At 74.5% G+C, this 57317-nt stretch carries 50 protein-coding genes (2 of these 50 cut by a window edge); 16 read left to right on the top strand and 34 right to left on the bottom strand.

The annotated features are described in order from the left end of the window. From RVR_RS32215 to RVR_RS32230, 4 genes are all read right to left on the bottom strand, one after another. A protein-coding gene (locus RVR_RS32215) for an acyltransferase family protein (RefSeq protein WP_202237443.1) crosses the window boundary here: on the bottom strand, positions 1-117 show its 5' end (the start). 2175 nt of this gene lie to the left of the window's left edge; the window shows 117 of its 2292 coding nt (coding positions 1-117); its start codon is at positions 115-117; the stop codon falls past the left edge of the window. A 295-nt stretch (positions 118-412) separates the two neighbouring features. Further along, positions 413-1198 (bottom strand): SDR family NAD(P)-dependent oxidoreductase, encoded by a 786-nt coding sequence (locus RVR_RS32220; protein WP_202237445.1) that lies wholly within the window; start codon positions 1196-1198, stop codon positions 413-415. Positions 1199-1405: 207 nt separating this feature from the next. Then, positions 1406-2665, bottom strand: a complete 1260-nt coding sequence (locus tag RVR_RS32225) for a DUF4032 domain-containing protein (protein ID WP_202237447.1) — start codon at positions 2663-2665, stop codon at positions 1406-1408. Positions 2666-2696: 31 nt separating this feature from the next. Continuing rightward, positions 2697-3575 carry a haloalkane dehalogenase gene (locus RVR_RS32230; RefSeq protein ID WP_202237449.1) on the bottom strand — a complete coding sequence of 293 codons (879 nt, stop codon included), beginning with the start codon at positions 3573-3575 and terminating at the stop codon, positions 2697-2699. Positions 3576-3665: 90 nt separating this feature from the next. Between RVR_RS32230 and RVR_RS32235 the strand changes: the two genes are divergently transcribed. Continuing rightward, positions 3666-4172, top strand: coding sequence for a MarR family winged helix-turn-helix transcriptional regulator (locus RVR_RS32235; RefSeq protein WP_202237451.1), 507 nt, complete (start codon positions 3666-3668; stop codon positions 4170-4172). 205 nt (positions 4173-4377) lie between these two features. Continuing rightward, the gene (locus RVR_RS32240; RefSeq protein WP_202237453.1) at positions 4378-5163 is read left to right on the top strand and encodes a DeoR/GlpR family DNA-binding transcription regulator; all 786 of its coding nucleotides are present in this window, start codon (positions 4378-4380) and stop codon (positions 5161-5163) included. Positions 5164-5230: 67 nt separating this feature from the next. Here RVR_RS32240 and RVR_RS32245 read toward each other — a convergent pair whose 3' ends face one another. The 4 genes from RVR_RS32245 to dhaM form a co-directional block, all read right to left on the bottom strand. Beyond that, positions 5231-5806, bottom strand: coding sequence for a TetR/AcrR family transcriptional regulator (locus RVR_RS32245; protein ID WP_202237454.1), 576 nt, complete (start codon positions 5804-5806; stop codon positions 5231-5233). Positions 5807-6029: 223 nt separating this feature from the next. Next, positions 6030-7022 (bottom strand): aldo/keto reductase, encoded by a 993-nt coding sequence (locus RVR_RS32250; RefSeq protein ID WP_430393198.1) that lies wholly within the window; start codon positions 7020-7022, stop codon positions 6030-6032. Positions 7023-7105: 83 nt separating this feature from the next. Next, complete coding sequence (locus RVR_RS32255) at positions 7106-7447, bottom strand: HPr family phosphocarrier protein (RefSeq protein ID WP_202237455.1); 342 nt, start codon at positions 7445-7447, stop codon at positions 7106-7108. After that, positions 7431-7823 carry a dihydroxyacetone kinase phosphoryl donor subunit DhaM gene (gene dhaM, locus RVR_RS32260; RefSeq protein ID WP_202237456.1) on the bottom strand — a complete coding sequence of 131 codons (393 nt, stop codon included), beginning with the start codon at positions 7821-7823 and terminating at the stop codon, positions 7431-7433. The genes RVR_RS32255 and dhaM overlap by 17 nt, the downstream gene beginning before the upstream one ends. Before the next feature lie 58 nt (positions 7824-7881). Between dhaM and RVR_RS32265 the strand changes: the two genes are divergently transcribed. From RVR_RS32265 to RVR_RS32285, 5 genes are all read left to right on the top strand, one after another. After that, positions 7882-8658, top strand: a complete 777-nt coding sequence (locus RVR_RS32265) for an IclR family transcriptional regulator (RefSeq protein ID WP_202237457.1) — start codon at positions 7882-7884, stop codon at positions 8656-8658. A 243-nt stretch (positions 8659-8901) separates the two neighbouring features. Next, positions 8902-9702 carry an MIP/aquaporin family protein gene (locus RVR_RS32270; protein ID WP_202237458.1) on the top strand — a complete coding sequence of 267 codons (801 nt, stop codon included), beginning with the start codon at positions 8902-8904 and terminating at the stop codon, positions 9700-9702. Next, the gene (dhaK, locus tag RVR_RS32275; RefSeq protein ID WP_202237459.1) at positions 9699-10700 is read left to right on the top strand and encodes a dihydroxyacetone kinase subunit DhaK; all 1002 of its coding nucleotides are present in this window, start codon (positions 9699-9701) and stop codon (positions 10698-10700) included. Before RVR_RS32270 ends, dhaK begins: the two co-directional genes overlap by 4 nt. 270 nt (positions 10701-10970) lie before the next feature. Beyond that, positions 10971-11645, top strand: a complete 675-nt coding sequence (gene dhaL, locus RVR_RS32280; protein WP_272933122.1) for a dihydroxyacetone kinase subunit DhaL — start codon at positions 10971-10973, stop codon at positions 11643-11645. Continuing rightward, positions 11642-13528 (top strand): putative PEP-binding protein, encoded by a 1887-nt coding sequence (locus RVR_RS32285; RefSeq protein WP_202237460.1) that lies wholly within the window; start codon positions 11642-11644, stop codon positions 13526-13528. The genes dhaL and RVR_RS32285 overlap by 4 nt, the downstream gene beginning before the upstream one ends. A 78-nt stretch (positions 13529-13606) precedes the next feature. Here RVR_RS32285 and RVR_RS32290 read toward each other — a convergent pair whose 3' ends face one another. The 3 genes from RVR_RS32290 to RVR_RS32300 all read right to left on the bottom strand — a co-directional run bounded on the left by RVR_RS32290 (position 13607) and on the right by RVR_RS32300 (position 18114). After that, the gene (locus tag RVR_RS32290; protein WP_202237462.1) at positions 13607-14602 is read right to left on the bottom strand and encodes a L,D-transpeptidase; all 996 of its coding nucleotides are present in this window, start codon (positions 14600-14602) and stop codon (positions 13607-13609) included. Between the two features lie 535 nt (positions 14603-15137). Next, positions 15138-16544: a Re/Si-specific NAD(P)(+) transhydrogenase subunit beta gene (gene pntB / locus RVR_RS32295; RefSeq protein WP_202237467.1), complete on the bottom strand. Its 1407-nt coding sequence runs from the start codon at positions 16542-16544 to the stop codon at positions 15138-15140. Between the two features lie 7 nt (positions 16545-16551). Then, positions 16552-18114 carry a Re/Si-specific NAD(P)(+) transhydrogenase subunit alpha gene (locus RVR_RS32300; protein ID WP_202237468.1) on the bottom strand — a complete coding sequence of 521 codons (1563 nt, stop codon included), beginning with the start codon at positions 18112-18114 and terminating at the stop codon, positions 16552-16554. Between the two features lie 343 nt (positions 18115-18457). Between RVR_RS32300 and RVR_RS32305 the strand changes: the two genes are divergently transcribed. Beyond that, positions 18458-18904: a cold-shock protein gene (locus tag RVR_RS32305; protein ID WP_202237469.1), complete on the top strand. Its 447-nt coding sequence runs from the start codon at positions 18458-18460 to the stop codon at positions 18902-18904. 81 nt (positions 18905-18985) lie between these two features. On the opposite strand, the gene RVR_RS32310 is transcribed toward RVR_RS32305, so the two are convergent. The 4 genes from RVR_RS32310 to RVR_RS32325 all read right to left on the bottom strand — a co-directional run bounded on the left by RVR_RS32310 (position 18986) and on the right by RVR_RS32325 (position 23546). Next, a complete protein-coding gene (locus RVR_RS32310; protein ID WP_202237470.1) occupies positions 18986-20734 on the bottom strand; it encodes a hypothetical protein in 1749 nt (582 codons plus the stop codon). A 255-nt stretch (positions 20735-20989) separates the two neighbouring features. Next, positions 20990-21532 carry a pyridoxamine 5'-phosphate oxidase family protein gene (locus tag RVR_RS32315; protein ID WP_202237471.1) on the bottom strand — a complete coding sequence of 181 codons (543 nt, stop codon included), beginning with the start codon at positions 21530-21532 and terminating at the stop codon, positions 20990-20992. A gap of 120 nt (positions 21533-21652) precedes the next feature. After that, a complete protein-coding gene (locus tag RVR_RS32320; RefSeq protein WP_202237472.1) occupies positions 21653-22483 on the bottom strand; it encodes a M55 family metallopeptidase in 831 nt (276 codons plus the stop codon). Positions 22484-22598: 115 nt separating this feature from the next. After that, positions 22599-23546 carry a glycosylasparaginase gene (locus tag RVR_RS32325; protein ID WP_202237473.1) on the bottom strand — a complete coding sequence of 316 codons (948 nt, stop codon included), beginning with the start codon at positions 23544-23546 and terminating at the stop codon, positions 22599-22601. Between the two features lie 307 nt (positions 23547-23853). On the opposite strand from RVR_RS32325, the gene RVR_RS32330 reads away from it, so the two are divergent. After that, a complete protein-coding gene (locus RVR_RS32330) occupies positions 23854-25548 on the top strand; it encodes a glycoside hydrolase family 99 protein (protein WP_202237474.1) in 1695 nt (564 codons plus the stop codon). A gap of 3 nt (positions 25549-25551) precedes the next feature. Here RVR_RS32330 and RVR_RS32335 read toward each other — a convergent pair whose 3' ends face one another. From RVR_RS32335 to RVR_RS32360, 6 genes are all read right to left on the bottom strand, one after another. After that, a complete protein-coding gene (locus tag RVR_RS32335) occupies positions 25552-25896 on the bottom strand; it encodes a DUF6126 family protein (RefSeq protein WP_202237475.1) in 345 nt (114 codons plus the stop codon). Next, complete coding sequence (locus RVR_RS32340; protein WP_202237476.1) at positions 25893-26537, bottom strand: helix-turn-helix domain-containing protein; 645 nt, start codon at positions 26535-26537, stop codon at positions 25893-25895. Before RVR_RS32340 ends, RVR_RS32335 begins: the two co-directional genes overlap by 4 nt. A 90-nt stretch (positions 26538-26627) precedes the next feature. Beyond that, positions 26628-27944, bottom strand: a complete 1317-nt coding sequence (locus RVR_RS32345) for a cation:proton antiporter (protein ID WP_202237477.1) — start codon at positions 27942-27944, stop codon at positions 26628-26630. An 82-nt stretch (positions 27945-28026) separates the two neighbouring features. Continuing rightward, entirely contained in the window at positions 28027-29556 is a 1530-nt protein-coding gene (locus RVR_RS32350; protein WP_202237478.1) for a cytochrome P450, read from the bottom strand. After that, positions 29553-30656, bottom strand: coding sequence for an alpha-hydroxy acid oxidase (locus RVR_RS32355; protein ID WP_237405093.1), 1104 nt, complete (start codon positions 30654-30656; stop codon positions 29553-29555). The genes RVR_RS32350 and RVR_RS32355 overlap by 4 nt, the downstream gene beginning before the upstream one ends. Then, positions 30653-32320, bottom strand: coding sequence for an NAD(P)-binding domain-containing protein (locus RVR_RS32360; protein ID WP_202237479.1), 1668 nt, complete (start codon positions 32318-32320; stop codon positions 30653-30655). Before RVR_RS32360 ends, RVR_RS32355 begins: the two co-directional genes overlap by 4 nt. A gap of 245 nt (positions 32321-32565) precedes the next feature. Between RVR_RS32360 and RVR_RS32365 the strand changes: the two genes are divergently transcribed. After that, positions 32566-34308, top strand: coding sequence for a class I adenylate-forming enzyme family protein (locus RVR_RS32365; RefSeq protein ID WP_202237480.1), 1743 nt, complete (start codon positions 32566-32568; stop codon positions 34306-34308). Positions 34309-34364: 56 nt separating this feature from the next. Here RVR_RS32365 and RVR_RS32370 read toward each other — a convergent pair whose 3' ends face one another. After that, on the bottom strand, positions 34365-34562 hold the full coding sequence (locus RVR_RS32370) for a ferredoxin (protein ID WP_202237481.1): 198 nt from the start codon (positions 34560-34562) through the stop codon (positions 34365-34367). A 53-nt stretch (positions 34563-34615) separates the two neighbouring features. Then, positions 34616-35941: a cytochrome P450 gene (locus RVR_RS32375; RefSeq protein WP_202237482.1), complete on the bottom strand. Its 1326-nt coding sequence runs from the start codon at positions 35939-35941 to the stop codon at positions 34616-34618. A gap of 511 nt (positions 35942-36452) precedes the next feature. Here RVR_RS32375 and RVR_RS32380 point away from each other — a divergent pair. Then, on the top strand, positions 36453-37253 hold the full coding sequence (locus tag RVR_RS32380; RefSeq protein WP_202237483.1) for a class I SAM-dependent methyltransferase: 801 nt from the start codon (positions 36453-36455) through the stop codon (positions 37251-37253). Between the two features lie 94 nt (positions 37254-37347). On the opposite strand, the gene RVR_RS32385 is transcribed toward RVR_RS32380, so the two are convergent. Continuing rightward, the gene (locus tag RVR_RS32385; RefSeq protein ID WP_202237484.1) at positions 37348-37743 is read right to left on the bottom strand and encodes a TOBE domain-containing protein; all 396 of its coding nucleotides are present in this window, start codon (positions 37741-37743) and stop codon (positions 37348-37350) included. A 209-nt stretch (positions 37744-37952) separates the two neighbouring features. Between RVR_RS32385 and RVR_RS32390 the strand changes: the two genes are divergently transcribed. Genes RVR_RS32390 through RVR_RS32400 form a run of 3 tightly spaced genes read left to right on the top strand, consistent with a single transcriptional unit; the run spans position 37953 to position 41511 of the window. After that, positions 37953-39635 carry an NAD(P)/FAD-dependent oxidoreductase gene (locus tag RVR_RS32390; protein WP_202237485.1) on the top strand — a complete coding sequence of 561 codons (1683 nt, stop codon included), beginning with the start codon at positions 37953-37955 and terminating at the stop codon, positions 39633-39635. Positions 39636-39694: 59 nt separating this feature from the next. Further along, a complete protein-coding gene (locus tag RVR_RS32395; protein WP_202239500.1) occupies positions 39695-41137 on the top strand; it encodes an ATP-binding protein in 1443 nt (480 codons plus the stop codon). Continuing rightward, positions 41134-41511, top strand: a complete 378-nt coding sequence (locus RVR_RS32400) for a UBP-type zinc finger domain-containing protein (RefSeq protein ID WP_202237486.1) — start codon at positions 41134-41136, stop codon at positions 41509-41511. Before RVR_RS32395 ends, RVR_RS32400 begins: the two co-directional genes overlap by 4 nt. 86 nt (positions 41512-41597) lie before the next feature. Here RVR_RS32400 and RVR_RS32405 read toward each other — a convergent pair whose 3' ends face one another. The 7 genes from RVR_RS32405 to RVR_RS32435 all read right to left on the bottom strand — a co-directional run bounded on the left by RVR_RS32405 (position 41598) and on the right by RVR_RS32435 (position 49838). Continuing rightward, positions 41598-44210, bottom strand: coding sequence for a bifunctional FO biosynthesis protein CofGH (locus RVR_RS32405; protein WP_202237487.1), 2613 nt, complete (start codon positions 44208-44210; stop codon positions 41598-41600). A gap of 140 nt (positions 44211-44350) precedes the next feature. Then, positions 44351-45523 (bottom strand): serine hydrolase domain-containing protein, encoded by a 1173-nt coding sequence (locus RVR_RS32410; protein ID WP_346731488.1) that lies wholly within the window; start codon positions 45521-45523, stop codon positions 44351-44353. Further along, positions 45520-46443, bottom strand: a complete 924-nt coding sequence (locus tag RVR_RS32415; RefSeq protein ID WP_202237488.1) for a DUF6895 family protein — start codon at positions 46441-46443, stop codon at positions 45520-45522. The genes RVR_RS32410 and RVR_RS32415 overlap by 4 nt, the downstream gene beginning before the upstream one ends. Beyond that, on the bottom strand, positions 46440-47648 hold the full coding sequence (locus tag RVR_RS32420; protein WP_202237489.1) for a DUF6895 family protein: 1209 nt from the start codon (positions 47646-47648) through the stop codon (positions 46440-46442). The genes RVR_RS32415 and RVR_RS32420 overlap by 4 nt, the downstream gene beginning before the upstream one ends. Positions 47649-47839: 191 nt before the next feature. Next, positions 47840-48619: a hypothetical protein gene (locus tag RVR_RS32425; protein ID WP_202239504.1), complete on the bottom strand. Its 780-nt coding sequence runs from the start codon at positions 48617-48619 to the stop codon at positions 47840-47842. Between the two features lie 55 nt (positions 48620-48674). Further along, positions 48675-48860 (bottom strand): hypothetical protein, encoded by a 186-nt coding sequence (locus RVR_RS32430; RefSeq protein WP_202237490.1) that lies wholly within the window; start codon positions 48858-48860, stop codon positions 48675-48677. A gap of 129 nt (positions 48861-48989) precedes the next feature. Continuing rightward, entirely contained in the window at positions 48990-49838 is an 849-nt protein-coding gene (locus RVR_RS32435) for an aldo/keto reductase (protein ID WP_202237491.1), read from the bottom strand. A gap of 262 nt (positions 49839-50100) precedes the next feature. On the opposite strand from RVR_RS32435, the gene RVR_RS32440 reads away from it, so the two are divergent. Next, complete coding sequence (locus RVR_RS32440; RefSeq protein WP_202237492.1) at positions 50101-52530, top strand: ATP-binding cassette domain-containing protein; 2430 nt, start codon at positions 50101-50103, stop codon at positions 52528-52530. A gap of 81 nt (positions 52531-52611) precedes the next feature. Here RVR_RS32440 and RVR_RS32445 read toward each other — a convergent pair whose 3' ends face one another. From RVR_RS32445 to RVR_RS32455, 3 genes are all read right to left on the bottom strand, one after another. Further along, positions 52612-53901 carry an amidase gene (locus tag RVR_RS32445; RefSeq protein WP_237405095.1) on the bottom strand — a complete coding sequence of 430 codons (1290 nt, stop codon included), beginning with the start codon at positions 53899-53901 and terminating at the stop codon, positions 52612-52614. A gap of 68 nt (positions 53902-53969) precedes the next feature. After that, positions 53970-54383: an ATP-binding protein gene (locus RVR_RS32450; protein ID WP_202237494.1), complete on the bottom strand. Its 414-nt coding sequence runs from the start codon at positions 54381-54383 to the stop codon at positions 53970-53972. 475 nt (positions 54384-54858) lie between these two features. Next, positions 54859-56082, bottom strand: a complete 1224-nt coding sequence (locus RVR_RS32455; protein ID WP_202237495.1) for a lipase family protein — start codon at positions 56080-56082, stop codon at positions 54859-54861. 427 nt (positions 56083-56509) lie between these two features. Between RVR_RS32455 and RVR_RS38140 the strand changes: the two genes are divergently transcribed. Then, positions 56510-57317: the 5' portion of a PucR family transcriptional regulator gene (locus RVR_RS38140; RefSeq protein WP_237405096.1), read on the top strand. It continues 746 nt past the right edge of the window; the window shows 808 of its 1554 coding nt (coding positions 1-808); it begins with the start codon at positions 56510-56512; its stop codon lies beyond the right edge, outside the window.

Consider the following 57317-nt stretch of genomic DNA (forward strand, 5'->3'; position numbering starts at 1 on the left):
GCCGGGGAGGACGGGCCCCGGGCCGGGGTCCTTGCGGGCGGCGGGCCGGTCCGCGGGGTGCGGCACGGAGGAGGCGGCGGAGGGACGGGGCTCGGGCTGCGGGGCAGACGAAGGCACGTGTCACCGTAGGAACGGCTCCGTCCGCCCTGCTCGCCCTGATCGTCCATCAGAACTAACAGCTCATCAGATCATCACCCGAACGTGCGACGCGTTGATACGGCCCGGCCCTGCGGGGTAGGGCGCGACCCGGCGCGACCCCGGCCGGACGCGGACGGCCTGCTCGGCACGGCCCGCCCGGCACGGTCCGGTCCGGTCCGGTCCGGCCCGGACCGCCCGCCCGGGTCCGCCGGGGTGGGCGGTGCGCCGGGCCGGCGCCCCGCGAGCGGCGGCGCGCCCGCCCGGTGGCGGCGCGTCAGTAGAAGATCGGGCCGGGCACCCCGCCGCCTGCCAGCACCGGGTCGCCGTTGAGCGCGACGCTCCTCGGGCTCGCCAGGAACGCGATGACGTCGGCGACCTCCTCCGCGGTCACGATCCTGCCGATCGAGACGCCGGCCGCGGCCGCACGCTCCACCTCCTCGACGCTCACGCCGCGGTGGGCCGCCATGGCCGCCAGGGTCTGCGGGGTCTTCTCGGTGCGGGTCAGTCCCGGGTGCACCACGACCACGTTCACGCCCTGCGGGCCGAGCTCGTCGGCGAGGTTCTTGCTCAGCGCGGCCACCGCCACGTTGCGCACCGAACCGACCACGGAGCCGGTCTGACGTGCCGCCAGCCCGCTGACGTTGATGATCCGGCCCCAGCCGCGCTCGGCCATCGCGGGGGCGAACGCCCGCGCGGTGCGCAGGTAGCCGCGCACCTTCACGTTGAACTCCGCCTCCAACGCCTCCTCGGGGAAGCTCCCCGGGTTGGGCGTGGCGGCGGAGTTGACGAGGATGTCCACCCCGCCGAGCGCGCGGACCGCCTCCTCGGCGAGGGACGCCACCGACGCGTCGTCACCGGTGTCGGCGCGCAGCCCGACCACGGTGCGGCCCGGCCGCGCGTGCGCGGTGACCGACTCCACCGCGGCGGCGAGGGCGTCCGCGCCGCGTGCGACCAGCGCCACGTCGGCGCCCTCCGCGGCGAGTGCCTTCGCGGCGGCCAGCCCGATGCCCTGGCTCCCACCGGTGACGACGGCCCGCCGGCCGCCGAGTTCGAGATCCACGGATGCGTCCCCTTCGGTGTTCTTCAGTGCTCGCGGCTTCCCCGCCCCACCGTCAAGTCCGGCCGCCCGCCGCTTGTTCCCCGGCCCGCCCCTTGGTTCCGTGCCGCCGGTCCGGCCGCCCGCCGTTCCCGCGCCCGACCCGGGCGGGTACTCCGGCCCGTGGCGGGCGTGGCAGTCTTGGCGGGCGCAGCGGGCGGAGCAGCCGCGTCAGTCCGTCGCGGGCGCGGTCTCCGCCGTGGGGATGTGGGGGAGGACGTCCGCGAGGTAGCTGGCCACGGTGGCGTCGAGGCCGACGTCGCCCTCGGCCCGTTCGGAGAGGTACCAGCGGTGTTCGAGGAGTTCGTGGTAGATCTGCGCGGGGTCCATGCTGCCGCGCCGGTCGGGCGGGACCAGGCGGACGGTGGGGCGGAAGACCTCGCGGACCCAGCGGTGGGCGAGCACCTCGGGGCGGGCGCCGGGGATCCCGCCGCCGAGGGCGGAGGAAGCGTCGCCCGGGGCGTAGTCGTCCTGCGTGGTCATCCACTGTTCGAGGTCGTTGAGCAGGCTGCGGGCCTGGTTCTCCTCGGTGTCGAGCCCGGTCAGCCGCAGCAACTGGCGCTGGTGGTGGCCGGCGTCCACCACCTTGGGCAGGAAGGTGACGGTGTCGCCTCCCGGCGACCGCTGGATCTGCATCTCGGCCACGTCGAAGCCGAGGTCGTTGAGCCGGCGGATGCGGCGGTCGATGTAGTGCCGCTTGCCCGCCGGGTAGACCGACTCGCGGGTCAGTTCGTGCCACAGGTCGCCGTAGCGCGAGCAGATCGCCTCGGCGAAGGTGACGGGATCGACGGACGGGTGCAGCGAGCCGCCCGCCTCCAGGTCCATCAGCTCGCCGGCGATGTTCACCCGGGCCAGCTCGATGTCGTAGTCGCGCTGGCCTGCGCTGAGCTGCGGCTGGAGCTGGCCGGTCTCGGCGTCGACCAGGTACGCGGCGTACGCCCCGGCGTCGCGCCGGAAGAGGGTGTTGGACAGCGAGCAGTCGCCCCACGCGAAGCCGATCAGGTGCAGCCGTACCAGCAGCACCGCCAGCGCGTCGAGCAGACGGCTGACGGTTCCGGGGCGCATCGTGGTCTCGAACATCGACCGGTACGGCAGCGAGCCGCCTAGGTGCCGGGTGATCAGGGCGGGTTCCAGCGCGCTGCCGTCGGCCGCCGCCCGGCCGGTGACCACCGCGATCGGGTCGACCGCGGGGACCGCCAACCGGTCCAGGTCCCGCAGGAGTTCGTACTCGCGGGCGGCCGCCCACTCGCTGACCTCCTTGATCGCGACGACCTCGTCGCCGGCGCGGGCGAACCGCACCACGTGCCGCGAGATGCCGCGCGGCAGCGCGACCAGTGTCTCGTCGGGCCACTGCTCCAGCGGCAGGCCCCACGGCAGGTCGAGCAGGTCGGCGGGGTGCCCGGCGTCGGTGGCCCTGATCTGCAACGGCATGGTGCGTACGGTCCTCTCGTCGGGTCGCAGGCTACAGGCCGTGCCGCGCGGCCCACGAGGTGACCGCGGCGGCGATCGCGTCCGGCTGGTCCTCGGGGGCGAGGTGGGCGGCGGGTCCGCAGTGCTCGGTCTCCAGCGCGGAGACGTGGGCGGCGCACCACGCGGCCGTCGCCGCGTCGATGATCAGGGTGGGCGAGGAGTCGAAGGTCAGCAGCAGCTTCGGGGTACCGGGACTGTCCGCGAGCCAGGAACCGTAGGCGGTGACGCGGGCGACCACGTCGGCGGGCTCGCCGTCCAGCGGCATCGAGCGGGCCCAGCGCAGCAGCGGACGGCGCGAGGCGCGGGTGGGGTACGGCGCCCGGTACACGTCGTGGTCGGCGGCGGGCAGGTCCCCGAGCACCGTCTGCCCGAAGCTGTCCTCGATGAAGACGTTGCGGTCCAGGACCAGGTCCTCGCCGGTGCCGGGGCTGCGGAACGCCTCGAACCGGGCGCGGGCGGCGGCCGGGTACTGCGCCCAAGTCATCGGCCGCACGATCGTCTCCATGAAGGCCACTCCGGCGGCGGAGCCGGGCAGTCGCGCGGCGCGGTCGAAGGCGAGTGCGCCACCCCAGTCCTGCCCGACCAGGACCGCCCGCTCCAGCCCGAGCGCGTCGAACCAGGCGTCCAGGTAGCGGGCGTGGTCGTCGAAGGAGTAGCCGATGTCGGGCTTCCCGGAGCGGCCCATGCCGATCAGGTCGGGGGCGAGGCAACGCCGTCCGGCCGCGGCGGCCTTCGGCAGGACGTGCCGCCACAGGTGGGAGGAGGTGGGGTTGCCGTGCAGGAAGACCAGCGGCGCGCCGACGGCCTCCGTCCGGTCGGGTCCGGCCTCTTCGTGGTGCAGGAAGGAGTCGAGTACGGGGTGGGTGGGCATGCCCCGGCCTTTCGTTGACGCGACGAACGTTCATGACGCTAACGAACATACATCGTTAGTCTGACAAACACAACGGGGTACGATGCGGCCATGGACACCGCGCACGACATGCCGCTCCCGGACGACCGGACCGCCACCCCGCGGCGGCTCGCGGCCCTGCCCAGCCGCCTGCTGAACCTCACCGCGGCGCAGGGCGAGCGCATGATCAGCGGCAGGCTGGCCGAGGCCGACGCCCGCAAGTGGCACTACGCCGTCCTCGCCGCGCTGGAGGAGTACGGCCCGGCCAGCCAGGCCACCTTGAGCCGGCGCACCGGCATCTACCGCAGCGACCTGGTCGCCGTCATCAACGAGTTGGAGGCCCGCGGCACCGTCCGGCGCGCGCCCGACCCCGACGACCGGCGGCGGAACGTGGTCACGCTCACCCCGGCCGGCCGCACCCAGCTCGACCGCCTCGACGCCGTCCTCGGCGCGGTCCAGGACGACCTGCTCGCCCCGCTCAGCGGCCCGGAGCGCGCCGAGCTGACCTCGCTGCTCGCCCGGCTGGTCGCCCACCACGCCGCGCTCCGCGAGGGCGAGGGCGCCGGGACCGGTCGCTGAACCGTCGCGGCCGCCGGCTCCAGGTGTCCGGTCCCCGGTGTCCGGGCCCGTCCGGTGTCGCCGGCGGACCCGGCGCGCGGCCTGCCGCGCGCCCGCGCGCGCCGCACGGAAGGGAGCGGTCCGCGGACGAGGCGCCCCCGCCGCGCAGGGTGCGTTCCGGCCGAACGCGACGCGATACGCTCGGCCGGAACGGAGGGCGGAGTCGATGGGGACGCACGAGCGCTGGACGCGGCTGCTGGAGGTCCTGGGCGACCGGGGCCGGATCAGCGTGGCCGAGGCGGCCGACCTGCTGGACGTCTCCGCCGCCACGGTGCGCCGGGACATGGAGGAGCTGGGCCGCCAGCAACTGCTGACCCGGACCAGGGGCGGCGCGGTGCTCAGCGGCGTGGCCTACGACCTGCCGCTGCGCTACAAGGCCGGGCGCCAGGCCGACGAGAAGCAGCGCATCGCCAGGGCGGCGGCCGCGCTCATCCCGCCGGGCGCGGTGGTCGGCGTCAACGGCGGCACCACCACCTCCGACGTGGCCAGGGAACTGGCGATGCGCGCCGACCTCGCCGAGCGTGGCAGCGCCACCGCGCTGACCATCGTGACGAACGCCATCAACATCGCCAACGAGCTGGCGGTGCGCCCCTACGTCAAGACCGTCGTCACCGGCGGGGTGGCGCGGCCCAGTTCGTACGAACTGACCGGGCCGCTGGCCACGATGGTGCTCCAGGCGATCTCGCTGGACTACGCGATCCTCGGGGTGAACACGGTCGACCCGCGGTTCGGCGCCGCCACCCACGACGAGGGCGAGGCCAGCGCGAACCGCGCGATGGCCGAGCGGGCGCAGCACGTGGTCGTGGTCGCCGACTCCACCAAGCTCGGCAAGCGGGCGTTCGCGCAGGTCTGCGAGGTGTCGGCGATCTCCGTGCTGATCACGGACAAGGGCGCCCCGGAGGAACTCGTGGAGGAGTTCGTCGCCCAGGGCGTCGAGGTGTCCTGCGTCTGACGCAGCCCACTGACGCCGCCCACGGCCCGCCGGCCCGGCGTGTCCCCGGCGGGGGCGGACCCGCCCGTCACGGCGCGGGCCGGTAGCGGAGCCCGTCGATGAGCAGGGTGACCATCCGCTCGTCGCCGGTGCGGTCCGCACCGCCGGTGCACAGGCGGGAGACCGCGTACAGCAGCTCCAGTGGTTCGACGTCGTCGCGGATCTCGCCGGCCGCGGTGGCCGCTTCGAGCAGGTCCCGCAGGGCGGGCGTGAAGCGCAGCCGGAAGTAGGCGGGCAGCGGCTCGAAGGCGGGGTTGCCGGAGTGCAGGGCGGCGGACAGCCCGTGCTTGGTCCCGACGAAGCCGGTGAACCGCCGCAGCCACCGGACGAGCGCCTCGAACGGTGCGTACCGGGCCGCCAGCACGGCCGCTTCGTCGGCGCAGGCGTCCACCTCGTGCCGGAAGACGGCCGACACGAGGTCGGAGCGCTCGGGGAAGTGCCGGTAGAAGGTGGCCAATCCGACCCCGGCCCGCCCGGCGATCTCCCGGACGGGGGCGTCCACGCCGGACGCGAGGAAGATCTCGCGGGCCGCTTCCACCAGCGCGTCCCTGCTGCGCTGCGCGTCCGCGCGGACCCGGCGCGGCTGGGACGGGGGCGCGCTCATGGTCTCTCCGTCCGCTCACCGGGACTGCTCGCTGAGCAAGCGTTCCGTACCGTGTAAGTGATAACGCGTTCCGCTTTGCCGATGGTAGCGCAGCACGGCACGGAGGACGGCGCGGGGAGCCCGAGGAGATCGTCGCCAAGGCCCTCAGGGGCCACCTTGTCGACGACCACCCCGCCTCCTGAAGCGTCGGGGCGCCGCACGCGGGAGCACCCCGCGACGGGCGTCAGCTCCAAGGGAGCCCGGCCCGGTGGCGCCAGTAGGCGGCCGGGGGTTCGGCCAGCTCGGCCAGGGCGCCGAGCTGGTCGGCGGTCAACACCACCTCGCGGGCGCGGAGGTTGGAGGCGAGCTGCGCCGCGGTCGCCGCGCCGGACAGGACCACGTCCGCCCACGGCTGGTGGAGGGCGGCGGCGAGCGCGACCGCGTCGGGCGTCGTGCCGAGCGACGCGGCGAGCGGGCCGAGCACCGGCTCGACCCGCGCGTCGGGCGCCGCGAGCCGGCCGTTGGCCATGCCCTCCTTCACCATCACCCGGCAGCCGGCGGCGTGCGCCTCGGCGAGCGCGGGCCCCGCGGAGGGTTCGAGCGGGTTCCAGGTGGACTGGACGCTGCGGAACAGGGGCCGGCCGTCGACGGTGACCGCGAGCGCCGCGCGGATCGCGTCGGCCTGGGCCGGCCCACTGGTGCTCAGGCCCACCACCACGCCCCGCGCGGCCAGTCCGGCCAGCGCGCGGTGCAGCTCCGGGTCGGTGAGCGCGGGGCTGTCCGGGGTGATCGAGTGCACCTGGTACACGTCGAGCCGGTCGCCGAGCAGCGCATGGGTCTCGGCGACCTGCCGCTCGTAGGTGGCCAGTCCGTGGTCCTTGACCTCGTGTGCCTCGGCGTCCACCCGCCAGTCCGCGGTGTAGGTGTAGCCCCACTTGCTGGAGACCACCACCCCGGGCGGCTCGCGCGAGTCCAGCCACTGCGCCAGGAACTCCTCGGAGCGGCCGTAGGAACGGGCCGCGTCGAAGTCGCGCACCCCGCCGGCGTAGGCGAGGTCGAGCAGGTCCAGGGTGCGCCGGCGCATCGCGTCCACGGTGCGCCCGGGCGGCAGGTCCCGGTCCCGGCCGAGGTTGATGTAGCCGGGGCGGCCGACCGCGGCCAACCCGAACCCGATCCGGGCGACGGGCACGGGAGGGGGCGCGGGCGGGCCGGCGGGGGAGAGGGGCGGTGTGGCCACGGGGGCGGCTCCTGCGGTGGTGCGGGGGCGTTCGGTCGGCGGGCGCGTCGGCCGCGGAGCCCCCCACCGCGGCCGACGCACGCCTACGTCGCCGCCGCCAGGACCTCCGCGAGCGCGGCGGCCGCCTCCTGCGCGTCCGGCCCCTGCGCCCGTACCGTCACCGTACGCCCGCGGGTGGCGCCCAGTCCCATCACGGCGAGCACGCTGGCCGCGTTGGCGGCGCGTTCGCCGTACTGGAGCAGCGCGGTGGCGGTGAACCGCGCCGCGGTCTGCGCGATCCGCCCGGCCGGGCGGGCGTGCAGGTCGGCGGGGAGCAGGACGGGGATCTCGACGGACGGACCGCCGGCGGGTGCCGGCGCGGATGACGGCAGGGGCTGCGGGGCGGTGGGTGCGGTGGGTGCCGAGGGGTCAGAGCTTGGTGACATGGCGGGCCTCCGTGGCGGCGGTGAGTACGGCGGCGAGGTCCGCGCCGGCCGCGGCGGTGACCGCGGCGGCCACGGCGCCCTCGACGAAGGGGGCGTCGGCGATGAGCACGCCGTCGCGCGGCAGGTCCTCCAGGACGGCCCGCGCGGTGAGCACCGAACTGCCCAGGTCCGGCAGGATGAGGACGCCGGCTCCGCGGTCGGCCTCCATGACCGCGGCGGTGATCCGCGCGTAGCTGGTGCCGATCCGGCCGTCGTCGGTGCCGCCGGCGGCGGCCACCGGGACGGCGTCGGAGCCGATCTGGCCGAGCAGCCGGCGCAGCCCTGCCGCCATTTCGGGACTGTGGGACACGAGTACGATGCCGACAAGTTCCGTCATGAACAGCGATGCTAGATGTCGGAACGGCATTCAGCAATACCGAACGAAGAGGTTTCCCATGGTGCAAGCGGTGCAGCGTGCCGTCCAGATCCTCCGGGAGCTGGCCGTCACCGGCCCCCGGCTGGGGGTCACCGAGCTGGCCGAACGGCTCGGAGTGGCCAAGCCGACGGTGCACGCGCTGCTGCGCACCCTGGAGGCCGAGGGCATGGTGGTCCAGGACCGGGACAGCTCGAAGTACCAGCTCGGGCCCTACCTGGTGCACCTGGGCAACTCCTACCTCGACACACAGGAGTTGAGGTCTCGCGCGCTCACCTGGGCGGACCTGCTGGCGCGCCGGGCCGGCGAGGCGGTGTGGGTCGCGGTGCCCACCGGCGACCACATGCTGGTGGTGCACCACGCCTTCCGTCCCGAGGGCACCGTGCAGATCCTGGAGGTCGGCGCGTCCATCCCGTGGAACACCTGCGCGCTCGGCAAGGCGGTCGCGGCGTTCGCGCCCGACGAGGAGCGCGAGCGGCTGCTGTCGGGCGAGCTGACCGTGCTCACCGGGGCGAGCATCACCGGACGCGAGCCGCTGGCCGCGCAGTTGGCGCAGGTCCGGGCGCAGGGCTACGCGCTGGAGGACCAGGAGTCGGCGATCGGGGACGCCGGGGTCGCCGCCCCCGTCTTCGACCGCTCCGGCGCCGTGGTGGGCGCGATCGGCGTGGTCGGGCCGGTGGAGCGGCTGCTCGCCGAGCCGGCCCGGCAGGAACTCGCCGTCGCGGTGCGCGAGACCGCCCGCAACCTCTCCCGCGACCTCGGAGCGCCGCGCGGCGCGGCGCGGGGCACGGCCGGCTGAGTCCTCGCACCGCCCGGGCGGGCCCGGTCCGCGCCGACCGCGCGCCGGGGCGTGCCCCCACCCGCCCGTGTGCGCCCGGCGGTGCTCCCGTCCGCCCCACGGGCTCCGCCACCGCACGCTGGGCCGACGGATGTCGGACCCGAGCGTGCCGCCGGGACCCTTGACACCGCGGAAACGCCCCCTTAACTTCCGACTACGTTCATCATTAATGAACGTCATTCGGTAATAGGGGGATCTGATCCGATGGTAGACAACCCACCCCCGGGACAGCCGCAGAAACTGCTCGCCGAGACGCTGGGCACCGCCATGCTGGTGTTCGTCGGCGTCGGCTCGGTGCCCGCCACCACCCTCCTCGGCGGCGACGCACCCTTCACGATGGCCCAACTCGGAGTCATAGCCTTCGCGTTCGCCATGGTCGTGGTCGCGATGGTGTACGCCATAGGCCACATATCCGGCTGCCACATCAACCCCGCCGTCACCCTCGTGCTGGCCGCCACCCGCCGGACGCCCTGGCGCGAGGTCCCCGGCTACCTCGCCGCCCAGGCGGCGGGCGCGATACTCGGCGCGCTCGCCATCGTCGCCGTGCTCGGCCGCAGAGCCGTCGGCGTCGGCCTCGGCGTCGCCTCCTACACCCCGGTCACCGGCGCCGGGCACGCCTTCGCCGCCGAGGCGATCGGCACGTTCATCCTGGCCTTCGTGGTCCTCGGCGCGATCGACCGGCGCGCCCCGGCCGGTTTCGCCGGACTGGCCGTGGGGCTGGCGGTGTTCGCCGTGATCATCCCGATCGGACCGGCCACGGGCGCGGCCGTCAACCCCGCCCGCGCATTCGGCCCGATGGCCGTCGCCGCGCTCTTCGGCGGCAGCGTGCCCTGGGGCCAACTGCCCCTCTACGCAGGGGCCGAGGTGGCCGGGGCGCTGCTCGCCGGCCTCGTGCACGCCGCCTTCGCCACCCGCCGAACTCCCGCCGCCCGCACCGCGGACACCGCCGGCAGGCAGGCACCGGCCACCGCCACGGCCACCGCGACCGAAGGAGCCCTGTCGTGAAGAAGCTGATCAACGAGCCCGGCACGGTCCTCGACGACGCCCTCGCCGGTATCGCGGCCGCCCACCCCGACCTGCTCGCCGTGGACACCGTCCACCGCGTCATCACCCGCGCCGCGGCGCCCGGACCCGGGAAGGTCACGCTGGTCTCGGGCGGCGGGTCCGGCCACGAGCCGCTGCACGGCGGGTTCGTGGGCACCGGGATGCTCGACGCGGCCTGCCCCGGCGAGGTGTTCACCTCCCCGGTGCCCGGCCAGATGCTCGCCGCCGCGAAGGCCGTCGACACCGGGGCGGGCACGCTGTTCGTGGTCAAGAACTACACCGGCGACGTGCTGAACTTCGAGATGGCGGCGGAACTCGCCGCGGAGGACGGCCTGCTGGTCGCGTCGGTCCTGGTGGACGACGACGTCGCGGTGCGGGACTCCACCTGGACCGCGGGCCGCCGCGGCACCGGCGGCACCGTCTTCGTGGAGAAGATCGCCGGCGCGCTCGCCGAGCGCGGCGCCCCGCTCGCCGAGGTCGCCGACGTCGCGGGCCGGGTCAACGCGGCGACCCGCTCCTTCGCCGTCGCCCTCACCGCCTGCACCGCCCCGGCCGCCGGCAAGCCGGGGTTCGCCCTGCCCGAGGACGAGATCGAGGTCGGCGTCGGCATCCACGGCGAGCCGGGGCGCCGCCGCGAGAAACTGCGCCCGGCACGGGAGATCGTCGCCGACATGATGGCCGCCGTCCTCGCCGACCGGCCGCTCACCGCCGGCGACGACGTGCTCGTGATGGTGAACGGTCTCGGCGGCACACCGCTGTTGGAGCTGTACGTCGTCTACCGCGAGGTCGCCGCGCTGCTCGCGGGGCGCGGGGTGCGGATCGCCGGGAACCTGGTCGGCAACTACGTCACCAGCCTCGACATGGCCGGCGCGTCGATCAGCGTCTGCAAGGTCACGGACGACCTGCTCGCCCTGTGGCGTGCTCCGGTGCACACCGCCGCGCTGCGCTGGGGCGTCTGAGTCCCACATCCGGGTGCGGGGCCGTCGCCGTCCCCGGGTGCGGGGCCGTCGCCGGCCGGCCGGCGCCGCGCCCGGAGCGTGGCCCCACTACCCGAAAGCGCGGCGGCCCGTGGCCGTACCGCGCGCGTCGCCGTCCGTCCGGCCGGCCGGTGACCGTACCGCGCGGCGCGCCGCGGCGCCCGCGCCTCCGCACGCACCACCCCGTACCTCCGCACCTCGCACCCCCCCACCACCACCCGGTATCCCACCGCACCGACGAACGGAGAACCCGTGGACACCGCCCTCGCCCGCGCCTGGGTGCAGGCCATCGCCGCGGCCATGGACACCCACCAGGACCGTCTCACCCAACTGGATTCCGCCATCGGCGACGCCGACCACGGCGCCAACATGCACCGCGGGTTCGCGGCGGTGGCCGCCGCGCTGCCCCAGGACGACGCGGCGACACCGGGAGCGGTGCTCGCCAGGACCGGATCGCTGCTGATCTCCGTGGTCGGCGGCGCGTCCGGGCCGCTGTACGGCAGCGCCTTCCGCTCCCTCGGCACCGCGCTCGACGCCGCCGAGGTGCCCGGCGCCGCCGGTCCGACCGGCGGGACCGCCGCCGGCCCCGAGCAGGTGGCCGGCGCCCTGGCGGCGGGCCTCGCCGGAGTGCGGCGGCTCGGCGCCGCCGCCGAGGGCGACAAGACGATGATCGACGCCTTCGCACCCGCCCTCATGGCCTTCCGCACGTCCGCCGAGGCCGGCGCGGACCTCGCCCAGGCGGCCGCCGCCGCGGCCGACGCGGCCGAGCAGGGCATGCGCGCGACCACGCCCATGCAGGCCAGGAAGGGCCGGGCGTCCTACCTGGGGGCCCGCAGCGTCGGCCACCAGGACCCCGGGGCGACCTCCACCGCGCTCATCTTCCGCGCCCTCGCCGACACCGCCGCCGCGGCCAAGGAGGCACCGTGAGTGCCCGTCACCGCTACCCGGGCCGCCCCGCGTCCCCCGGTACCGCCCTGGGCCACCTCCACCGCACCGACCGCCCCTTCCCGGTCGGCGCCCCCGACGACCCGGCCGGCGACGGGCGTACGGACGCCGCGCCCAGACCGCCGGGGCCGTGCCTCGCCGCGGCCTTCGACCAGGTCGCCGACCGGATGGACGCCGTGGCGGGCGGCCTGCGGACGCGGGGGGAGAACGAGCAGGCGGACATCATCGAGGTCGGGGCGCTCATCGCGCGCGACCCCGAACTGCGGCAGCACGCGGTGCGGTTGGCCGCCGCGGGATCGGACGCGGCGGCCGCGGTCCGCGACGCGGTCGACACGCAGGCGCGGGCCATCGCCGCGCTCGGCGACCCGGTGCTCGCCGAACGGGCCGCGGACGTACGGCAGGTGGGCCGCCGCGTGCTGGCGGTGCTGCACGGCGTCCACGAACCGCCCCCCGAGCGCCCGTTGGTGCTGGCCGCCCGCGAGATCGGCGCCGCCGACCTGCTGGAACCGGGCCGCATGGTGACGGCCGCGCTGTCGGTGACCGGCGGCCCCAACTCGCACGCCGCCATCGTGGCCCGCTCCTCGGGCATCCCGCTGCTGCTGGGGGTGGACCCGGGCGTGCTCGACCTGCCCGACGGCGTACAGGTCCTGGTCGACGCGGACAGCGCCGTCGTCCACCCGGTCGCCGAGGAACGCGCGACCGCGCTCGCCGCGATCGCGGCCCTGCGGGAGCGGCGGGCCCGGCTCGCGGCCGCGCGCCACCTGCCGGCGCGGACCGTGGACGGCCACCCGGTCACCCTGCGGGTCAACGCGGCCACGCCCGCGGACGTGCGGGCCGGGCTGGAGGCGGGCGCCGACGGCGTCGGGCTGCTGCGGACCGAACTGCCCTTCCTCGACGCGGCGCGCTGGCCCTCCCGCGCCCGCCACACGATCGCGCTCGGCCCGGTCCTCGCCCCGCTCGCCGGCCGGACCGCGACCGTCAGGACACTGGACTTCGCCGACGACAAGCTCCCGCCGTTCCTGGCGGAGGACCGCGGCGCCGACCGGAGGGGGGCCGGCGCCGCGGGCGGGACCGGGGGCCCGGGCCGGGCCGCGGACGGGGGCGCGGGCGCGGGCCTGGCCGGGGGCGCGGGCGCGGGCCTGGCCGGGGCGGACGGCGGTGCGGGCGGGTCCGTCGAACCGCTCGTGGGCCGTCGGGCGCCCGGCGGCGCCGTCCGCCGGATCGGCCGCGGACTGCCGCTGATGCTGGCCCGGCCGGACGCCTTCGGCGAGCAGTTCACCGCGCTGCTCGGGGCCGCCGCCGGCGCGCGCGTCGAACTGCGGGTGATGATCCCGATGGTGGCTGACGTCGGTGAACTGCGGGCCTGCCGCGCGCTGCTGGACCGGGCGGCCGCGGAACTCGACCTGCCCGCACCCCCGTTGGGGATCATGGTGGAGCTGCCGGAGGCCGTCCGGCGGATCGGGGAACTGGCCGCGGAGGCCGCGTTCCTGTCCCTGGGCACCAACGACCTGACCTGCCAACTGCTCGGCCTGGACCGCCGGGACCCGGCGGCGGGACCGGCGTCCACGGCCCATCCCGCGGTGCTGCGCGCGATCGCCGCGGTGGTGGCCGCCGCCCGCGCCCACCGGCGTCCGGTGTCGGTCTGCGGTGACGCCGCCGCCCACCCGCTGGTGCTGCCGCTGCTGGTCGGGCTCGGCTGCGACACCCTGTCGGTGGCCCCGGCCGCGCTCGACGAGGTGCGGGCCGCCGTCCGCGGGCTCGATCACGGCGCCTGCCGGAAGGTCGCCACCGAGGCGCTGGCGCTGCGCACCGCCGAGGAGGTCCGCCACCTCGTGCACGGCCGCCTCCCCGTGCCGCCCGGCTGAACGGGAGCCGGGGACGAAACGGGGGCGGGCCCACCTGAAGCGCCGGTGGGCCCGCCCCTCTTCGGGAACCCGGCGGTGTCAGGCGGCCGGGGAGGTCGTGATCTGGCCCTCGCCGCTGTCCTTGAGCCAGGTCGACCAGTCCAGGTTGAAGTCCGCGTAGCCGTTGTCACCGGCGGCCTTGCCGCGCGGCGAGCCGGTGATGGTGATCGGGTCGCCCTGCTTGATGAAGTTGTAGAACCACTTCGCGTTCGCGAGCGACAGGTGCACGCAGCCGTGCGAGCCGTAGCTGTGACCCGGGTACGGGTCGCCGGTGGAGTAGTGCACGTACGTGCCCGAGGTGGTCAGGTGCACGTCCCACGGCAGGGTCAGGTCGTAGTAGTCGGGGCTGGACTTGTCACAGCTGATGCCGACGCTGCAGGAGGTCATCCGGACCTCCTTCGCCTTGTCGATGACGGCCATCGTGCCGTCCCACGACGGGAACGACGGGCTGCCGGCGTCGATCGGCATGGTCTTCACCACGGTGCCGTTGTGCGTCACCTTCATGCTGTGGCCCGTGACCGAGACGCTGGCCTCGTCGTCGTCGCCGATGGTGAAGTTGTGCACGTAGGAGTGCGTGCCGTAACGCCCGTTGCCGTTCGGCACGTTCGTCATGTCCGCGTCTATGGTGACCTTGGTGCCCGGCTTCCAGTACGACTCCGGGCGGAAGTCGACCCGGGTGCTGCTGAACCAGTGCCAGGCGCCGGTGGTCGGCACCGACGTGGATATCTTCATCGCCTTCTCGATGCCGGCGCGCGCCGAGGTCGCCACCGGGTTGGAGAAGACCACGGAGATCGGCATCGCCACACCGACCGTGGTGTTCGTCTCGGGCGTTATGGTGTCCAGCAGCATCGGCGGACCGAGCGGCTTCGGTGTGGTCGGCTTCGGGCTGGCGGTCGCCGCCGGCGCCGAGGAGGCCGCTTTCGCGTCGTCCTTCGTGGGCGTCGAAGCGGACGAATTCCCACCGCACGCGCTCGTGCCGGCGAGCACCGCGCCTGCCACGAGGGCGATCCCCATACTGGTCCTGACCCGACCCATGTACCTGTACTCCGCTCATATCACTGCATCGGCTGCGACTACAACGGTAAGACTCCCCGGCGATCAGTGCGGTTCCGGTCCCCGGTAAAGCCGGTGCCAAGCTTTCGAACCGACCCCGGAACGTGACGAGATGGCGGCCGTCCTCACGGACGGTGCCGCCCGCGGCGGGGGTGAGGCGGCCACGGGCATGCCGGCCTCCCCCCTCCACGAGGTGACAGTGGGGAGGTCAGGGGCCCGCGGACGGCACGGTCCTCAGGGGCGGCCGCACAACGAGGCCCCGCCCCCGGGAGCGCGGGGAGGGGAGTCCGGATCATGACGGATGTCACACGACGAGCGAGCCGCGGGGGCCGTGCCGGCGGCCGGGGGCGCCGCGCGGCTGGGGACACCGGGAACGGCGCCGCGCCCCCGGGGAACGGGGACGCGGCGCCCGCAACCACGGGTCGCAGGAACCGGGACCGCGGTTCAGCGGAACCGGGAACCCGGAACACCGGTCGCAGGAACCCGGAAGGCGGGTCACAGGAACCGGGACCGCGGTTCACAGGAACTTGAGGATGTCCTCCACCCGGTCCTTCGCGTCGCCGAAGAGCATCTGGCTGTTCTCCCGGAAGAACAGCGGGTTCTGCACGCCGGCGTACCCGGTGTTCATGGAGCGCTTGAAGACGACCACGTTCTCCGCCTCCCACACGCGCAGCACCGGCATGCCGGCGATGGGGCTGGTCGGGTCCTCGGCCGCGGCCGGGTTGACCGTGTCGTTGGCGCCGATCACCAGGACCACCGTGGTCGCCGCGAGGTCGTCGTTGATCTCGTCCATCTCCAGGACGATGTCGTAGGGCACCTTCGCCTCGGCGAGCAGCACGTTCATGTGGCCGGGCAGCCGTCCCGCGACCGGGTGGATGCCGAAGCGCACCTCCACCCCGCGCTCGCGCAGCCGCCGGGTGAGGTCGGCGACCGGGTACTGCGCCTGGGCGACCGCCATGCCGTAGCCGGGGGTGATCACCACCGAGGAGGCGGAGCGCAGCAGGTCGGCGGTCTCCTCGGCGCTGATCTCGCGGTGCTCGCCGTACTCCCGGTCGTCCGTGGCCGCCGCCTCCATGCCGAAGCCGCCGGCGATCACCGACAGGAAGGAGCGGTTCATCGCGGCGCACATGATGTAGGAGAGGTAGGCACCGGAGGAGCCGACCAGCGCGCCCGTGACGATCAGCAGGTTGTTGTCGAGCAGGAACCCGGACGCGGCCGCGGCCCAGCCCGAGTAGCTGTTGAGCATCGAGACCACGACCGGCATGTCGCCGCCGCCGATCGACGCGACCAGGTGCAGCCCGAGGGCGAGGGCGACCGCGGTGACCGCGATCAGCAGCCCGATGTCCGGCGACGCCACGAAGGCGGCGGTCAGCCCGACGAAGGCCACCAGGGCGCCGATGTTGAGGTAGTTGCGTCCGGGCAGCATCAGCGGACTGGACTTGATCCGCGCGGACAGCTTGAGGAAGGCGATGATCGAGCCGGTGAAGGTGACCGCGCCGATGAAGATGCCGATGAAGACCTCGGCGTGGTGGATGCCGAGCAGGTCGTGCGCGATCTCGGTCTGCCGGCTGCCCCTGGCCTCCACGTCGAGGTAGCCGTTCCAGCCGACCAGGACGGCGGCCAGGCCGACGAAGCTGTGCAGTATCGCGATGAGTTCCGGCATGCCGGTCATCTCGACCCGGCGGGCCCGCCACAGGCCGATGCCCGCGCCGATCACCATGGCGGCGACCAGCAGGCCGATCCCGGTGGCCGCGATGCTTCGGGAGGCCAGTCCGATGGTCGCCGCGAGCGCGATCGCCATCCCGGAGATGCCGAACACCACCCCGGAGCGGGACGTCTCGTGCCTGGACAGGCCGGCCAGGCTGAGGATGAAGAGCAGCGCGGCGACGATGTAGGCCGCCTGCGCGGCGGTCGATGCGGTCATCTCGGCATCAGTCCTTGGAGAACATGCCGAGCATGCGGCGGGTCACGGCGAAACCGCCGAAGATGTTGATGGACGCCAGCAGGATCGCCACGAACGACAGCACGGTGACCGCCGTGTGGGCGTGGCCGATCTGGAGGAGCGCGCCGACCACGATGATCCCGGAGATCGCGTTGGTCACGGACATCAGCGGGGTGTGCAGCGCGTGGTGCACATGCCCGATCACGTAGTAGCCGATCACGATGGCCAGCACGAACACCGTGAGATTGCCGATGAGTTGGGCCGGTGCGAAGCCGGCGAGCAGGAAGAGCGCGGCCGCGACCGCACCGACCGCGGTGTAGCGGCGGCCTGCGGTGAGCGGCTGTTTCTGCTTGGCCGCCGTCGGGGTCGGTGGTGGCGCGGCACCGGCCGCCGGCGCCGCCGAGACCTGTACCGGTGGCGGCGGCCAGGTCTTCTCGCCGTCGCGCACCACCGTCACCGAGCGCTGCACCACGTCGTCGAAGTCCAGCACGAGGTGGCCGTCCTTGCCCGGGGTGAGGAGCTTGAGCAGGTTCACCAGGTTGGTGCCGTAGAGCTGCGACGCCTGGGTCGGCAGCCGTCCGGCCAGGTCGGTGTAGCCGACGATCGAGACCTGGTTGGGCGTGACGACGACCTCCCCCGCGACCGTGCCCGCGACGTTGCCGCCCTGCGCGGCCGCCATGTCGATCACCACGCTGCCCGGCCGCATGCTCGCCACCATCTCCTCGGTGACCAGCAGCGGCGCCGGGCGGCCGGGGATGAGCGCGGTGGTGATGATGATGTCGACGTCCGCGGCCTGCTGGGCGTAGAGCGCGGCCGCCCGGGTGTTGTAGTCGTCCGACATCTCCTTCGCGTAGCCGGTCGCGCTCACCTCGGCCTCCGCCGACTCGACCGACAGGTACTCGCCGCCCAGCGACTTGACCTGGTCGGCGACCTCCGGCCGCGGGTCGGTGGCGCGCACCACCGCGCCGAGACTGCCCGCGGCGCCGATCGCCGCGAGGCCGGCCACGCCCGCGCCGGCGACGAGCACCTTCGCCGGCGGCACCTTGCCGGCCGCGGTGACCTGACCGGTGAAGAAACGCCCGAAAAGGTGAGCCGCCTCGACCACGGCCCGGTAACCCGCGATGTTCGCCATCGAGCTGAGCACGTCCAGCGACTGGGCCCGGGAGATGCGCGGCACCGCGTCCATGGACAGCGCGGTGACGCCCTGCTCGGCGAGCGCGTCGACCAGTTCGGGACGCGTGGCCGGGGCGAGCAGCGCCACCAGCACCGCGCCGTCGCGCAGCAGCCCGATCTCCTCGGTGGAGGGCGCGTTGACGGCCAGCACCACGTCGGCGCCCCACGCCCGGGCCCGGTCGCCGACGGTCGCGCCCGCCTCCTCGTACGCCTCGTCGGAAAGGCTCGCGGCGGCACCCGCACCGGCCTGGACGACCACCTCGTAGCCGAGCCCGAGGAGTTGCCTGACCGTCGCGGGGGTGGCCGCCACCCGCGTCTCCCCGGGTTGCGACTCCGACACGACCCCCACGACACCCACAGGTTGCGCAGACTGACTCATCTTGGTCCCTTCTGGCCCGGACGGGTTGGTTACGCAGCCTGCCATGCATTACCAGGTCCGCCCTGTTCATTCGCCTCCGGGAACCACGACTTGGTCACACCTCGCGGTGCCGCGCGGCGCCGCCGGTGGCGCGTTCCCGGTGGTGGGGCGCGGGCCGCGTCAGACTCGGGTCCGGGGCGTCAGCCGTGTCAGGCACCGGCCGCGCGGCTCGGGGCGGCGGCTCGGGCGGCGGAACCGGTACACGCCGGGGAAGGCCCTGTACCCCTTTCCGGTGCCCGGGCGCTAGGATTCCTCCCAGGTCATTCGGGCAAGGGGCCCGGGAGTGGTTGCTGGGGGTTTTGGCATGGTTGCCGGTCGGGTTGTTCGGTTCGACGGTGCGCGCGGTTACGGGTTCATTGCGCCGGAATCCGGTGGTGAGGACGTGTTCCTGCACGTCAACGATCTGTTGATCCCGGAGTCCTTCGTGCGCTCCGGTGTCGCGGTCGAGTTCGAGGTCGAGGACGGCGACCGCGGGCTCAAGGCGTCCTCCGTCCGCCTCGCGCACAACGCGGACGGCGTGCCGGGCGGTGTCACCAGCTCGCGCGGCTCCTCCGCGCCCTCGGTGTCCCGCTCGTCGGGCAGCGTCGATCTCGACGACCCGATGTGCGACGTGCTGAGCGAGTACGAGTACACCCGCGAGTGCACCGAGCTCCTGCTCAAGACGGCTCCGTGGATGACCGGTGAGCAGATCATCCTGGTCCGGCAGCAGTTGGCGCGCTTCGGCAAGAGCCACGGCTGGATCGAGGACTGAGCCCCCGGGCGGGCCCCGCCGGAGGACCACACCCCCGGCGGGCCCCGCCCCCACCGTTTCCCCCGGGCCCACCCAGAGCCGTCAGCCGCCCCCACCCGGCGGCCCGGAACCGCTACGGCCGATGTCGACCGCGCAGCGGTTCCCCTCGGCTGCCAGCACGCGAGCGTCCACCTCGAACACGTCGGTGCCCGACGGTGGCGCCGCATCCCCGCCCGGTCCTGACGCCGACGGCCGCCGCTCCGGCCCGGTGCGCACCGTGAACCCGCCCGCCGGCAGCGCTCCACCGCTCTCCTCGAGCAGACCGAGCAGCGCGGACGCGTAGAGCGCGGGGTCCGGTCCACCGGCTCCTTCTCCCGCTGGGGCCACGCCCTCCCGCTCGGGCCGCGAGAGGGTGCCGAGGGCGGCGAGCAGGCCGTTGCGATGGCGTACGACGCAGGTACGCCGACCGATGACGTACGCGGCCATCGTGCAGGACGGGTGCCGGGCCAGCACCTCCGCGGTCCACTCCCGTGGGGTGCCGAACCGTGGGTCGTCCAGGGCGCCGTGCCGGTAGATCAGGTCCGCCAGGTCGAGCGCGCCGGGATCGAGGGTGTCCTCGTGGACGGCCAGGTGGCCTTCGCCGGGGCCGTCCGGTTCGCGCGGTGGGGCGGCGTAGCGGTGCACCGCGAGAGCCCCGCCGGCGTCGCGGTGCACCACCACCCGGAGCGGCGCGGTGGTTCGTTGCGCCTCGAACGGTGGCAGCGGCAACGGGTCGAGCAGCGCGGGGGAAGGGGGCTCGGGGATGCCGATCAGGCGGTAGAAGAGGCCGCGCAGCAATCGGGCCGACCTGCCGGGCACCGAGGTCGTCAGCGTGGCCGGACCGTGCATCGGCCGGTGCCCGTCGAGCAGACGCTCCAGTTGGGGCAGGAGGGGCGCGTGCGGGTCGAGGCGGGGTGCGGCACGGACGAAGTCGGCGACCGGCGTGCCGTGGCCCAGCGCGGCGAGGGACGCGGAGCCGAGCAGCACCGGCGTGCCGCGCGCGGCCGCGTAGTAGCTCACCGAGCCGAAGTCGCCGATCACCAGGTCCGCGGCGATCAGCGCCTGCCGCCACGCTGTCAGCGGGTCGACCAGCGTCAGCCCCGCCCGCCGCGCCCGGTCGAGCCACAAGCGGACCTGCCCGGCGCCGTGCGCGGCCCAGATGTTCGGGTGCAGGACGGCGGCGACGCGGTACTCGTCCACCGGCAGTTCCGATGCCAACCGGGGCAGCAGCAGGGGCAGTACGTCCTCGGTCCCGGCGTCACCGAAGAGCGCTGTCGGGTTCCAGGTGGAGTTCAGAAGCACCAGCCGCTGGCCGGGCCGCACACCCAGCGCCCGCCGGTAGCGGGGCCGGTGGCTCTCGGCGGCCAGGATGCGGTCGTAGCAGGGATCGCCGCCCAGCACCGCGGTCGGCAGGGCCTCGGGGCAGGCGTCGGCGAGACGGTCCAACTGCTCGGGATGGGAGAGCACCATCGCGTCGGCGACCGGCGCCCCACCGGCCAGCAGCCACTCCCGCGACAGCCCGAACACCGCGTTCCCGGTCCGCAGCGTCTTGTTGTATCCGACGCCGTGCGACAGTATCGCCAACTTGCCCCGCAAAAGGTCCAGTTGACCTCCGAAGCTGGCGGAGACGGCGAGGTCGACCGGGGTGGCGAGCGCCTGGTCCCAGGGCAGTACCGGAACACCCACCGCGTCGAGGAGTTCGCCGATCCCCGCGCGGAAGGGCGAGGAACCCGTGCACGTGGCCAGCAGTTGCACCCGCAGATCGTCCCGGAAGAGCGGCAGTACGTCGAGCAGCCGGGTCGCGGAGGTCACGTTGTGCACCACGAGCAGGACCCGTCGGCAGCGGCTGCGGGCCGCCCAGCGCGCAGCCTCCGCTCCGACGGGTACGCGTAACCACGCGTCGGCCGGTTCCGCCCCCTCCGACACCTGCGCACCCCCTCCGGTCGACCGTGCAGGTCGGCGGTCCCCAACCTACTCGGGCGGGTCCGGATACCGGGGGGCGGGCCCCGGCCGCGCGCGTAGCCGGAACGGGGCCTCGGCGGAGGCCGTGGGTCGCGGGTGGGGTGGTCAGGGGAGGCGGAAGCGGGTCTGCGCGTAGGTGCCGCCCTTGCGGAAGGCGAAGACCGCGGTCGGGGCCACCTCGAAGACCAGCACGGGGCCGTGCGCCGCGCCGTCGGGGCCGGGGTGCCGGAAGCCGTCCTCCAGTGCCTCGAAGCGCCACTCCTCCCCGTACTTCTCCCGCCACGCCGCCGCTAGTTCGGCGACCCGCGGCCGGCCGGTGACGCGCACCGCGGTGCCCTCCACCGCCACGTCGAGCCCGTCGTCGAGGGAGCTGCCGCCGGTGGCGAGGACGACCTGCGCGTGCGCCGCGAGGTTGCGCGCCTTCTGCTCGCCCTCACCGGTGCAGAAGTACAGCGCCTCCCGGTGCCAGACCGCGATCAGCGGCGTGAGGTGCGGACGGCCGTCGGCGCGTACGGTCGTCAGCCAGTACGTGCCCGCGCCGGCCAGCACCTCCCGCACCTGAGCCCAGGTGCTCGGCTCCGCCGTCGGTTCGCTGAACCTCCGGTCCAGCACCCCGGTCACCGTGCCGTCCCGCCGTCCGGTCCCCATACCGCCACCTCCGACACCGCGTCCGCTCCGACCGGTCACCGCCAGCATGGCGCATCCCGCGCGCGCCGCCGCGGAAGGCGCGCGCCGCGGACCGGGGAACCACCGCGACCGCCTACGCGCTCACTCCGCGATGCCCCGGGTGAGCAGCACCACCGTCACGAAGGTCCGGTACAGCCGCACCGGGTCGTGGTCGGTGAGGGTGACCACCAGCGGGTCGGCCGGGTCCGGCTCGACCCCGGTGATCCAGGTGGCCATCTCCGCGAGGTCGGGGTTGCGCATCCGCAACCAGAGCGTCGCGGGCAGCTCGATCGCCGGCGGCGACGCGGAGGGGAGCGTGCGCACCGCCCGCCGGGCGGCCGCCCGGATCACCTCGCGCGCCTCCTGAGGGTGCAGGCTGTCGGCCGCGAACCGGGACACCGAGGACTTGACCACCGCGCCCACCGCGTCCGGGCAGAAGGGGCGCAGCTCGGCCGCGGTGGTGTCGTCACCGGTGATCAGGACCACCGGGACGCCGTGGCCGAGCGCGACCAGCGCGTTGATGCCGCTCTCGCCCGCCACCACGCCGTTGAGCCGGACCTCCGCGATCGCGGCCGGGTTGTAGGTGTGCGACAAGGTGGCCGGCGACCCGGACATCGAGCCGTGGTAGGAGACGAAGAAGACCGCGTCGAACGTGTCGTCCAGCCCCTGCATCATGTACAGCGGCTTGTGCCGCCCCGACAGGTAGCGGGCCCGGCCGGCCAGCGCGTCGGGGCGCAGGTTGGACATGGTGGAGTGCGAGTCGTTGACGAGGAAGGCGGTCGCGCCGCCCTCGGCCGCGCCCTCGATGGCCGCGTTCACCTCGTCCTGGAGCAGGGTGCGGTAGTACGCGTACTCGGGCTGGCCGTGCCGGCACTGCGACCAGTCGACGACTCCGGCGGTGCCCTCCATGTCGGAGGACAGGAAGATCTTCACGGCAGGCTCCTCACAGCACGGTCCGCGGGTGCCAGAGCACGAACCACGGGTGTCACAGCACGGTCCGCGGGCGGCACAGCACGATCCGCGGGTCTCACCACACGACCCGCGGGTGTCACAGCACGATCCGCGGGCGGAACTCCGGCTCGGTGGACGCGTCGGTCATCAGGCCGTACACACTGCCCTGCTGGCCGGCCGCGCCGCCGTGCCGCCCGTCCGGGGTCATGGCCAGGGCGCGCAGCTCCGCGCGGAAGTCGTCCGGCAGGGTCGCCGCGTCGGCGAGCGCCGCCCGGCACGCGTCGGCCGGCTCCTGCCCGGCGGAAAGCAGCTCCACGATGGTGCGGGCGGTGCCGCCGCGCATGCTCAGCTCGCCGCGCCCGGTGCAGGCCGCGCCGCCGGCCCGCAGGTCGCACCAGTTGCCGGCACCGGGCAGCGCCGAGTCGCCGACCCGGCCGGGGTACTTGTACGGGTAGCCGGAGGTGGACACGCCCACGCACATCTCGCCGGTGGCGTCCAGGGCGATGATGTTGATGGTGCCCCAGGGGCCGTCGTGCGGGGCGAGCCGGCGGATCAGCGCGAGGGCGCTCTCCCGGTAGCGGGCGTCGCCGTCGGTGGCGGCGGTGTTCTCGCCCTCGACCGACTCGCGGGAGTCGGCGACCTGCTTGCGCCACAGTTCGCGGGACTCGTCGGTGATCAGGTCCGCGGTGGTGAAGCCGCACTCCTCGGCGAAGAGCGCGGCGCCCTCGCCGACCAGCAGGCTGTGCTGGGGCAGCTTCTCCAGGACCGCGCGGGCCACCGAGATCGGGTTCGGGTAGCCCTTCAGCGCGCCCACGGCGCCGAACCGCCGGCCGGAGCCGATCATCAGCGAGGCGTCCAACTCGACCTCGCCGCGCGCGTTGGGCAGCCCCGCGGTGCCGACGTAGTGGTCCGCCGGGTTGTCCTCGCAGCGCCGCATCGCTGCCTCCACGGCATCCAGCGCCGAGCCGCCGCGGCGCAGCACCTCCATGCCGGTCGCGAGCCCCGCCTCGCTGCGTTCGCTGCCGATGATCGTCGCTTCCGCCACGTGTCCTCCCGATCCGTGTTCGCGGGCGCAGTCTCGCACCTGCTGACCTGGGACGGACCACCGGGGGCCGGGGTTCCGCCGGGACCGTACCCGTACGGTCGAGGGGCCCACCGCACGGGCCCGGGACCTGCGCACATGACGCCGATGCGCTTCTTGCGTGCTTCTCGCCGAATATTTCGGCCGACGCGCGATCCATTGCGGTCGCGTGTCCGCGTCGTTACGATCCCCGCACCAGCCGCCGGCCGCATCCGGTTCGTGCAACACGGCTCGCGGCTGCCGGAGTTGACGACCGATCGGAGGAGTCCAGATGGGTGTCACACGCAGGGTCTTCCTGCAGTCCGCGGTGGCCGCCACCGCGACGGGAACGGCCGTCCTCGCCGGGGCCCGGACCGCCGGGGCGGCGGCGCCGGCGGCGAGCGGCCCCGGCGACGTGGTCGGGAAGGTCACCGTCGGCTACCAGGGCTGGTTCGCCTGCATCGGCGACGGCGCGCCGATCGACGCCTGGTGGCACTGGAGCGCGAACGGTTCGGCGGCGCCCTCGCCGTCGAACACCGGGATCGTGGCGTGGCCGGACGTGCGCGACTACGCGCACACCTACCCGACCGGCTACGCGGCGCTCGGCAACGGGCAGCCGGCCGCGCTGTTCTCGTCGTACGACCAGCAGACGGTGGACACGCACTTCCAGTGGCTCCAGGCGAACGGGATCGACGTCGCCGCCCTCCAGCGCTTCAACCCGAACGGCAGCGAGGGCCCGACCCGCGACGCCATGGCGGTGAAGGTGCGCGCCTCCGCCGAGACGTACGGGCGGAAGTTCTACGTCATGTACGACGTCTCGGACTGGACGAACATGCAGTCGGAGATCAAGGCCGACTGGACCGGCAAGATGCGGGCGCACACCGCCAGTCCGGCCTACGCGGTGCAGAACGGCAAGCCGGTGGTGTGCGTGTGGGGCTTCGGGTTCGCCGACAACCAGCGGCCGTTCACCGCCGACGCCTGCCTGGACGTCGTCAACTGGTTCAAGGGCCAGGGGTGTTACGTGATCGGCGGCGTGCCGACCTGGTGGCGCACCGGGGACCGCGACTCGCGGCCGGGCTTCTCGGACGTCTACCACGCGTTCGACATGCTCTCGCCGTGGATGGTCGGCCGCATCGGCAACGTCGCGGACGCCGACAACTTCTTCAACGTGGCCACGGTGCCCGACCTGGCGGAGTGCGCGGCCCACGGCATCGACTACCAGCCCTGCGTGCTGCCCGGCGCGGTCACCCTGCGCCAGCGCGCCCACGGCGACTTCATGTGGAGGCAGTTCTACAACATGGTCCGGGCGGGGGTCGGCAGCGTCTACATCTCCATGTTCGACGAGTTCAACGAGGGCAACCAGATCGCCAAGACCGCCGAGAGCCAGGCGTGGGTGCCGGCGAACTCCGGGTTCCTCGCACTCGACGAGGACGGCACGGCCTGCTCCTCGGACTACTACCTGCGGCTGACCGGCGACGGGGGCCGCATGCTCAAGGGCCAACTCGCGCTCACCGCCACCCGTCCCACCCCGCCGGTGGTCGGCGGCGGGACCACGCCCCCGCCGACCGGCGACCTCGCCCTGCACCGCGCCACCTCGGAGAGCAGCCACACCCAGTCCTACGGTTCGGCCAACGCCACCGACGGCGACCCCTCCTCCTACTGGGAGTCGGCGAACAACGCCTTCCCGCAGTGGATCCAGGTCGACCTCGGCGCGGCGAGCACGGTGCGGCGGCTCGTGCTCACCCTGCCGCCGTCCGCCGCGTGGACCGCCCGTACCCAGACGCTCTCGGTGCGGGGGAGCACCGACGGCGCCACCTTCACCGCGCTCGCCGGCTCCGCGGGCCACACGTTCGACCCCGCCACCGGGAACACCGCCACCGTCACCCTGCCCGCCGCGGCCACCACCCGCTACCTGCGGCTGGACTTCACGGCCAACACCGGCTGGCCGGCGGCGCAGCTCTCGGGGCTCCAGGTCTTCGCGGGCTGAGGTTCAGCTCTTGCCGATCACCGCGAACATCAGCCACAGGAAGAAGGCCATGAAGTGCGCCACCGCGACGTAGACGAGGACGCGCAGGATGACCGCGCGCTCCTTGTGCTTCTCGGTGCTGCTGGGTTCGGGGGTCACGACCAGGACGGGCACCGGCTCGGGTACCCGGGGGGAGCCGGGCGCCGGCGCCGGCTGCGAGACGGTGTCGGACGCGGAGGCGGAGGCGTCAGCGGAGGCGTCGGCGGGTGCGGACACGGCCGCAGGGTCGGGCGCGTGCACGGTCGCCGGGCCGGGCTCGGACGGTTCCGCGGCGGGGTGGGCGCGCGGCTCGGCGGGGTTCGTCGTCATGAACGGCCTCCTCGGGTGTCGGCGGGCTCGCGCGGCACGACGCACAGTGCCGACGTCTCGCTCTGCATGAGGGTGTGGACGAAGAGCAGGTCGACCCCGTCCGGGCCGCCGGCCGCCAGCCGGTGCGGTACGAGCGAGTCGAAGTGCGCGGAGTCCCCGGCGGCCAGCGTGTGGGTGCGGTCGCCGAGGGAGAGTTCGAGCACCCCGGCGGTGACGTAGAGCCACTCCTCGCCGGGGTGGACGCGGACCAGGCCGCCCTGGGCCCGCGAGGGCACGTGCACACGCAGCGCCTGCATCGCCCGCCCGGTGCCGCCGGCCCGCCGGTAGGTCCAGCCCCCGGCGGGCACCGCGGCCATCGAGGCACCGCGTACGATGGGATCGGGTTCGGCCGCGGTCTCGCCGAGCAGGTCCGCGACAGTGGTGCTGTACAGGCGGGCGAGCCCCAGGAGCACCGGCAGCGACGGCTGTCGCAGGCCGGACTCCAGCCGGGACAGGTGCGCTGCCGACAGGTCGGCGCGGTGGGCCGCGGCCTCCAGGGTGAGGCCGCTCGCGCGCCGGCGGTCACGCAGCCGCGGGGCCAGGGCCGGGGCGTCAGGTCCGGCCGCGGCGGCGGCGTCCGGGGTGGCGGTCGCGTCGTCCATGCCCTCATGGAACACCAGGCTGTGCCTCAGAGGCAAAAAGCTTGCCTCTGAGGCAAAAGCACCGGGGGAGGGACCGCGTGACCAGGTCTCTCAGGAGGCGCGGCCGTCTCCCGCCACCGCGCCGACCGGCCGGGCGCCGTCCTCCGCGCCGCCGGTCCCCTCCACCCACTCCGGCTCGTTCGCCGCTCCGCCGTCCCGCCGGTCCCACAGCCGCAGCAGCGGGGTGGCCATCACCGTGGTGACCACCGCGACCACCACCAGCACGGTGAACATCGACGGCGACACGATGCCCTCGGACAGGCCGACGTTGATCGCGATGAGCTGCATCAGGCCGCGCGCGTTCATCAGGGTCCCGATCCGGATCGCGACCGCCGGCGGCTGCCCGCCCAGCCGCGCCGCCGCCCAGCAGGCCCCGAACTTGCCGATCACCGCCGCGGCGGTGCACCCCACCGCGAACAGCAGCAGCTTGGGGTCGCTGAGCAGCCCGGTGTCGGTGTTGAGCCCGGAGTAGGTGAAGAACAGCGGCAGCAGCAGGACCCGGCTGAGCGGGGCGGTCGCCTCGACCGTCCGCTCGATGCGCGGCGACCGCGGGAACGCGGCGCCCAGGCTGAACGCGCCGAACACCGCGTACAGGCCGATCCGGTCGGTGTACCAGGCCGCCAGGCACAGCAGCAGCACGGTGGCGAGCAGCAGTTGCTCGTCGCCGAGCCGTTCGGAGGCGTTCACCAGCGGGGTGCGCAGCCGGATCAGCGCGGCCAGCACGACGACCAGCCCGGCCGCGCCCGCGGCGGCGAGCACCACCGTGTGGGCGCTGCCGCGCGCGAGGCTGACCACGCCGGCGAGCATGATCCACGCGGCCACGTCGTCCATCGCGCCGGCCGCCAGCGAGATGGTGCCGAACGACGTGCCCGACAGCCCGTTCTCGGTGATGATCCGGGCCAGCATCGGGAACGCGGTGATCGCCAGGGTGACGCCGACGAACAGCACGGTCACGTGCAGCGGCACCCCGGGCGGCGAGGTGTCGACCGAGCCGTGCACCGCCCAGGTCAGTGCGCCGCCCAGCAGCAGCGGCGCCGCGCTGCCCGCCGTCGAGATCAGCGCCGCCGACCTGGCCACCGGCCTGATCCGCTCCAGGCGGAACTCGTAGCCGGACTGGAACATGAAGAGCACCAGGCCGAGTTGGCCGGTGACGTAGAGCATCGGGCGCAGGTCGCTCGGGAAGAGGTGGTGCTCCACGGACGGCAGCACCAGCCCGAGCACCGACGGGCCGAGCAGGACGCCCGCGATCATCTCGGCGACAACCGGCGGCTGGCCGAGCGGCCGCAGCAGCAGCGCGACCAGCCGGCACAGCACCAGGATGACGACGACGGCCAGCAGGAACGCGGTACCCAGTTCTGTGGTGGACACGGGGTATGCCCTTCGGCGGGAGCGGAGTGGGGGAGCGGGGCGAGTCGGCGTGGCAGCGGGGCGGGCGGCCGGGGGTGCGGGTTCAGCCGCCGTGGTGGTACGGACAGGCCGGCGGCGGTCCCGCCGGCGGGGGACCGGCGGGCGGGGGTGCGGTGGGGACCGGCGGCGTCTGCGCGGTGCGGGGCGGGGGAGCAGCCGGCGACGGCGCGTCCGGCAGCGGGCGGCCCTGCGTGTCGTGGCCGGCGAACCAGGCCCGCGTCAGCCGCTGCCGCCGGGCGTCGACCACCATCCACGTGCCGAGCACGAACTGCAGCGTGCTGCGCCCCACGTCCTCCCAGCGGTCGCGCACCCGCAGCGCCGCCAGCGCGGCGCTCCTGCGCGGGCGGGACAGCGGACGGTCGCGGGGCACCAGCAGGCAGGGCGCCCGGTGCGGGATCGAGCGGGTGTGGGAGACCGAGGAGTGCAGGGTGTAGCGGCCGAGCACCTCACGGGTGACGGCGCGCATCACCAGCGGCGACAGACGCCAGGCCGGGCACGGCCGGTTCGCCGCGATCCCGAACGGGATGTGGTGCGCGTCCTTGGCCGACAGCCGGTCCCAGCGGCCCGGGTCGAAGACCTCGGGGTCGGTGTAGCCGGTGGCGTGGTAGGCGGGGTAGTCGAAGCACAGGACGGTGCCGGCCGGGTAGCCGACGCCGTCGCCGAGGTCGATGTCGGCGTCGGTGATCCGGTGCGCGATGCCGAACAGCGGGAACAGGCGCAGCGTCTCGTTCATGACGTTGCCCAGGTCGCGGTCGTCACCGGGGTGGTCGGCGAGCCGCTGCTGCACGTCCTGGTGCTGGGCGAGCACCAGCAGCAGGTGTGCCATCGCCTCCGACATCTGCACGACGGCGGTGTTGAAGAAGGTGCCCTGGAGGTAGTGCGCCCGGTCGCGCGGCGTGGCCAGTTCGGCCGGCAGGTCGTGCGGGACCTCGCCCGCCGCCAGCCGGCGCAGCAGGTAGCGGGTCAGCCGCGCGCGGCGGCGCATGTGTCGGAGCCGGGTGTTCTTCAGGGAGTTGACCACGTCCTCGGCGTTGTCCACGATCAGCCGGCGCGCGTCGGGCGGGCACGGCTCGTGGAAGACCATCTCGTGGAAGAACTCGGCCCACACCGGCATCATCAGGTCGCGCAGCCGTACCAGCGCGGCGCGGCGCCCGGGCCCTCCCGGGACCTTCTCCTCCAGCACGCGCGCCGCGCACCGGGCCGCCGCGGCGGACAGCTCGGCGCTGGTCCCGGCGAGGATGGTGCTGGTGGTCCGCGCCACCGCGTCGTAGCGCGGCCCGGGTTCCAGGTGTTCCTGGTGCACCTCGGGCCCGGGGGACAGCCAGTACCAGAACAGGTCGGACAGCCCGGCGCCCTTGCTGCGCCCGCTCGCGGCGGGGTGGGCGTACAGCTCGGCGAACCGCTCCGGCCCGACCTGGTCGTTCGGGACGACGACGCCCTCGGGTCCGTTGACCTTCTCGAACACCTTCACGCGCAGGCCGACCAGGGACTTCGGCAGCCAGTACGGGCTGGACAGGACGGCCGCGCCCGCCGCGGCGAGCGCGTACCACCGCCGTACGCCGCTCGGCCTCATCGGTCCGCCACCCCCCATCGGCCGCGGACGACGACCTGCCCGCGGTCGAGGTCGGCGCAGTCGCGCGCCCCGCACAGGGTCAGCACGTGGGCGGTCTGCTCGGCCAGTTCGGCCAGCACCCGGGCCACGCCCGCCTCGCCCTCGGCGGCCAGGCCCCACAGCACCGGGCGCCCGACGCCGACCGCGGTGGCGCCGAGGGCCAGCGCGGCCACCACGTCGGCCCCGGACCGTACGCCGCCGTCGAGCAGCACCGGGACGCGGCCCGCGACGGCCTCGGCGATCCGCGGCAGCGCCTCGACGGTGGCGGGCGCGGCGTCGAGCTGCCGCCCGCCGTGGTTGGAGACGATCAGCCCCGCCACGCCCTCGCCGATCGCGATGCGGGCGTCGTCGGGGTGCAGGACTCCCTTGACCAGCACCGGCAGTGCGGTGCGTTCGCGCAGGCGGCGCAGGTCGTCCCAGGACAGCGCGGGGCTCATCGCGATGTCGAGCGTGGTGCCCGGCGCCGCCCCGGGCAGGTCGCGCATGTTCTCCGCGGCGTAGCCCGGCGGCAGGTCGTGGAAGCCGTTGCGGTCGTCGCGGGCGCGGCGGCCGAAGACGGGGGAGTCGGCGGTGACCACCAGCGCGGTGCAGCCGGCCTCCTCGGCCCGCCGCACCAGCGCGTCGGTGACGTCCGCCCGCGGTTGCAGGTAGAGCTGGAACCACACGGACGCGTCCGCCCGCACCTCCCGGGCGGCCGCCACCACGTCGCGGACCGCGGTGGTCGCGGCCATCGCGGTGATCAGTACGGTGCCGGCCGCCGCCGCGGCCCGCGCGGTGGCCCGCTCCCCGTCGGGGTGGGCGAGGCGGTGGAAGGCGGTCGGCGCGACCAGCACCGGCGTGGCCGCGCGGGCGCCGGGCAGTTCCACCGTGGTGTCGGGCGGTCCGGCGCCGCGCAGCACCCGGGGCAGCAGGGCGAGGCGGCCGAAGGCGCGGACGTTCTCGGCCAGCGCGGTCTCCCGCCCGGCCCCGCCCTCGAAGAAGTCCCGGTGTGCGGGGTCGAGTTGGGCCAGCGCCTTCTCGTGCAGCCCGCCGATGGCGTCCGGCGGCAGGCCGGCGGTCACGACGTCTTCGGGGCCGTGGGCGTCGAGGCGCTGCCCGCCGCCTGCTCCCCCGCGGGGAAGAGGTCCGTGGCCAGGTAGCGGACGAGCGGGGCGCGGTGGACGTCCTCGCTGTCCCACTCGTTCTCCAGGTTCTCGGTGAGGTGGTGCTCGGAGACCACCTTCCCGTCCTGCCACAGCCGGACCACCGGATGCAGGTAGCGGCTGTCGAGGCCGCCGGTGTCCTGCTGCGAGAGCCGGTTCACGGTGATGTCGAAGGGGTTCACCTTGTCGTGGTCGGCCCCGTACTCCAGCGTGATCGTCAGGTAGCGGTCGACCGGGCCGAACTCGCCCTCGCCCAGGGCGCTGTGCAGGTACTCGACGGGCAACTCCTCGTAGTAGCCGACGGAGTCGGGGCCGACGAGGACCGCGTCGCCGAGAAAGCCGAACAACTGCCAGAGCGCCGAGGTACGGTTGATCCTGGTCAGCAGCGTGTCCGCGACGGCCTCGGCGGTGGCGGGCAGTTCGGTGTGCGGCCACTGCTCGTCGTGGTACCGCGTGCTCAGCACCCGGCTGAGCGCCCGCACGCCGTAGCGGAAGCCGTGGATGAAGCCGCTGGTGGACTTCTTGAAGTCGCGGACCTGGGTGATCGTGCCGGCGAAGTACACGTCGGGCACATTGGTGGACTCCCACGCCTCCGTCTGCGCCGGGAACCGGTCTTTGATGGTCAGCTCGGGACGGCATTCCTCGTCGAAGATCGACGCGTCGAACCTGAATCCGGTGGCCATGATCACCCGGTCGTAGGATATCTCCTTCACCACTTCGTTGACCCGGACGAACTTCACCGCCACCAGATATTTACCGTCCTCCTCCGACCGTTTGATGGAGACGATCTCACCGTCCAGCAGTGCATTCTGCGACTTCAACTGGTAGGTGTCGAGGAAGTTGTTGTTCACGGCCCTGAGGTGGCCCACGAAATGCGTCTGCCAGGCCAGCCGGAGCGAACCGGGGCCGAGGACGTGAATGACCGCCGCGCGCTCGATGAGATTGTCCGCGGTCTCGAACGCGGAGTTCCCGCGGCCGACGATCAGCACGCGTTTGCCGGTGAAATCATCGGGGTCGACGGAAACGTCGCTGTACTGCTCGGCCAGTTCGACACCGGGGATCGGCGGAACGTACGGGCGGGTCACTCCGGTGGCCATGATCAGGCGCTTCGCCCGCAGGACGGTGCCGTCCCCGGTCCGGGCGAGGAAGTCCCCGCGGGGGGAGCCGCCGTCCGTGGAGCCCTCGGTGCCTTCGGCGGCGGCCCGGCTGATGTGCGTGATACGGGTGTGGTGGCGGATGCGCAACCGGTGGGTCGCGGCGAAGTCCGCGAGGTAGCCGACCATGTCGTCGGCGGCCGGGAAGTAACGCGAGGTCACCTCGGTGAAGAGCGGACCGCCCTCCTCCGACAGCAGAGAGTTCCAGTCCACGCGCAGCCGGAGTTCCGGATCGTCCCAGCCGGTGTGCACCTTGTTGCTTGATATCAGCGTGCGGTGCCGCGGGAATCTCGTGAAGAAGGTGCCCGGCGCGGCTCCCTCCTCCACCACCAGATAGTCGCGTCCGGCGCGTTCGAGGAAATAGCCGGCCTGGATTCCGGCCGGTCCCGCGCCCGCGACCAAATAGTCGATCCGCTCTTCTCCGGACATAAGCCCTCCCGGTTGATCCCGACGGGTTCAACACCCTAGTTGATGTTTCAAGGAGCCCTCCAGGGTGCATGGTGTGATCCATGTCACACGGATTTCGAGTGGGTTATCGCCGCCGATCGGATAACTTCGCCAACGACCCGGAGTGCCTGCCGAGCGGCACCTCCGCAATGCCCGTGCGCCGCCGGTGGCGGTTTACCCGCGGCCGAAATGCCCCCTGCGGCCGGCCGCGCGGATCGGAGGGGACGATGAACAATCCGGCCGAATCGCCGTTTCCGCAGCCCCTGATCGACGCGTTTGCCCACGACCCGGACAACCCGGCCTTCGAGTTCCGGACACGTCCGGTCGCCCGCGGCCTGGTCCTCGCGCTGGTCCGCGACTGCGCCGCGCGCCTGGAGGCGGCCGGGCTCGGCCCGGGCCGCGGCGTGGCCCTCACCACCGCCGTCACCCCCGCCGGGTTCGCCGCCCAGATCGCGGCCCACCTGCTCGGCTGCCGGGTCACCGGCCTGCGGCCGGGACTGACGCCCGCTCAGCTCCGGCACGTGCTGGGTCAGGAGGTCGACGTCGTCCTGGTGGACGGGACCACCCGTACCGAGGCGCTCGCGGACGCGGCCAAGGCGGCGGGTGCCGCCGTGCTGGACGTCGAGGTGGACCTGCTCGGCGGACGCCCCGGCGACGGCGGCATCCCCGAGGAGGCCGCGGACGGCGGCGCGCACCGAGCGGCGGACGGGCCGCCCGGGGCCGCAAGCGGGCCGCACGAAGGGGCGGGCGGGCCGCACGCTGGTGGGGACGGGCCGCCCGGAGTCGCAAGCGGGCCCTACGAGCCCGCGGGCGCCGGAGCCTCGGTCGCCGCCGGACTCCTCGCCCGCGGCCGCCCGGACGACGTCGCCCTGATCACGCTCACCAGCGGCAGCACCGGCCACCCCAAGGGCTGCGCGCAGACCTACCGCGCCCTGGGCGCCCACTGGTCCTGGCAGCCGGCCGACCGCTGGAACGACGCGACCCGTGAACTCGCCGCCGGATACGGCCGTTTCCTCGTCTTCGGCACCCTCACCAGCGCGGTGATGCTCGAACACCTCGCCCTGTGCCTGCTCGGCGGCGGCACCGCGGTCATCCCCGAACCCCCGGTCTCCTTCCCGCACACCTGGCAGCGCCACCAGGTCACCGCCTGCCTGTGCACCGTCCCGCGCCTCTACCAGGTGCTGGACACGCTGCGCACCGAGGACGTCGACACCAGCAGCATGCGCGCCCTGCTGGTGGCCGGCTCCCCCCTGCCCCCGCACCGTCTCGCCGAGGCGACCGAACGCCTCGGCCCGGTCGTCTACCAGGGATACGGCCAGACCGAGACCGGCATGCTCGCGCTGCTCACCCCGCAGGCCCAGGCCCGGTACGGGGAGCGGGTGCGCGACGCGGTCGGCCGCCCGATGCCCGACGTCGGGATCTCCGTCCGCGACCCGGAGGGGCGGCCGGTGCCCACGGGGACCGCCGGAGAGGTCTGGGTCCGCGCCGCCGGCGCCATGTCCGGGTACTGGAAGGACGAGGAGCAGACCCGCGAGGTCGTCCGCGACGGCTGGATCAGGACCCGGGACCTCGGCATCCTCGGCGAGGACGGCTTCCTGCGGCTGCTCGGCCGGGCCCGCGAGGTCGTCTTCGTCAACGCGATCCTCTACTACACCGCCGCCATCGAGGCCGCGCTCGCCGGCCACCCGGACGTCGACCAGGCGTACGTCGTGGCGGCTCCCGACGAGACCACCGGCGAGGCGGCCCACGCCTTCGTCGTCCCGCTCTCCCGCGACCGCCCGCCCGCGCCCGGTGAACTGCGCGCCGCCGTACGCGCCGAACTCGGCGGCGACGCCGTCCCGGCCACCATCACGGTGCTCGACTCGGTCCCGGTGGCGCCCAGCGGCAAGCCCGACAAGAAGGAACTCCTGGCCCGCGTACAGGCCACCCGCACCCCCGCCCCCGACCCCGGCGCCCCTACGGTGCCGTGACGGCCGGTCGGTTCCGCGGCGGCGCGGCCCGCCGGGTGAGGGCGGGCCGCGGCGGGTCAGGTCTCGTCGACCTCGATGGCCCACGACGGGCAGCCGGCGGCAGCCTCGCGGATGTCGGGCCACAGCGTCTGCGGGGGCTTGGCGTCGAGCAGTTCGACGATGCCGTCCTCCTCACGCTGGTCGAAGACGTCGGGCGCGGCGAGCACGCACATGCCGGAACCGCAGCACTTGTCCTGGTCGACCTGGATACGCATGGGCGGGGTCCTTCCGGTGACAGGAGGCGGTGACAGGGTAGCCGGGGGCGGGGTCACCACGCCACGGGGAGGCTGTGCACCCCGTAGATGAGCATGTCGGTGCGGAAGCGCACGTCCTCGAAGGGGATCGCCAACCGCAGGTCGGGCAGCCGGCGCAGCACCGTGGTCAGCGCCACCTGGAGTTCCAGACGGGCCAGCGGCTGGCCGAGGCACTGGTGCACGCCGAACCCGAAGGCCAGGTGGCGGCGGCTGCCGGGCCGGGCGAGGTCGAGCCGGTCGGCGTCCGGGAAGACGTCCTCGTCGCGGTTGGCGGCGTTGATCATGCACAGCACGCCCTCGCCCTTGCGGATCACCGTGTCCCCGACGGCGACGTCCTCGGTGGCGACCCGGGACACCCCGCTCTGGATGATCGTCAGGTAGCGCAGCAACTCCTCGACGGCCGCCTTCGCCTCCTCGGGTCCGGCCGCGCGCATCCGCTCCAGCTCGCGCGGGTTGCGCAGCAGGGCGAGCGTGGACAGCGCGGTCATGTTGGCGGTCGTCTCGTGGCCGGCGACCAGCAGCAGCCGCCCCATCCGGGAGATGTCGTCGTCGGACAGCTCGTCCCGCTCGGCGAGCCGACTGAGGATGCCGTCGTCCGGGTTCCGCCGCTTGGTACGCGTCAACTCGGCCATGTAGGCGTGCAGTTCGTCCTGCGCCGCGGTCACCTGGGCCGGGGTGGACTCGGTGCGGAGCATGATGCTGCTGCACCGCTGGAAGAAGTCGTGCTCGGAGTACGGCACACCGAGCAGCAGGCATATCACCACCGACGGCAGCGGCAGCGCGAAGTCCGCGACGAAGTCCGCCTCCTGACGCCCCTTCACCATCGCGTCCAGCAGGTCGTCGGCGAGTTCCTGGACCTGCGGCCGCATCGACTCGACCTTGCGGATCATGAAGTCCGCGGTGAGCATCCGGCGCAGCCGCGCGTGCTCGGGGTCGTCCATCCTGATGAAGGTCGGGTTGTCGGTGGTGAGCGCCTTGCGGCCGGCGGTCAGGAACGGGAAGCCGGGCCGGTTGGAGTCGGAGCTGAAGCGGTCGTCGCGCAGCGTGCGGCGGATGTCGTCGTGGCGGGTGACCATCCAGCAGGACGAGCCGTCCCAGAGCTTGGTGCGGATGACCGGCTGCTCGCGCCGCGCCTGCTGGTAGACGGGCGGCGGGTCGAACGGGCAGGCCCCGCGGGGGGCGGCGTTGGGGAGCGTCTCGGGGAGCGGTGCGGCGGACGTCTCGGCGTGCGCCGAGTACGGGCAGGCGCCGCCGGAGGTGCCCGGGTCGGAGGACGGTTCGGGGTGCGCGGTCGTGGGCGTGCCGGCGGGGGACGCGGGGCTGGGTCCTGCTGCGGTCATGGCGGGCTCTCTCCTCCGGGGGGTGAGGGTGAGATGTCTGATCCGTGCTGCGACTGCTGTGGTGTGCGGGGTAAGTGCCGATAGCACTAGATGCTTGAGGCAACTAACCCAAACGTCACGCTAGTTCACGCTCCGTACGGGCGGAAGGGTGCCTCCGGCGCTGGGCGGAATCTGTCCCGAAGCCGACGGTGCGGAGGGCGCGCGGAACCGGACGGAGGCCGGGAGGGGGCGGCCCGCGGCCGGAGGGGGGCTCGGCGAAGACCGGACGAGGGTCGGGCGGGCGTCGGACGAGGGCCGGGGCGGGGGACGGTGGCCCGGCGGAGAGTGGGCCCCCGAGCGGGGCGACCCGGTGCGGACGCGGGGCGTCGGGGTGCGGAAGGGACGGGGGGAGAGAACCGGCCACATCCAGGCCCCACCGCACCCGGAACCGGAAGCGGCGGCGGGTTCCGTGTCCCCGCGGACCCGGGCCCGCCCCCCTGCGGGCGGGGTGCGGGCGGGTAGATTCGGCGCCATGGGAGACGTGCTGGGTGACGTGGCGGACGGCAGTGCGGGCGACGCGGACTACGGGGTGATCGGCGGCGGCTACAGCGCCTACCGGCAGCCCGACCCGCGGATCGCGCGCGTGGTGGCGGACGCGCTGGGCGGCGCGCGCACCGTGGTGAACGTCGGCGCCGGGGCGGGGTCGTACGAGCCGGAGGACGCGGAGGTGGTCGCGGTCGAGCCGTCGGCCACGATGCGCGCCCAGCGGCCCGCGCACCTGGCGCCCGCGATCGCCGGCACCGCCGAGCAACTGCCCTTCCCGGACGGCCGGTTCGACGCGGCGATGACCACGTTCAGCGTCCACCAGTGGAGCGACGCCGCCGCCGGGCTGCGCGAGATGCGCCGGGTGACCCGCGGCCCGGTCGTCGTGATGACCTGCGACCCCGCGCTCGTACGGGACTTCTGGCTGCACGAGTACGCGCCCCTGGTGCTGGACACCGAAGCACGCCGTTACCCGTCGGTCGAGGCCATCACGGCGGCACTGGGCGGGAGTTGCACGGTGACCCCGGTGCCGATCCCGGCCGACTGCACCGACGGCTTCAACGAGGCGTACTACGCGCGCCCGGAGCGGCTGCTCGACCCCGGCGCCCGGCAGGCGTGCTCGGCCTGGAGCTTCGTGCCGCCGGAGCTGGCCGAGCGCTACACCGCCGACCTGCGCGAGGCGATCGGGTCGGGCGCCTGGGACGCGAAGCACGGCGAGCTGCGCCGCCGCCCCTACCTGGACGGGTCGCTGGTGCTGATCCGCTCCGTGCCGGAGCACGGAGCGCCCTGACCCGGGCGGCGCTCACCCGGGCCGCATCGACCCGGCCCGCCTCGACCCGGTCCGCCTTGACGCGGGACACCCCGACCCGACCGCCCCGGGCCTCTCACGGCCGGTCGATATGGACGTTTGTCGACTTCACCCGGGCCACCGCCTCGGCGCCGACCTCCAGCCCCAGTTCCTCCACCGCCTCGCGCGTGACCAGGGAGACCAGCCGGTGCGGGCCCGCCTGGATCTCCACCTGCGCGGCCACGTCGCCGAGCTTGACCGCCGTCACGATGCCCGGGAACGCGTTGCGGACCGACGTGTGCGACGTCTCCGACTCCGCGTCGGGGTTCTGGGCCAGCTCGACGGAGAACGCGGCCAGGTCGCGGCCGTCGATGAGACGGCGGCCGGCGTCGTCGCGGTGCGTGGTGACCCGGCCCGCGTCGGCCCAGCGCCGCGCGGTGTCCGGGCTGACGCCCAGCAGCCGTGCCGCCTGGCCGATCGTGTAGGACTGCATACCGCCAGCGTACGGCGGCCCGCCCGGTGCGGCGCGACGCCCGCGCCCGCGCCGCGCCGGGGCGGCCCGCACGGCGCGCCCCCGGCCCCACCTGCGGGCCGGCCCCGCGCCCGCCCGCGGTTCTCCCTCGCGCGCCCGCCCGGCGGTGCCACTACGCTGAACGGCATGGACTGCCGAACACATGGACGACAGCAGGGGACGGGATGCGCATGACCGAGCCGGACGCCGGCACGCGCCGCGCCGCGCTCCTCACCGTTGACGACGACCCCGGGGTCTCCCGGGCGGTCGCCCGCGACCTGCGCCGCCGCTACGGCGAGCGCTACCGGGTGGTGCGGGCGGAATCCGGGCAAGACGGGTTGGACGCGCTGCGGCAGATGAAGCTGCGCGGCGACCTGGTCGCGGTGATCCTCGCCGACTACCGGATGCCGAACATGACCGGTATCGAGTTCCTCGAACAGGCGATGGACGTCTACCCCGGCGCGCGCCGGGTGCTGCTCACCGCCTACGCGGACACCGGCGCCGCCATCGACGCGATCAACGTGGTCGACCTCGACCACTACCTGCTCAAGCCGTGGGACCCGCCGGAGGAGAAGCTCTACCCGGTGGTCGACGACCTGCTGGAGAGCTGGCTGTGCTCCGACCACCGCCCGGTGCCGGAGACGAAGGTGGTCGGGCACCGCTGGTCGGCGCGCTCCTCCGGAGTGCGGGAGTTCCTGGCCCGCAACCAGGTGCCCTACCGCTGGTACCAGTCCGACCAGGCCGAGGGCCGCCGGCTGCTGGAGGCCGCCGGCCACGACGGGATACGGCTGCCGCTGGTGATCGCGCCGGGCGGCGAGGTGCTGCTGGAGCCGACCGACCAGGACCTGGCCGCGCGGGTCGGCCTGTCCACCTCGCCGGCCGAGGAGTTCTACGACCTGGTGGTGATCGGGGGCGGCCCGGCCGGGCTCGGCGCCGCGGTCTACGGCGCCTCCGAGGGGCTGCGCACCGTCCTGGTGGAGCGGACCGCGACCGGCGGCCAGGCCGGGCAGAGCGCGCGCATCGAGAACTACCTCGGGTTCCCCGACGGCGTGTCCGGCGCCCAGCTCACCGACCGGGCCCGCCGCCAGGCCACCCGGTTCGGCGCGGAACTGCTGACCGCCTGCGAGGTCACGTCGCTGGAGGTCAGCGGTCCGGCCCGCACGGTGCGGTTCGCGGACGGCTCGGCGGTCTCCGCGCAGAGCGTGCTGCTCGCCACCGGCGTCGCCTACCGGCAGTTGGACGTGCCGGGCCTGGCCGAACTGACCGGCCGCGGCGTGTACTACGGCTCGGCGCTGACCGAGGCGGCCGGCTGCGAGGGCCAGGACGTGTACATCGTCGGCGGCGCCAACTCCGCCGGCCAGGCGGCCGTCTACCTGTCCCGGCACGCCAAGTCGGTGACGCTGCTGGTACGCGGGGCGCTGCTGGAGGCGTCCATGTCGCACTACCTGATCGAGCAGATCGCCGCCGTCCCCACCATCCGGGTGCGGACCCGCACGTCGGTCACCGCCGTGCACGGCGAGGACCACCTGGAGGGCCTGGCGCTCCACGACGCCGCGACCGGAAGCACCGAACTCGTGGATGCGCAGCGGATGTTCGTCTTCATCGGCGCCGCACCGCGCACCGACTGGCTGGACGGCACGGTGCGCCGCGACGCCGGCGGCTTCGTGCTGACCGGCCCCGACCTGCTCGCCGGGGACGGCCGACGCCCCGCCGGATGGGAGCCGGACCGGCTGCCGTACCACCTGGAGACCAGCGTGCCGGGGGTCTTCGCGGCCGGAGACGTGCGGGCCGAGTCCGCGAAGCGGGTGGCGTCCGCGGTCGGCGAGGGCGCGATGGCCGTGATGCTCGTCCACCGCTACCTGGAGGGGCTGTGACCGAGAACCCGCAAGCTGGCCCGCAGAACCCGCAGGGCGCGCAGAGCACCGCGGGAGCGCTGGACCCCTGCGACCCGGACGAGCTGCGCACCCTCTTCCTGTTCGAGAAGCTGACCGCGGAGCAACTCGCCAAGCTGTGCCGGATCGGCCGGGTGGAGAGCATCGAGCCCGGCCCGGTCTTCGCCGAGGGCGACCCCGCCACCTGCCTCTACGTCCTGCTGGACGGTGCGCTGGTGACCTCCCGGCGGGTCGGCGACGACGACGTGGAGGTGACCCGGACCTCCCAGCGAGGCGTGTACTCCGGCGCCTTCCAGGCGTACCTGGGCGACCGGGTGCCGCAGCGCTACACCAACTCGATGCGGGTGACGGCTCCTTCGCGCTTCTTCGTGCTGGCCGCCGACGACTTCGCCCACATCGTCACCGAGTGGTTCCCGATGGCGGTGCACCTGCTGGAGGGCCTGTTCTTCGGCAACAAGTCCTTCCAGCAGGTGGTCGGCCAGCGTGAGCGGCTGCTGGCGCTGGGCTCCCTGTCGGCCGGGCTGACCCACGAGCTGAACAACCCGGCTGCCGCCGCGCTGCGGGCCACCTCCGCGCTGCGCGAACGGGTGGCCGGGATGCGGCACAAGCTGAAGATCCTGGCCGGCGGCCCCTACCGGCAGGCCGACCTGGACACCCTCGTCAGCGTCCAGGAGCGGGCCGCCGAGCGGGTGGCCAAGGCCGAGCAGCTCAGCCCGATGGACGCCTCCGACCGCGAGGACGCGATCGCGGACTGGATGGACGCGCACGGCATCGCCGGCGGCTGGGACCTGGCACCGGCCTTCGTGCAGGCCGGGCTCGACGAGGAGTGGCTGGACCAGGTGGCCGCGGCCGTCGACGGCAAGGTGCTGGAGAGCGCGGTGCGGTGGCTGAACTACACCGTCGAGACCGAGCTGCTGATGAACGAGATCGAGGACTCCACCACCCGCATCTCCGGCCTGGTGGGCGCCGCCCGGCAGTACTCCCAGCTCGACCGCGCCCCCTACCAGGTGGTCGACGTCCACGAGCTGCTCGACAGCACCCTCCAGATGCTCGCCGGCAAGATCGGCGCCGGTGTGCGCGTGGTCAGGGAGTTCGACCACACCCTGCCGCGCATCCCCGCCTACCCGGGCGAGCTGAACCAGGTGTGGACGAACCTCGTCGACAACGCCGTCGCCGCCATGGACGGCGAGGGCACGCTCACCGTGCGGACCTCGGCGGAGCACGGCAGGCTGGTGGTGGAGTTCCGCGACACCGGTCCCGGTGTGCCGGCGGAGATCCGGCAGCGGATCTTCGAGCCGTTCTTCACCACCAAACCGGTCGGTCAGGGCACCGGCCTCGGACTCGACATCTCCTGGCGGATCGTGGTCAACAAGCACCACGGCGACCTGACGGTCGAGTCCGAGCCGGGCGACACCCGTTTCCGGGTCTGCCTGCCCCTGACCGCGCCGGAGACCGGCCAGGACAGCGAGGAGGAGACCGTATGACCCCGTCGGAGAACCAGGGCACACCCGCGGCCGCCGCGATCGACCCCGCCGTGCCGCCCAGCGGCACCGGCTGCGCCGCGTGCGACGCGAACGGCGGGTGGTGGTTCCACCTGCGCCGCTGCGCCGCCTGCGGCCGGATCGGCTGCTGCGACTCCTCTCCGGGCCAGCACGCCAGCGCCCACGCGGCCGCGGCCGGCCACGACGTGGTGCGCAGCTTCGAGCCGGGAGAGGAGTGGTTCTGGGACTACGCCAAGGAGCAGTACGTGGAGGACGGTCCCCAACTGGCGGCGCCGCAGAGCCATCCGGCCGACCAGAGCGTGCCGGGACCGGCCGAGCGCGTGCCGTCGGACTGGCGCGACCGCCTCAACCGGTAGGCCGCGGCCCGAGCCGCCCGCCCCCGGAGGGCCCGCGCCGTGACGGCCGGGCGGTTCCGGGGGCGGTGGTGTGCCGGGGGCGCCGCTCAGTCGCCGAGGACCGGCAGCAGCTCCGGCAGGTGCCCGTCCGAGGCGAGCGCCGCGTCGACCCGCTCCTGCGGCACCTCCCCGTACAGCGTGGTGCGCGGGCGCGAGGGGCGGCCGGCCGCGTCCGCGATCGCGACCAGGTCGCGCACCGAGCGGTACGACCCGTAACGCGAGCCCGCCATCCGGGAGATGGTCTCCTCCATCAGGGTGCCGCCGAGGTCGTTGGCCCCCGAACGCAGCATCTCCGCGGCGCCCTCCGCGCCCAGCTTCACCCAGCTCGTCTGGATGTTGGGGATGTACGGGTGCAGCAGCAGCCGCGCCATCGCGGTGACCGCCCGGTTGTCCCGCATCGTCGGTCCGGGCCGGGAGATCCCGGCGAGGTAGACCGGCGCGTTGGTGTGGATGAAGGGCAGCGTCACGAACTCGGTGAACCCGCCGGTGCGTTGCTGGATCTCGGCGAGCAACCGCAGGTGCCCGAGCCAGTGGTGGGGCTGGTCCACGTGGCCGTACATCATCGTGGACGACGAACGGATGCCCAACTCGTGGGCGGTGCTCACCACCTCGACCCAGGTGGAGGCGGGCAGTTTGCCCTTGGTCAGCACCCAGCGGACCTCGTCGTCCAGGATCTCGGCCGCCGTGCCCGGAATGGTGTCCAGGCCCGCCTCCTTCGCGGCGGACAGCCAGTCGCGGATCGACATCCCGGTGCGGGTCGCGCCGTTGACCACCTCCATCGGCGAGAAGGCGTGGACGTGCATACCGGGCACCCGGGCCTTGACCGCGCGGGCGATGTCGAAGTACGCCGAACCGGGCAGGTCCGGGTGGATGCCGCCCTGCATGCACACCTCCACCGCGCCCACCTGCCACGCCTGTTCGGCCCGGTCGGCGACCTGGTCCAGCGAGAGCGTGTACGCGTCGGCGTCGGTGCGGCGCTGGGCGAACGCGCAGAAACGGCAGCCGGTGTAGCAGACGTTGGTGAAGTTGATGTTCCGCGTGACGATGTACGTCACGTCGTCGCCGACGGTGTCGCGCCGGACGTCGTCGGCGATCCGGCACAGTGCGTCGAGGGCGGGTCCGTCGGCGTGCAGCAGGGCCAGCGCCTGTGCGTCGGTCAGCCGGGTCGGGTCGTCGGCGGCCACCGACAGCGCCTGCCGGACGTCGGCGTCCACCCGGTCGGGCACCAGCCCGGGCGCGGCCTGCTCGCGCAGTTCCGCCCAGTCGCCGTACACGTCGTCGAAGTCGTCGCGCCGGTCCGCGGTACGGCCCCGGGTGTCGATGGTCCGGTGCAGGTCGGTGCGCCCGCCCGCCGACGGGAAGGCGTCCTCCGGTTCCTGCCACGGCAGCCCGCGCGGCCGTACGCCCTCGCGGGCCAGACCGGTGTCGGGGTCGGCGAGCGCGCTGACATGGGGGAGCAGCCGTGGATCGAGCCAGGGCTCGCCGCGCCGCACGTACTCCGGGTAGATCGTCAGCCGTTCCTTGAGGGTGAAGCCCGCCTCGGCGGTGCGCGCGGCCAGTTCCTCGATCTGCGGCCAGGGGCGCTCGGGGTTGACGTGGTCCGGGGTCAGCGGCGACACCCCGCCCCAGTCGTCGATGCCGGCGGCGACGAAGCTCGCGTACTCGCCGTCGACCAGGTTCGGCGGCGCCTGGATGCGGGCCGCCGGGCCGAGCACGATCCGGGCCACGGCGATGGCGGCGGCCAGCTCGCCGAGTTCCGCGTCGGGCATGCCGCGCATCGCGGTGTCCGGCTTGGCCCGGAAGTTCTGCACGATGACTTCCTGGATGCCGTGGTACTGCCGCGAGGTGCGGCGGATCGCGAAGAGCGACTCGGCCCGCTCGGTGTAGGTCTCCCCGATGCCGATCAGGACGCCCGTGGTGAACGGCACGTTGGAGCGGCCCGCGTCCTCCAGCACTCTCAGCCGGACCGCGGGTTCCTTGTCCGGCGAACCGTGGTGCGGGCCGCCGGGCTCCGACCACAGCCGGGTCGCGGTGGTCTCCAGCATCATGCCCATCGAGGGGGCGACCGGCTTCAGCCGCTGCAGGTCGGTCCAGCCGAGCACTCCCGGGTTGAGGTGCGGCAGCAGCCCGGTCTCCTCCAGCACCCGGACCGCCATCGCGCGCACGTACGCGAGCGTGTCGTCGTAGCCGTGCGCGTCCAGCCACTCCCGGGCCTCCGGCCAGCGGTCCTCCGGGCGGTCGCCGAGCGTGAACAGCGCCTCCTTGCAGCCCGCTTCGGCGCCGCGCCGGGCGATGTCCAGCACCTCGTCCGGCGACAGGAACATCCCCTCGCCGGCCCGCCGCAGCTTGCCGGGCACCGTGACGAAGGTGCAGTAGTGGCACTTGTCCCGGCACAGCCGGGTCAGCGGGATGAAGACCTTCCGCGAGTACGTGATCACGCCCGGCCGGCCCGCCGCCGCCAGTCCGGCGTCCCGCACCCGGCCCGCGACCGCCGACAGCCGTTCCAGGTCGGCGCCGCGGGCCTGGAGCAGCACGGCCGCCTCGGCGGCGTCCAGGGCGACCCCCTCCTCCGCGCGGTGCAGCGCGCGGCGCATCGCGTTCGCGGTCGGCCGGCTGTCCGTCCCCGCGGCCGCGGGATCTTGAGGTTCACGCGTCGTCATTGTTCGAGCATAAGCACACCCGGGCGCGTGGTCCGATGCCCCCGGTACCCGGCCGCGCGTTCCCGTCCACCCTGCGGACGTGCGGTTTCCCTCCCGGCGCCCCGGCTCCGCCGCCCGAGCGCGGTGCCCCGGAGGCCCGCTCAGCCCTGCGCCGCGGGGCCCGCGAGGTCGTGCAGGAGCGCGTAGCAGGCACCGATCAGGGCGCAGGTGCGGTCGTGGCGGGTGGCGGTGCCGACCACGGCGGTGGCGGTGGCCGGGTGCAGTCCCAGGAAGGACTGGTGGCCGAAGGTGGCGCCGGCGTGGAAGAGGACCGGGCCGCCGGGGCCGGGGTGGAGGTACCAGGTGAGGGTGTGGGTGTGGCGGCGGCCCAGGCCCCGCCGGAGTTGGGGGACCTGGACGTCGCGCAGGGCGGCGCGCAGAAGGACCGGCGCGCCGCCGTCCGCGGCGGCGTCGGGGGAGAGCAGGGCCTCGGCGTAGTCCAGCAGGTCGGCGGGGGTGGCGCGGACCGCGCCGGCCGGCGTGAACGCCGCCATGTCGGTGGGCGGCAACGGGGTGCGGCCGTCGGGGCGGTGGCCGACCGCGGCGGCGACGGCGGCCGCACTCCCGTCCGGGGCGGGACCGACGGTGGTGCCGGACAGGCCGAGCGGGCGCAGCACGCGTCCGGCCAGGAGCGTGGCGTAGTCGGCGCCGGCGGCGCTCTCCATCGCCGGGCCCAGCAGCGCGATCCCGAGGTTGGAGTAGTGCCAGTGGCTGCCGGGGGCGTGTGCCGTCCGGGTGCGGGCGAAGGTGCTCAGCAGCCGCTCGCGGTCGTAGCCGGCGTAGCCGTTGGTGTACGGCCGCAGCAGCGCTCCCGGGATCAGGTCGCGCGGTACCCGGGGCAGCCCCGAGGTGTGGGTGGCCAGGTGCCGCAGCGTGATCGCGCGGGAGTGCCGGTGCGGCAGCGGCAGCCCCGGCAGGTGCGCGGCCAGCGGGTCGTCCAGGCCGAGCGCGCCCTCGCGGGCCAGCGCGGCCAGCAGCAGGACGGTGAACGTCTTGGACAGGGAGCCCAGTTCGTACCGCAGGTCCGTGCGCGGCAGCCGGGGGAGTGCGGTGCCGCCGGTGACCACGGTCCGGCGGCCGGCGCGGGAGACGGCCAGCACCACGTCGGGGGCGCGGACCCGCGCGAGCGCCCGCTCCACCGCCGTCGCGGTGGCGGCGTGGCCCTCGGGCTCCGCGGCCGCGCGCTCGGCGTCCGTCCGCGTGGCGGACCCGGCGGCGGGGGCGGCGGTGGGTCCCGCTGCCGCCGGGGGCCGTCCCGCCGCGGGGCCGGTCACGCGGCGACGTCCGACGACAGCGCCCGGGACGTCGCCATGGCGGAGGCGAACGCCGCGACGAGCGTGGGGTGGTGGACGAGGTCGAAGACCGTCGCCGGTCCTCCCTCGGGCATCGCGTGCTGGACGGGCATCGCACCGTCGGGGGCCTGCGCGGCGGCGTAGCGCTCCCACAGCCCCGCGTCGAGCGCCGGGCGGGGCAGGCACGCGTCGACCACGAGCAACTCGCCCAGCAGGTCCCAGTGTTCCAGCTCCGCCCAGTCCGCCGCCCACGCCGGCAGGTACAGCGCGAGGTAGTCGGCGATCCGCGGCGGCAACCGGTCCGGCGCCGCGCCCCAGTCGGTGAGGTGGAAGACGGTGTGCGTGACGTCGTAGGCGATGTGCAGTTGCACCGTCCACGGCTCGGGGGTACGGCCCAACCAGGTCGCGTCCAGGGCTTGTTCAGCGTCCCCGCTGGGCACCAGGCCCAGCTTGCGTTCGGAGTTGAGCAGGCCCAGCCGCCGGTTGGGGAGCATCTCGACGGCCTGCCAGCTCGCGGTGGTGCGGGCGAGGTCGATCGCCGCCTCCAACCCCGGGTGCCGGTGGCCGAGTTCGTGCAGGCTGCCGTAGATCTCCAGGGGCACCGGGGAGAGCGGCTCCTGCGCCTGGAGGTCGGCCAGGACGTTGCCGCCGTCCAGCAGGTCCCGCCAGGCGAAGTCCAGCAGCCGCACCGACAGGTCGTGCTGCCGCGATCCCGCGACGCCCTCGCGTGCCAGCACGCGCATGTTGATCGCCAACTCGCCGATCGGCTTGAGGCGTTCGACCAGTCCGCGGCCGGTCTCGCGGTCGTCGTCGGTGAGCCGGAAGTACTCGCGGTTGGTGTGCAGCCAGGCCAGCGCCTGGTCGCCGACACGGTGCAGGAGCGCGGGGGGCGCGGCGGTCACGGCAGGACCTCGCTCTCGGCGGGTGCGGGTGGGGGCGCGTCCGCGGAAGGACTCGGACACGGGTACGGGTACGGGCCGGCGGTCGTGGCGGCGCCGCGGGCGTCGGGTGCCCGAGGTCCGGCGCAGGCGGCCGGGGCGGTGCGGGCCAGCGTCGCGGCGAACGCCGCCACCAGCGTGGAGTGGTAGCAGCCGGTGAACCACGCCTCGGGCGCGGCGCCCTCGGGCGGACCGTCGCCGGTCTCCGGTACAGCGCCGTCCGGGTGCTGAGCCGCCGCCAGTACCCGCCAGGCGAACGGGTCGTACGGCACGCCCGGCGTGCACGCGGCCACCGCGAGCAGTTCGCCGGTCAGGTCCCACTGCCGCTCCTCGGACCAGCTCGTGGTCCACGCCGGCAGCCACAGCCGCAGGTAGCCGGCCAGGGCGGCGGGCATCCGCCACGGGGTGCGGCCCCAGTCGGTGACGTGGAAGACGTCGTGGGTGACGCCGTACGCGGTGCGCAGGTCCAGCGCCCACGGCTCGGGGCGCGCGCCCAGCCCGGTGCGGGCCAGGACGGCGGCGAAGTCGGCGTGCTGGGGCAGGCCGACGCGCCGCTCGGCGTTGAGCACGTTGAGCGTGCGGGTGTGGTCCTCGCGGGCGAGCCGCCACAGCCGCAGCCGAGTGGTGGCCGCGAGCAGTTCCTCGGCGCCCGGGTGGCGCAGGCCGGCGCGCGCGAAGACGCCGTACAGCTCGACGGGGTACGTGGCCTGCGGCTCGCCGCGCACCAGCTCCGCGAAGAGCGCGCCGTCGCGGGTCTCCCGCCAGGCGAAGGCGAACAGGTCGTCCGCCAGGGCCCGTACCGCGGGCAGCGGGTGGCAGGCGCGCACCACGTCGGTCAACTCGGCCAGCTCGCCGAGCGGTTTGAGGGTGAGGTTCGGATCGGCGTCGGTGGCCACGTCGGCCGGCAGCCGGAAGGACGGCCGCATCGCGTCGATCCGGGTGAGCGCGCCCGCGACGATCCGGTCCAGCAACTCGGCGTCCGGATGCGGTGGGCCGTCCTCCGCGCCCGGCCGCGCGGGGAACGCGTCCCGGTCCGGGGCGCCGGGCGTACCCGGCGTACCCGGCCCGACCGTCCTGCTCGGCGCGACCGTCCTGCCCGGCCCTTCCGGCCCTGCCGGTTCGCGCGGCTCGTTCGGCCCTTCCGGCCCGTCCCGCTCGCGCGGGTCCACGCTCGTACGCCGGTGCGGCCGGTGCGGCCGGTCCGCCCCTGCGCCGGTGCGTGTGTTCGCCCGCTCGCCCCCGGGAGGCACGGCGCCGTCCGGGTGGGCGGGTCCGCCCGGCCCGCGCGCGTCCGCGGCCGCACGCCGCCCGCCGGCGCGCGGGTCCGCGCCCGGCCGCTCGGCTCCGCCCGGGGCGGCGTTCACCGCACCCCGCGTCCGTGGAAGCGCCGGGCGACCGCGGTGTGCAGGGCAACGCGGGGATCGCCCGCGCTCATCCGCAGCACGTAGGCCAGTCCGGTGTCCAGCCCGAGGGTGTCGGGGACGTCCGGCACCCGGGCCAGCCAGCGGCCGATCCCCGCCGCCTGGAGCCAGTCGCGGCGGCGGACCGCGCGGACGAAGCCGCGCGCCAGGTCCTCGGTGCGCGCGGCCAGGCCCTCGGCGAGCGCGGGCGCCAGGCCCGGCAGCGAGAGCGCGCCGAGCTGGGAGGCGCGGTGCGCGAGCTTCGGCCACGGGTCGGTGCGCAACCAGTCGGTGCCCGCGCGCGGTTCGGCCGGCCGGCCGTCCTGGCCGCCGGGGGAGCCGGCGGACGCGGAACCCCCGGGCAGGAAGGCCCGGGACGCCTCCACCAGCCCGCGGTAGCTCCACACGGACACGTCGGAGGCGTCGGCGCCCGGGGGATAGGCGGCGAGCGCCTTGCGGACGATCGCCTCGTCCGCGAGCCGGTCGGCATGCGGGCCCGCGGTCCCGGCGGTGCCCGCCGTGGACGTCGGGGACGTCGGAGGAGTCGGGGCGCCCCGGCCCGCGGCACCGCCCGCCGTCGTGTCGGCGTACGGCGCGTACGGCGCCAGCACGTCCGCCCCCAGGACCCTGATCGCCGCGAGTGCGACCGGGTCGTCCTGCGCGAGGACACCGGACAGCGCGTAGGAGTCGCGCCCGCCGTCGAGGGCGAGCGCGACTCCCGTGGCGATGTCGGCGACCACAGCGCTCAGCGAGGTGTCCTGCTGCGGCTGCTCGGCCAACGTGTCGCCTTCCGCGTCAGCGGGCGTCCGTCTTCGGACGCGGGGTCGGCGGTGAGATCAGAAGCAGTCCTGCGAGCAGGAGGCCTGCACCGCATTCGCGGGTGTCACGGTAGATGCCTTCAGGTTCCGCGGAATCCAGCAGTCCTTCGACCTCAGCGGCAAGCGCTGCCGTCTCGACCGGGGCTGTCAGCTCCGAAGCCATGGGATCATCTCCTCTTGGTCGGCTTGGAACTCCACCATCGCATTCGGGGCAATACGCTGCAAACGGGACATTCTTCCCCGGGCGTGTCGTGCCCGGACCGGTGGCCCGGGCATCCGGGACCCCGGCGGCTCAGAACTCCTCGTGCTGGTTCGGGTCGCCGCCCAGCCGCCGCCGCTCGCCGGCCGTGACCGCCGCCAACTCCGCCTCCGACAGCTCGAATCCGAAGATGTCGAGGTTGTCGCGCTGTCGCTGCGGGTCGCCCGACTTCGGGATCGGCACCACCCCGAGCTGGGTGTGCCAGCGCAGCACCACCTGGCCGGGGGTGCGGTCGTGCGCCTGGGCGGCCGCCCGCACGGCGGGGTCGGCGAGCAGGTCGGACCCCCGGCCGAGCGGGCTCCAGCTCTCCACCACGACGCCCCTGCCGGCGAGCTGGCGCCGCAACTCCTCCTGCGGGAACAGCGGGTGCATCTCGATCTGGTCCACCGACGGCAGCACGCCGGTCTCGCGCTCCAGCCGGTCGATGTGCGCGGCGGTGAAGTTCGACACCCCGATCGAGCGCACCACGCCCTCCTCGCGCAGCTTGACCATCGCCCGCCAGGTGTCCACGTACCGGTCCACCCGCGGCAGCGGCCAGTGGACGAGGTACAGGTCCACGTAGTCCAGGCCGAGCCGCTTGCGGGACTCCTCGAACGACGCGAGCGTCTCCTCGTAGCCGTGGTCGCGCCCGGGCACCTTCGTGGTGACCACGATCTGCTCGCGCGGCACCCCGCCGTGCCGTACACCGCGGCCGGTGCCGGCCTCGTTGCCGTAGTTCACCGCGGTGTCGACCAGCCGGTAGCCGAGCCGGATCGCCTCGGCGACCGCCCGCTCCGCCTCCGCGTCGTCCATCGGGTACGTGCCCAGGCCGAGCCCCGGCAACTGCGTGCCGTCGGAGAGGGTGCGCACGGGCGCCGTGGCGGCCGGTGAGAGAGGGGACATGGGAGGACCACTCCGTTCCGTGGGTTGTCGTACCTTCCGGCTATTGTCTCGCTTCTGCCCCCTCGACCTGGGAGGACGCCGATCCGCACCCCGCGTCGGGGGTACCGGGGGCCGTGGCCGCCGGTCGCGGGGCGGGCGCCGGACCCGCCGGACCTACCTGGCCGGACCGGGAGGGGCCGGTGGAGCAGGCGGGACCGGTCGGGACGGCGCCGGTCGGGACCAGGACCGCGCGGGGCGGTGCTGCGGAGCGGACGGAGACACGATGAGCACGACGGACGGCACGACGGGCGCGGCGGCGAGTGCGGCGACGGACGCGGGGGCCGGAGCGCGGCCCGCCGACGCCCACGACCTGATCCGGGTGCACGGCGCCCGGGTGAACAACCTCAGGGACGTCAGCGTCGAGATCCCGAAGCGGCGGCTGACGGTGTTCACCGGCGTGTCCGGCTCGGGCAAGAGCAGCCTGGTGTTCGGGACGATCGCCGCGGAGTCGCAGCGCCTGGTCAACGAGACGTACAGCGCCTTCGTGCAGGGCTTCATGCCCGCGCTCGCGCGGCCCGAGGTCGACGTCCTGGAGGGCCTGACCACCGCGATCGTCGTGGACCAGCAGCGGATGGGCACCGACCCCCGCTCCACGGTCGGCACCGCCACCGACGCCCACGCGATGCTGAGGGTGCTCTTCAGCCGCCTGGGTGAGCCGCACGTCGGCCCGCCGAGCGCGTACGCCTTCAACGTCCCCTCGATCCGGGCCAGCGGCGCGATGACCGTCGAGCGCGGCGGCCGGAAGGCGCAGCAGGTGACGTACCAGCGCACCGGCGGTATGTGCCCGCGCTGCGAGGGCAGCGGCAGCGTCTCCGACATCGACCTCACCCAGCTCTACGACGACACGAAGTCGATCGCCGGCGGCGCGTTCACCATCCCCGGCTGGAAGCCCGACAGCTTCTGGACCGTCCGGGTCTACGCCGAGTCCGGCGTCCTCGACCCGGACAAGCCGATCCGCGACTTCGGCGAGAAGGAGATGCACGACTTCCTGTACGGCGAGCCGGTGAAGGTGAAGGTCGAGGGCGTCAACCTCACGTACGAGGGGCTGATCCCCAAGATCCGCAAGTCGATGCTCTCCAAGGACCGGGAGTCGCTCCAGCCCCACATCCGGGCGTTCGTGGACCGCGCGGTCACCTTCACCGCCTGCCCCGAGTGCGGGGGCACCCGGCTGAGCGAGGCGGCGCGCTCCTCGCGCGTGGCCGGGCTGAGCATCGCCGACGCCTGCGCCCTTCAGATCAGCGACCTGGCCGCCTGGGTCCGGGGCCTGAGCGAGCCGTCGGTCGCGCCGCTGCTCGCCGCGCTCGGGGACACGCTCGACGCCTTCGCCGAGATCGGCCTGGGCTACCTCTCGCTCGACCGGCCGTCGGGCACCCTGTCGGGCGGCGAGGCACAGCGGGTGAAGATGATCCGCCAGTTGGGTTCCTCGCTCACCGACGTGACGTACGTCTTCGACGAGCCGACCGTGGGCCTGCACCCGCACGACGTCCGGCGGATGAACGACCTGCTGCTGCGGCTGCGCGACAAGGGCAACACCCTGCTGGTGGTCGAGCACAAGCCGGAGACGATCGGGATCGCCGACCACGTCGTCGACCTCGGGCCCGGCGCCGGCACGGCGGGCGGGAGCGTCTGCTTCGAGGGCACCGTCGAGGGGCTGCGGGCGTCCGGCACCGTCACCGGGCGGCACTTCGACGACCGGGCGGCGATCAAGCCGACGGTGCGCGCACCGTCCGGGGTGCTGCCGATCCGCGGCGCGGCGACGCACAACCTCCGCGACGTGGACGTGGACATCCCCCTGGGGGTGCTGGTCGTGGTCACCGGCGTCGCCGGGTCCGGCAAGAGCTCGCTGGTGCACGGGTCGCTCGCGAACGGCCCGGCCGGCGCGGCGGCGGGCGTGGTGTCGGTCGACCAGAGCCCGATCCGCGGGTCGCGGCGGAGCAACCCCGCGACGTACTCCGGGCTGCTCGACCCGATCCGGAAGGCGTTCGCGAAGGCGAACGGCGTGAAGCCGGCGCTGTTCAGCCCCAACTCCGCGGGCGCGTGCCCCGCCTGCCAGGGCACCGGCGTCGTCTACACCGACCTGGCGATGATGGCCGGGGTCGCGGCGGTCTGCGAGGTGTGCGAGGGCAAGCGGTTCGAGGCGTCGGTGCTCGACCACCGGCTCGGCGGCCGCGACATCAGCGAGGTGCTGGCGATGTCGGTGGACCAGGCCGCGGAGTTCTTCGGCGACGGCGACGCGCGCACTCCGGCCGCGCACGCCGTCCTCACCCGGCTCGCCGACGTCGGGCTCGGCTACCTCGGCATCGGCCAGCCGCTCACCACCCTGTCCGGCGGCGAGCGGCAGCGGCTCAAGCTCGCCACGCACATGGCCGCCAAGGGCGGGGTCCTCGTCCTCGACGAGCCGACCAGCGGCCTCCACCTCGCCGACGTCGAGCAACTGCTCGGCCTGCTCGACCGCCTGGTGGACGCCGGCAGGTCGGTGGTCGTGGTCGAGCACCACCAGGCGGTCATGGCGCACGCCGACTGGATCGTGGACCTCGGCCCCGGCGCGGGCCACGAGGGCGGCCGGGTCGTCTTCGAGGGCACCCCCGCCGACCTCGTCGCCGCCCGCTCCACCCTCACCGGCGAGCACCTGGCGGCCTACGTGCACCCTTGACCCCCGCACCCCCTGACCCCGTCCACCCGCCCGGGGCGCCGCAATGCCGCCGGGGTCCCGCCCTGTTCCTCCCCCCACACGTCAGCCGGGCGGGGCGAGCAGCGGGGCCACGGCCCGGGCCCACGCCAGCAACCACTCGTCGGCGCCCGGGCGCGCCACCCACTGGGAGCCGATCGGAAGCCCGTCGGCGGTCCGGTCGGCGGGCAGGCAGAGCGACGGCCAGCCGGCGTAGCTCCACGGCAGGCACAGGGCCGGATCGCCCGTGCCGGACAACCCGCGCGGCGCGGGACCGGTGGCGGCCGGGCAGATCCACAGGTCCACGCCGGCCCGGTCGGTCGCCGCCAGCAGCTCCCGGCGGAAGGCGTCGCGCGCCCGCAGCGCCTCCTCGTACCGGGCGCGGGAGACCGCCAGGCCCTCGCGGACGGTGGCCGCGGAGCGCTCCCGGTAGAGGGCGCCGTGGCGCGGGAACCACACGGCGTGGCTGCGCGCGGCCTCGTGGCGGTTCACGGCGAACAGGTCGCCGGCGACGGCCGCGAGGCCGGCGAACGACGGCACCCGCCGCACGTCGAGCCCGGCGCGCGTGAGTGCCGCCACCTGGCGTTCGAGCGCGGTGCGGGCCTGCTCCCCGGCCTGGTCCAGGTACGGCCCGTCGGGCACGCCGAAGACCGGCGGTCGGGACGGGACCCGCGGCAGCGGCCGCCAGCCGTCGCACAGCACGGCGGCGGCGGTCGCGGCCGCCCCCGGAGTGGCGGCGAAGATCCCGAGGGTGTCGAGGGTGGGCGCGTTGGGGATCACCCCGCCGGTCGGGATGCGGCCCGCGGTCGGCTTGAAGCCCACGACGCCGCAGTACGACGCCGGGCGGATCACCGAGCCGACGGTCTGCGTGCCGATCGCCAGGGGCACCATGCCGGCCGCGACCGCCGCGGCCGAGCCGCTGCTGGAGCCGCCGGGGGTGTGGCCGAGCGCGTGCGGGTTGCGGGTGGGGCCCGGCGCGCTCATCGCGAACTCGGCGGTCACCGTCTTCCCGGCGACCACCGCGCCGGCCGCGCGCAGCCGGTCCACGACGACGGCCTGTCCGCCCGCGAACACCTCCGGGGGAAGCCGCGACCCGGCGCGGGTCGGCAGCCCGTCCACACGCACGATGTCCTTGACCGCGACCGGAACGCCGAACAGCGGCGGTCGTCCCCCTGCCACGGGCCACCGGGCGTGCGCTTGCGCCAGGGCGCCCCGCACGCGGGTCCGGCGAGCGGCGCTCGACTCCGCGTCGGCCACGAAGGCCGCGACGCGGCGGTCCAGCAGGTCGATCCGGTCGCACAGTTCGTCGGCCGTCACGGACGGCGAGCCGTCCACGGCGTACGTTCTCGGGTCCACGCGGGACAGGGTGCCAGGGTGCGGGCGGACGACGCGGGCCGGGCAGGGGCGGAGCGGGTGCGCCCTGCTCAGGGGTGGGGGCCGACCTCGGCCCATACGCGCTTGCCGCGGCGCAGGGGGACGGCACCCCATGCCGCGGCGAGGGCGGTGACCAGGACGAGGCCGCGGCCGCGCTCGTCCTGCGCGTCCGGGCGCATGAGTACCGGGAGTTCGGGGCAGTGGTCGGTCACCGCGACCCGGACGAGGTGGTCGGCCGGGCGGGTGATCGACACCCGTAGCCGCGAACCGCTGGCGTGGCGGGCTGCGTTGGCGACCAGTTCGTCCATCACCAGGGTGGTGTCGTCGGCCAGGTCGTCCAGCGCCCACACGCTCAGCACGATCGACACGAGGCTGCGCGCCGACCGCGCGCTCTGCGGCACGCAGGGCAGCGTCGCCTCGTATCCGGGGTCGCCACGCGGGTTGGCGACAGTGGTGACGGTCATGTGGGTCTCGATGCGCGGTAGGGAGCTCGGTGGTGTCGGTCGGTCTGGTGGTCGGTCGGCTAGCTCCTGCCCGCGTTGGCGTCCCTCGCACCACCATCGACCGGAATGCGCGCCAATTCCCTCCATTCGGCCGTAGCGCGCGCCATGGCGCGGCCGCTGCCGACCGGTCCACCCGGCGCAACCGTCCACCCGGCGCAACCGTTCGCACGGCGTGACCGTCCGCACCGCGTGTCCGGCCCGCACGGCGCGGCGACTCGCCCGGCCCCGCACGGGACGGGGACCGGCCCCCGGGCCGTCAGGCTCGGCGGAGGCTCCCCGTGGCGGAACGCGGGTGCCCGGCGGAAGCGCCGCGCGCCCCGCGTTCCCCGCAGCGCCGGGCCCGGCCCGGCCACGCACTGCGGAGGGTGCCCGACCGTCCGAGGCGGATCGGGCGCCCTCCGACCGGCCGGGGCGGGCCGCGGACCGGGACGGGGTGTCAGCAGTTGTCGCCCGCGGGCTTGCCGGCGAAGCGGTCCGCCAGGAACACCTGCACCGACACCGCGCGGGCGACGACCTCCTCCACGTGCTCGCCCAGCAGGTCGCGGACCTTCTGCACGGTGCCGCCGGCCGCGCACCAGCCGTCGACGGTGGTGTCGTCCTGCCCGACGGGCACGATCTCGTCGGTGTCGGCGTGGTAGTCGTAGACCGGCGTGGACGGGGCGACCGCTCCGAGCGTGTTGGCGCGCAGGACGGCCGCGACCGACGGGACGGAGAACGGGTCGGCGACGGACGTGTCCTCGTTGAGCTTCCGGAAGGCGTACGCCGGCAGGATGTTCGTCTCGCAGGTGCCCTTGATGGACGCGAAGTCCTTCTGGCCCTTGGCGTTGAGCAGCCCGTCGATGCCCGCCTCGGGGAACTCGGTGGCGATCCCGTAGGCGGCGGCGAACTCGAAGCCGGCGAAGGCGGTTCCGTCGATGTAGCGCCCGACCGCGGCCGGGTCGGAGGGCAGTCCGCCGATCGCGGCACCGGCCAGCCTCACGTCCGGTGCGTAGGAGGGCTGGAGCTGCGCGGCCCAGCCGGTCGCCTCGGCGCCGCCCGAATAGCCGTCCAGCGCCCAGGGGTTGGACGGGCCGACGCCCGCGGCGCCGAACGCCTTCACCGCGCGGATGCCGTCGAGCACGGCGTGCCCGGCCTGCGGACCGGCGAGGAACACCGACGCGGGCCCCTCGAAGTCCGGCACCGCCACCGCCCAGTTCGCGGCGAGCAGTTGGGCGCCCAGTGCGGCGTCCTGCACGTCCTTGCCGGTGGCGATCTGGTACGACGGCGCGCAACTGGTGCCGACGCTGTCCTCGGGCGTCTGGAGCGAGACCACCGGCCGCTTCCCGGAGCCGGTCCAGGCGGCCTTGGGCACCACGAGCGTCGTCACGGCCAACTCGGGCCGTCCGTGCGAGTCGTTCGTGCGGTAGGAGATCTGCCAGGCGTTCACCGGCACGGAGATGCCGAAGAGGTTGACGTCCGGCACGGGACGGCTGTCCACGACCGCGCCGGCCGCGTAGGACGCGATGTCGGCCGGGGCGGCGTAGAAGGGGTCCTGGTCCGGCACGGTCGCGCCGGGCGCGGTGGTCGCGGACGGCGCCGCGGCCGACGCGGCGGCTGCGGGCAGGAGCATGCAGGTGCAGGCGAGTGCGGCGGTCACGGCCAGGGCGTGGGGCTTGCGCACGGCTCTCCTCGGGTGCTCGGTGGTCGGGCGGGTGACGGCGGTGCGTCGGGTGACGGCGGTGCGTCGGATGACGGCGGTGGGTGGGGCGCCGGCTGCCGTGGGGCGGCCGGCGATGCGTCGGCTGCCGTGGGGCGGTCGGGGGTGCGCGGCGGCCGCGGCGGCCGTGGTGGGCCGGGCGGTCGGCGCGGTGCGGGTGGGGCGGACGGGTTCGGCGGGTCTCACGGGGTCACGTCATCATGGGCCGGGCCGGACCGCGGTGAGCCTGGGGCGGTGGCGCAGACTTTCACCCGCCGGGTTGTGACCGGGCACAAAGCCGGGAGCCTCACTTCACACCGGGGTTACCCGTAGGTAATAGTGGAAGGTCCCGTATCGGGGCGCGTACGGCTCCGCGATCCGACCCGCGCGCCCGCAACCCGCGAGGTGCCCTGTGACGACGCAGCCCGCGGCGGAGCCAGGCCCCGCCGCCCGGACGACTCCGACCCGCCCGGCCGCCCCGGCCTCCTCGACGCCCCCGGGGCCGTCGGCCGCCCCGGCCCCGTCGGTCCTGCCGCCCGCCCCGACCGGTCCGATCAGCATCGGCGGTGTCCCGCTGGACAAGCGGCTCGTCACGGCCGTGCACGAGCTGGCCGCCCGTGTGGTCACCCGGCTGACGGAGCGGATACCGGTCTACGCGTCGCTGCCCGCCGAGCAGTTGCGGGGGGACATCACCGCGGTCGTGGTCCGCGGCATCCGCTCCTTCGCGCAGGTGCTGCGGACCGGGCAGCCGCCCACCGCGGACCAACTGGAGCTGACGCACCGTTCGGCGGTGCGCCGCGCGCAGGAGCACATCCCGCTGGACGCGGTGGTCGGGGCGTACTTCCTGGGCGCGTACGAGTGCCTGGACGAGGTGCTGGCGGAGGCCGGGCCGGACGACCTGGCCGACGTGCTCACCGCGCAGAAGCTGCTGCTGCGTTACCTCAACGCGGTCACCGAGTCGGTCTTCGCCGGGTACATCGCCGAGAGCCGGGCGGCGCTCGGCGAGCGGCAGAGCGCGCGCCAGGCACTGCTGTCGGCGCTGCTGGACGGCGGCCCGGCCCGGCAGGCGGCCGAACGGGCGGGCATGCGACTGCCGGAGCGCTACTGGGTGGTGAGCGTGGCGGCCGCCCCGCACCCGGACGAGCGCACGCCCGGCGTGGACACGGGGATCGCGGCGGGCCGCAAGCTGCGCCGGATGCGCGCGGAGCTGGACCGCTGGG

The sequence above is a fragment of the Streptomyces sp. SN-593 genome, from assembly GCF_016756395.1.
Classification (GTDB): Bacteria; Actinomycetota; Actinomycetes; order Streptomycetales; family Streptomycetaceae; genus Actinacidiphila; species Actinacidiphila reveromycinica.

What these genes read in the sequence shown, in the direction of transcription:
- RVR_RS32225 (WP_202237447.1), bottom strand. Translation starts at nt 2,665, where the DNA reads ATGCCGTTGCAGATCAGGGCCACCGACGCCGGGCACCCCGCCGACCTG.
- RVR_RS32230 (WP_202237449.1), bottom strand. Translation starts at nt 3,575, where the DNA reads ATGCCCACCCACCCCGTACTCGACTCCTTCCTGCACCACGAAGAGGCC.
- RVR_RS32235 (WP_202237451.1), top strand. Translation starts at nt 3,666, where the DNA reads ATGGACACCGCGCACGACATGCCGCTCCCGGACGACCGGACCGCCACC.
- RVR_RS32240 (WP_202237453.1), top strand. Translation starts at nt 4,378, where the DNA reads ATGGGGACGCACGAGCGCTGGACGCGGCTGCTGGAGGTCCTGGGCGAC.
- RVR_RS32245 (WP_202237454.1), bottom strand. Translation starts at nt 5,806, where the DNA reads ATGAGCGCGCCCCCGTCCCAGCCGCGCCGGGTCCGCGCGGACGCGCAG.
- RVR_RS32255 (WP_202237455.1), bottom strand. Translation starts at nt 7,447, where the DNA reads ATGTCACCAAGCTCTGACCCCTCGGCACCCACCGCACCCACCGCCCCG.
- dhaM (WP_202237456.1), bottom strand. Translation starts at nt 7,823, where the DNA reads ATGACGGAACTTGTCGGCATCGTACTCGTGTCCCACAGTCCCGAAATG.
- RVR_RS32265 (WP_202237457.1), top strand. Translation starts at nt 7,882, where the DNA reads ATGGTGCAAGCGGTGCAGCGTGCCGTCCAGATCCTCCGGGAGCTGGCC.
- RVR_RS32270 (WP_202237458.1), top strand. Translation starts at nt 8,902, where the DNA reads ATGGTAGACAACCCACCCCCGGGACAGCCGCAGAAACTGCTCGCCGAG.
- RVR_RS32290 (WP_202237462.1), bottom strand. Translation starts at nt 14,602, where the DNA reads ATGGGTCGGGTCAGGACCAGTATGGGGATCGCCCTCGTGGCAGGCGCG.
- pntB (WP_202237467.1), bottom strand. Translation starts at nt 16,544, where the DNA reads ATGACCGCATCGACCGCCGCGCAGGCGGCCTACATCGTCGCCGCGCTG.
- RVR_RS32300 (WP_202237468.1), bottom strand. Translation starts at nt 18,114, where the DNA reads ATGAGTCAGTCTGCGCAACCTGTGGGTGTCGTGGGGGTCGTGTCGGAG.
- RVR_RS32305 (WP_202237469.1), top strand. Translation starts at nt 18,458, where the DNA reads ATGGTTGCCGGTCGGGTTGTTCGGTTCGACGGTGCGCGCGGTTACGGG.
- RVR_RS32315 (WP_202237471.1), bottom strand. Translation starts at nt 21,532, where the DNA reads ATGGGGACCGGACGGCGGGACGGCACGGTGACCGGGGTGCTGGACCGG.
- RVR_RS32330 (WP_202237474.1), top strand. Translation starts at nt 23,854, where the DNA reads ATGGGTGTCACACGCAGGGTCTTCCTGCAGTCCGCGGTGGCCGCCACC.
- RVR_RS32335 (WP_202237475.1), bottom strand. Translation starts at nt 25,896, where the DNA reads ATGACGACGAACCCCGCCGAGCCGCGCGCCCACCCCGCCGCGGAACCG.
- RVR_RS32340 (WP_202237476.1), bottom strand. Translation starts at nt 26,537, where the DNA reads ATGGACGACGCGACCGCCACCCCGGACGCCGCCGCCGCGGCCGGACCT.
- RVR_RS32350 (WP_202237478.1), bottom strand. Translation starts at nt 29,556, where the DNA reads ATGAGGCCGAGCGGCGTACGGCGGTGGTACGCGCTCGCCGCGGCGGGC.
- RVR_RS32360 (WP_202237479.1), bottom strand. Translation starts at nt 32,320, where the DNA reads ATGTCCGGAGAAGAGCGGATCGACTATTTGGTCGCGGGCGCGGGACCG.
- RVR_RS32365 (WP_202237480.1), top strand. Translation starts at nt 32,566, where the DNA reads ATGAACAATCCGGCCGAATCGCCGTTTCCGCAGCCCCTGATCGACGCG.
- RVR_RS32370 (WP_202237481.1), bottom strand. Translation starts at nt 34,562, where the DNA reads ATGCGTATCCAGGTCGACCAGGACAAGTGCTGCGGTTCCGGCATGTGC.
- RVR_RS32375 (WP_202237482.1), bottom strand. Translation starts at nt 35,941, where the DNA reads ATGACCGCAGCAGGACCCAGCCCCGCGTCCCCCGCCGGCACGCCCACG.
- RVR_RS32380 (WP_202237483.1), top strand. Translation starts at nt 36,453, where the DNA reads ATGGGAGACGTGCTGGGTGACGTGGCGGACGGCAGTGCGGGCGACGCG.
- RVR_RS32385 (WP_202237484.1), bottom strand. Translation starts at nt 37,743, where the DNA reads ATGCAGTCCTACACGATCGGCCAGGCGGCACGGCTGCTGGGCGTCAGC.
- RVR_RS32390 (WP_202237485.1), top strand. Translation starts at nt 37,953, where the DNA reads ATGACCGAGCCGGACGCCGGCACGCGCCGCGCCGCGCTCCTCACCGTT.
- RVR_RS32400 (WP_202237486.1), top strand. Translation starts at nt 41,134, where the DNA reads ATGACCCCGTCGGAGAACCAGGGCACACCCGCGGCCGCCGCGATCGAC.
- RVR_RS32405 (WP_202237487.1), bottom strand. Translation starts at nt 44,210, where the DNA reads ATGACGACGCGTGAACCTCAAGATCCCGCGGCCGCGGGGACGGACAGC.
- RVR_RS32430 (WP_202237490.1), bottom strand. Translation starts at nt 48,860, where the DNA reads ATGGCTTCGGAGCTGACAGCCCCGGTCGAGACGGCAGCGCTTGCCGCT.
- RVR_RS32435 (WP_202237491.1), bottom strand. Translation starts at nt 49,838, where the DNA reads ATGTCCCCTCTCTCACCGGCCGCCACGGCGCCCGTGCGCACCCTCTCC.
- RVR_RS32440 (WP_202237492.1), top strand. Translation starts at nt 50,101, where the DNA reads ATGAGCACGACGGACGGCACGACGGGCGCGGCGGCGAGTGCGGCGACG.
- RVR_RS32450 (WP_202237494.1), bottom strand. Translation starts at nt 54,383, where the DNA reads ATGACCGTCACCACTGTCGCCAACCCGCGTGGCGACCCCGGATACGAG.